This is a genomic window from Hamadaea sp. NPDC051192, assembly GCF_040682475.1.
Classification (GTDB): Bacteria; Actinomycetota; Actinomycetes; order Mycobacteriales; family Micromonosporaceae; genus Hamadaea; species Hamadaea flava.
This window is the reverse complement of sequence record NZ_JBFBAZ010000034.1, coordinates 1-54,638: the sequence shown is the minus strand read 5'-3', so window position 1 is coordinate 54,638 and position 54,638 is coordinate 1. Positions and strand designations below refer to the sequence as shown.

Genomic DNA, 54,638 nt, shown 5'->3' with positions numbered 1-54,638 from the left:
TCTCATCAAACACGTCGGCCAGTTGCCTGCCGTCTCGGTTATCCCGTTCGACTTCGGGGACGCGCTGTCCTACGAAGAATGGCGAGCGGGACAGGGCTGGCAGAAGCCTGACCTAGACGTCGCCCATGCCGCCTCGGCGGCACTACCGGGCCCGGAGTACCCCGGCGGAGCTGCGATCATCACGGATTCACCCCAGCTCTACCTCGCCTGGCCGGAGATCAAGACGAGACGCCTGGAGTCCTGAGGATGAGGCCGGGAGGTTGACAGGGAACGCGAAAGCATTTCGAATACTCCGGTGATCGAGATCCGCATCGCGGTTCCCGCCGACCTTCCGGCTCTGGCGGCGACGATGGCCGACGCGTTCGACGGCGACCCCGTGTGGTCGTGGATGCTGCACCACGACTCCGACAGCGCGGCCCGGCAACGGCAGCGGCTCACGTTGCTGTTCGGCGCGCTGCTGCGGCATTCCGTGCCGAAGGGACGGGTGTTCACCACCGACGACCGGCAGGCGCTGACGATCTGGTCGCCGCCCGGCGACTGGAAGCTGCCGGCCCCGGCCATGGTGCGGGCCGCTCCCTCGATCGCCCGGGCGGCGGGCGTACGCCTGCCGAGGTTGCTCGGCCGGCTCGGGGATGTCGAGAAGCATCATGACAAGCAGCCGCCGGAGCACTGGTATCTGGAGTTCATCGCGACCGCGTCGGCGGCGCAGGGCAGCGGGCTGGGATCGGCGCTGCTCCAGGCCGGGCTCGACCGGTTCGACGGGGACGGCGTACCGGTGTATCTGGAGTCGTCGAATCCGCGGAACCTGCCGTTCTACGAGCGGCACGGGTTCGAGGTGACCGGGAACCTGCCCGTGTCGGCCGGGCCGGAACAATGGACGCTATGGCGCAAACCCCAGTGACACCAGGGTACGAAGTCGACGACGACCCGGCTCGGATCGACGTCGACACGGCGTACGCGTTCCTGTCGACGGAGGCTTATTGGGGCCGGTGGCGTACCCGTGAAGACTTCGTGGAGCAGGTGCGGACCGCGTGGCGGGTCGTCGGAGCCTTCGACTCCGACGGCAAGCTGGTGGGGTTCGCGCGGGCCGTGTCCGACGGGCTGGCCATCGCGTATCTGGCGGATGTCTATGTGGACGACGCCCACCGCGGGCACGGGCTGGGCGTGGCGCTGGTGCACAAGATGATCGAGGATGGGCCGGGCCGCGAGTTCCGGTGGATGCTGCACACGAGCGACGCGCACGGTCTGTACGAGAAGTTCGGGTTCGGACCGACCACGGCGATGGAACGGCCCGCGGGGCCGAGCCGGCGGCCGATCAGCTGAGCCATTCCTCGACGGTGAGGGTGCCCGGCGGGCGGTGCTCGGCGGCGAACCGGGTCGCCCACCGCTGTATGCGTTCGTTGAGCGGGGCGGGGCGGCCGAGCTGCCGCGCCAGCTGCACGATCTCGCCGTTGAGGTAGTCGGTCTCAATGCTGCCGGTGCCGCGCTCAAGGCTCTGCCAGGACGAGCTGCCCGAGCGGGAACCCTTGAGCTGGAGGATGTCGCCGCGACGGCGGCGGTCCTCCGCCTCGGAGACGTACGCGATCCCGGCGGCGTCGAGGACGGCGGCCGCCTCGGCACGCGCCTCGGCGACCAGCTCCTCGACCCGCTCGGCGGGTACGCACACCGCCCGGATGCCGTTGCCGAGGTTGACCAGGAGTTTGCAGTACTTCCACGGCATGATGTGCTCGCGGAGTTCACTGACGAACCCGGCGCTGCGCAGGTCAGCAGATATCCGGGCCGCCTGGTCGTCCAAACCGGACGGGATTCGTCCGATGTCGAGGATGCCCGGCACCGGCGCGCAGTCCGCCCGGACGACCCCGGGTTCCAGATGGGTCGCGGGCAGCATCACGCAGATGCCGTAGACGTCGGCGAAGTAGCGCAGCGCCAGGCGCTCGTTGGCGACACCGTTCTGCAGGCAGACGACGGTGAGGCCGCGTACGCCGGTCCGCGCGACGCTCTGCAGCGCGGCTTCGGTGTCGTTGCCCTTGACCGCCAGCAGCACGACGTCTCCGTCGCGCAGCCCCAATTCCGCAGGATCGGCGGCGGCGTCCAGCTTGAGCTGGTGCACTGTGCCGGGCGTCTGGACCTGCAGCCCGTCCCGGCGGATCGCCGCCAGATGGTCACCCCGGGCCAGCAGCGCGACCTCATGACCGGCCACCGCGAGCAGCCCGCCGACCACACCGCCGACCGCGCCCGCACCCAGGATCACATAGCGGACCGGGTGCGGGTGCGGGTGCGACATCGGATCAGCCGGCGCGGCGGTTGGACCAGATTCGCTGGGCCTGGCCCTGCGAGTTCTTCGGGACGAAGTGCGGCTTGCCGTGCGTCTGCTGCGCCTGGCCGCCCTTCTTGCCCTTGGCCCGGCGTTCCGCCCGCGTCAAGCCGGCGTCCGGGTCCTGGTCCGGCTCGGTGGCCTCGTTCTCAGGAAGTTCTTCTCGCATGACGTGTCTCCTCGCATTGGATCGGGCGCGCAGCTCGGCGCCCGGAACGGACCGATGACTGGGCGGTGCCGCAGGCCGTGAACTCGGGGTTCGGCGAACCCAGGCTCCAACGGCGGCGGCGAGACCTCACGCGATGTACATGTCCGCGAGCGTAACAGCCCCTAGCCGATCTTGTGCAACTCATTTTCGGGCGTGCTGCCGGTCATTTTCCGGCATCTCGCCGGAACGGGCTGCGTACGCAGGGCGAACCGGCGAGGCCTCGGCCGGCTGATCGCGGACGATCAGGGGTGCCGTGCGCGGGAACCGGGAGGAGAATGGCAGGGTGAACGCGTTCCGGGATCGTGCCGACGCCGGTCGCCGGCTGGCCGCCCGGCTCGTCGAAGCCGGGAGTGTTCCAGCTCGCGCCGAACGCGGTGAGGTGGTCGTCCTCGGGCTGCCGCGGGGCGGCGTACCGGTGGCCGCCGAGATCGCCGCCGTCCTGGGCGCCCCGCTCGACGTCATCGTCGTCCGCAAACTCGGCCATCCCGAGCAGCCCGAATTCGCCGTCGGCGCGATCGGTGAGGAGAACGCCCGAATCCTGACCGCCGGCGCGCGGGGTCTGCCCGAATCCGCCGTCGCCCGCATCAGCGCGGTCGAATCCGCCGAGCTGGACCGCCGAGTCCGGCGGCTACGCGGCGACCGTCCGCCGGTGCCGCTCCAGGGCCGGACCGCACTCATCGTCGACGACGGCATCGCTACCGGCGCGACCGCCGCAGTCGCCTGCCAAGTCGCCCGCGTACGCGGCGCGACCAGGGTGATCGTCGCCGCCCCGGTCGCCCCACCGGGCGCGATCGCCGACCTGGCGCCGCTGGCCGACGAGGTGATCGCCGTCGTCACGCCGGACGTGTTCCACGCTGTCGGCGCCTGGTACGACGACTTCTCCGCGACGACGGACGACGAGGTCGCCGCGATCCTGACCCAACCCGCCTGACCCAACCCCGCCTGACCCGCCTGCGGGCCGGTCCACGGCCAAGATCGGTGGAATGATCGCTGCATGGCGACCTACGAAGTAGCAGCGGTCCTACTGGTGGACGCGGACGGCGCGCTCCTCATGCAGTTGCGGGACGAGTACGCCCCTGTCTCCCCCAACCAATGGGCGCTGCCCGGCGGCCGCATCGAACCCGGCGAGTCCCCCATCGAAGCGGCACGGCGCGAACTGCTCGAGGAGACCGGCCTGGTCGCCGACATCGAGCACTTCTGGTCCGGGCCGCGCCCCTACGAGGAGGGCTTCCCGCACCAGGTGACCTTCCACTTCTTCGCCGGCTACACCGACGCCAAGCAGAAGGACGTGGTGCTCGGCGAGGGCCTCGCGATGATCTTCATCCCCCGCGAGCAGACGCTCGACCGGGATCTCTCCGCTTCGGCGGCGATGCTCGTGCCGATGTTCCTGAAGTCCGAGCGCTACACCGAACTCACGCGGACGGGTGCATAGGCGTCTCGCCGGCCACGACGTCCCAAGCCACGACGGTCGCGCTGTCCACGCCGCGGCCGTCGTGCACCGCCCGCATCATCTGGGCGACCGCTGCGTCCAGCGGCCCGTCGTCCGGGTCCCCGAAGAAGTCGAGCACGCCGTCGGTGACCAGGGCGATGCGCGTACGGCCCGGCCGTAGCGCGTGCACGCCCGAGGCGTAGCTGGGCACGTCCAGCCGCAAGCTGTCGACCCGCCCCACCCATTCGAAGAACGACCGCTGGTTCAGCGTCCGCTGGCCCAGCCGGGCCAGCTCAGGATGCAGCACGAACGCCAGATTGTCGCCGATGTTCAGCCACGCCACGAACCGGTCCTTGCGCGCCACGGCCAGCACCGCCGCCTCCCCCGCCAGGTGGTCCAGCTCCGCGACCCGCATCCGCTTCATCAGATGGGTACGCACAACGCGAAGCGCGTCCGCCGCGGGCCGAGCCATGACGGCGTCCACCTCAGGGTCGTCGTGCAGCAGCTCGACCAGGTAGGCCGCACTGTCCGCCCCGCCGTGGCCGTCGGCGACCACGGCCAGCTCCCAGTCCTCGCCTTGCCGCAGTGCCGCCGCGTCCTCGTTCTTGACCGCCCCCGCCTCGGTACGCCCGCCGTAGCGCCCCAGCACCAAGCGGCCGACCGCCACCGCCGACGGCTCGTCGAGGTATGCCTGATCCGCCCCCGCCCACCACACCTAGTTCATCCGCTCGACCAACGCCGCCTCCAGTACGCGCAACGCGGCCTCGGACTCAGTAGTCATCACCGGCACGTTCGAGCCGAGGGACAACATGCAGGTGTGAGCCAGGCCGATCCTTCCGACTCGCTGTGCCACTAAGCCGGTGACCCTCGCGTCATCGGCCTGAACGGGCTCGACCTGGATGGCGGGCAGATTCACCAGAACGTCCAGCAGATGCGCGGCATCCTCCGACGCGACTCGATAGGCTTCCGCCAGACAGGCCGCCGAGACGACCATCGTTCGCCGACGACGCTCGCAGGCAATCAGCTCACGTCCCAGCACGGGCGACGTCTGCTCCGCATAGGACAGCAGCGCACCGGTGTCCAGCAGCCATTGGACGTCGGTCATGGAATGATCCCCTGCCGCCAACGCTCCAGCGTCGCCGCATTCCTGGCGCGGAACTCCGGATCATCACGCATCGCGTCGACCTCACGGTGCCGCCTGATGATCTTCGCGAGCTCTTCTTCGGAAACGTCGTCGATAGCGGCCTGTTCGATCGCCTGGTTGAGGGCCTCGGTGCGGACTCGCTGGCGCAGCGCCTCGGCGACATAAGCCGACGTGTTCGGCTGCGCCTGTGCGATCGCGGCCAGGTCGTCGGGCAGGCTGATCGTCAGCTTCACGGTCATACCACCTCACGCTAGTTGGTGTTACCGCAGTGGTCAATTGACCTCACCACCTGACCGAGAAGCTGTCTAGGTCATTGCGGAGGAAGTTATGTCCGCGCAGGTCAAGGCCGTGAAACCGGTGACTGTGAAGCCTGACAAGCAAACAGGCCCCGACTCGGGTGAGTCGGGGCCCGTTCACGTTGGCGGTGCCGCCGGTCGCCTCTCGGCGCGTGGCGCAGTACGGCTCCAGCCGGACGGTATTCCGTAATGGCGTTAGGTGAGGCCCGGGGACACTGTCGCGGCACCAGCATCCACAACGATAGGGACCCGGATCGGATTCCCCCAGTGGCGTGGATCACTCCGGACCGGCGTGGATCACTCCGATGCCGGGTCGACGACGTGGACGGGGACGGCGCGGGCGAGCGGGATGGTGTCGAGGAGTACGGCGTGGCGCGGTTCGGCGACGTCGAGCAGCCGGCCTTGACGGAGGTCGGCGAGCGCGGTCAGCCGCTTGTCGGCGAGGATCGCCTCCACCGTCGGGCGGTCGCCGCCGCAGACCAGGGCGGCCATCTTCCCGGCGTACGGGAGGAGGATGCGGGTGGCCACGTCGGCGGCCTCGCGTACGCCGGCCGCCGCCTGGTTGCCGCGCCGCCGCGCGTAGCGCTGCTGCGACCAGCCTCCAGCAGCGGTACGCGCCTGGACGTAGAACGTCTCGACCTTCGAGGCGACCAGGTCGGGGCCGTCCGCGACGCCGATCGCGGCCGCGTTGCGCCGGGCCAGGAGCAGGCCGAGGACGCGGGGTTCCTGGGCGGCGGCGACGAACCGGTCCAGGTCGAGCAGGCTGGGCGCCGCCACCACCGGCAGCGTCATCCCGGGCGCGAGATGGAACGTCGCGGTCGAGCCGTCCGCGCCGGCAAGGCGAAGCCAGCCCTGATCGGCGGAGGCGACGGGGGCCACGGTGACCGAGCCGTGGCGCGTACGGAAGCCGGAGATCCACTTCGAGAGCCGCTCCGGGTCGACGTCGACCCAGCGGCCACCGCCGGCAGCGGGACGGGAACTCATCCGAGCAGGGCCGCAACCGCCGCGTCCACGTCGGCGTCGGTGCTGTAGACGTGGAACGACGCCCGCACGCCGCCCGCGCGGACGGCGGCGCGAATGCCGGCTCGCTCCAATTTCTGCTGGGCGTCGGGCACGTCCACGGTGACGATCGCCGAGTCGCCCGGCTCCTGCCCCAGCTCTCGCAGGAACCGGTTCGCCAGACGCAGGTTGTGCGCGTGGATGCGCTCGACGCCGATGTCCTCGATCACCTCCAGCGCCGGGGCGGTCCCGACCCACGGGAACCACGCCGGGGACAGGTCGAACGCCCGCGCGTCCTTGGCCAGCCGCAACGGCATGCCGTAGTAGGACCCGTGCGGGTCGTCTCCCGCGTACCAGCCGGCCTGGATCGGCCGCACCCGCTCGCGCACGCGCGGCGCCAGATAGGCGAAGCCACTCCCTCTCGGGGACATCAACCACTTGTACGCACCGACGGCGACGACGTCGGCGAGCGAGCCGTCATAGGGCAGCCACCCGGTGGCCTGCGTGGCGTCGACCACCACGAGCGCGCCGACCGCCCGTGCGGCGGCCGAGATCGCGGCGAGGTCGGCGACCCGGCCGTTCGCCGACTGGACCAGCGCGAACGCGACGACGTCGACGCCCGGGACGATGGCGTCCAGGTAGCCGTCCAGTGACGCCGTACGCACGGTGACGCCACGGTCGGCGTGCACGGCCCACGGAAAGACGTTGGAGGTGAACTCGATGTCCGGGACGAGCACCGTCGCGCCGTCGGGCAGCGCGGCCGCGACCGGCGCGAGCAGCTGCGACACCTGCGCACCGACGGCTACGTCCGCCGCATCGACGCCGATGAGCCGGGCGAAGACCTCCCGCGCTCGCTGGGTGGCTGCGTCCCAGCCCTCCCAGGACGTACGCCCGGTGCGCCAGTCGGCCTGGGCCGCCTGCATCGCCTGCCAAGCCGGTTCCGGCGGAAGCCCGTAGCTGGCGGTGTTGAGCCACCCGGGCTCGGGTTGCCACAGCGCCGGCGGAGTCCAAGTCGCAGTGTCCACGACCTGAGTATGGCAGTCTGAACGCAGCGTGATCACGGCCAATTCGGGAAGGGTGGCATGAGGTCGGCATGGCGGAACTCGCGACCACTTTCCTGACACGGTTGCGGGAGACGCTACCCCGTCACGCGGATCCCGACCGCGCCGCCGCGATGGCGAAATACATGCGCGACCAGTTCCCGTTCCTCGGCATCCCCAGCACACCGCTGGCCGCCCTCCAGCGGGAGGTGGCGACGGGTCTGCCCCGGCCGGAGTCGGCCGACGCCGCCGAGATCGCCCTCGGGTGCTGGTCGTTCGACGAGCGCGAGTACCAATACGTCGCCTGCGGCTACCTGCGCAAGTACGCCACAGTGCTGGACGAGGACTTCATCGGGATCGCCCGCGAGCTGATCGTCGTCAAACCCTGGTGGGACACCGTGGACGCCCTCGCGGCGCACGTCGTCGGGCCACTCGTCTCGGCGTACCCGTCGCTGGAAAGCGTGCTGGACCAGTGGGCACGCGGCAGCCAGATGTGGCTGACCCGCACGGCGATCCTGCATCAATTGCGCTACCAGGGGGAGACCGACGCGGACCGGTTGTTCCGCTACTGCGCGGCGCAGGCCGGGCACCCGGACTTCTTCATCCGCAAAGCCATCGGGTGGGCCTTGCGCGAGTACGCGAAGACCGACCCGGACGCGGTCCGGAAGTTCGTGGCCGCAACCGAGCTGTCGGGGTTGTCACGACGCGAAGCCTTGAAGAACCTATGAGTAGCGGGCAGGCTTCTGCGATGGAGTTCACCCTGCCCGCGGTGCCGCTCAAATTCGAGTGGATCGTCCCCCCGACCGAGTGCGGCCTGAACGACGGCGTGCTGAGCGCGTCCGCCCCCGCCCAGACCGATCTGTTCGTCGATCCGGCGGACAACACGACGAAGATCAATGCTCCGCGCGCGCTCGCCGACGCCCCGGACGGCGACTGGCGGCTGTCCGCCCGAGTACGCGTGACGTTCCACGACGCGTTCGACGCCGGGACACTGCTGGTGTGGATCGACGACACGCACTGGGCCAAGCTCTGCTTCGAGGTCTCCCCGAGCGGCGTGCCCGGTGTCGTGAGCGTGGTCTGCGACGGCGTGGCCGACGACGCGAACGCCTGGCCGGTGGCCGATCCGCACGAGGGCGTCTGGCTGCGGATCGCCCGGCACGGCGGGGCGTACGCGTTCCACGCCGGCGTCGACGGGCAGCGCTGGGAGTTCGTGCGCAACTTCGCCATCGGTTCCGGACCCGCACAGGTGGGCTTCGTCGCGCAGGCCCCGACCGGGTCGGGCTGCAACGTCGTCTTCGACCACATCGAGTACGCCCCGTCCGCGCCGAGCGATCTGCGCGATGGCAGCTGAGCAGCGGTCTACCGCCGCCGCCTCCTCGCGAGGCGGCGGCGCTCAGCCGCGGCTGGCCGCCCGGCTCGACGCCGTCATGCCGGGCGTACGGGCGGATCTGGAGCGGCTGGTCCGCATCCCGAGCGTCTCCGCGCCCGGCTTCGACTTCTCCCCCATCGACCGGTCCGCCGACCTGGTGGCGTCGCTGCTGACCGAGTGCGGACTCGAGACCCGCCTCGTGGCCGCGGGCGGCCGACCGGCCGTCCTCGCCACCCGGCGGCTGCCGGGCCGCCCGACCGTCCTGCTGTACGCCCACCACGACGTCCAGCCGACGGGCGATCCGGCGCTCTGGACCAGCGACCCGTTCGAGCCGGTGGAACGCGACGGCCGCCTATACGGTCGCGGCGCGGCCGACGACAAGGCCGGGATCATGGTGCACGTCGCGGCCCTGCGCGCACTCGGCGACGACCTCGGGGTCGGCGTGGTCGTCTTCGTCGAAGGCGAGGAGGAGTACGGCACCGGCGCGACCCCGCGTCTCCTCCGCCAGTTGCGGTCCGACCTTCAGGCCGACGTCGCGTTGGTGACCGACGTCGGGAACTGGGCGGTCGGCGTACCGGCCGTGACGACGTCCTTGCGCGGCCATGTGACGGCGACCCTGGAGGTCCGCACCCTGTCCCACGCGGTCCATAGTGGAATGTACGGCGGAGCCGTGCCCGACGCGGTGATCGCGCTGTCGCGCCTGATCGCGACGTTCCACGACGACGCCGGCGACCTCGCGATCGCCGGGCTCGCCACCACACCCGACCCGGCGATCGACTACCCGGCCGACCGCCTGTACGCCGAGGCCGGCGGCACACCGTTCGGCACCGGCATCGCTACCGCGCGCATGTGGAGCCGCCCGTCGGTGAGCATCCTCGGCATGGAGGTGCCGCCCATCGAAGGCGCGACCAGCACCCTGACTCCGGTCGCCCGGGCCCTGATCAGCCTCCGCATCGCGCCGACAGAGGATCCGTCGCGGGCGTTCGCCTTGCTGGAGGCGCACGTTCGCCGCAACATTCCTTGGGGCGCAACGGTCACGCTGACCCGTCGCGGAGCGGCACCAGGCTTGGCGGTCGACTCGACCGGCCCGGTCTACGACCAGGTCCGTGCCGCGCTACGGGACGCGTGGGACGGCGTCGACCCGGTCGAGATCGGCTCCGGCGGATCGATCCCGCTGCTGCTCGACCTGGCCGAGGTACTCCCCGACACGACGATCGTCCTCAACGGCGTCGAGGACCCCGACAGCCGGGCACACGGGATCGACGAAAGCCTGCACCTGGGCGAGTTCCGGCGAGCCTGCCTGGCCGAAACCCTGTTCCTGCACCGCCTCGCTTCGCCCCCGCCCCGCTGATCCCCCCCCGCTCTCGCCCTCCGCTCTCGCCCCCCGCTCTCGCCCCCAGCTCTCGCCCCGTTGATCATGGAGTTAACTGTGGTCTCGACGGTGTGTCGAGGTAGGAAAGTCCATGATCAACGCGGATGAGCGGGGCGGCGCGAGCCGGGGCGCGTGGTCGGTGCGGCGCGGCTAGCGCGTGAGCCAGGCGACGGCGGCGTCATATTCCGCGTTGGGGAAGACCTTCGCCTCGCCCGGGATCATCCAGGTGAACGCCTTGATCGCGTGTGCGATCCACTCGACGTCGGTGACCACGGCGACCCGGTCGAACGACTTCAGGTGCCCCGCGCCGAGTTTGGCGTCCTGCCACATCGCGTCGCCCTGCATGCCCTGGTACTCCGGGCCGAGGCGATACACCATGCGCAGCTTGCCACCACCCGCCAACGCCTGCTCGATCGCCGGCACGAGGACCTGCCGGTAGTCGTCGGCGGTGATCTCCCCGGTCGCGTCGGCGCCGAGGACACCTTCCGGCAGGCCTTCGATGATCGTGATCATGCGGCTGACGCTACCTTCGGCGTACCGGGGCGCGTCGGGATTCCCGCAGATCAGGGCACTTCGGCGGCACGCCGCCGGCGGAGCACGCCGTAGCCCAGCGCAGCCGCCCCGGCACAGACCCAGGCCAGGTTGCCGATGACGCCACGCGCCATCACCGACTGGTCGGTCAGGCCAGAACGGTAGGACACGGCGAGGTTGATCAGAGTCGCCGCAAAGAGGGGAAGCATGACCACCCATACGGCGAACGGCAGCGCGAGGAGGACCGGTTTGACCTTGCGCCAAGGGATCCGGCCCCACTGCCGGTCGTTGATCGTGTAGAGGACCACACCCAGGCTCACGAAGGCGAACGGCACCGGAAGCAGCTGCTCGACCTGGCCGTTCAAGAGCGGCCCACCCGGGCGGAGAGTGTCCAGCCATACCGCCACGCCGAGAAGGAAACCGGTGATGCCCGCCGCCACGACTCCACGCATGCGCTGAGGGTAATGGCGGCGGGCAACCAGTCTCTAGATCACTTCCAGGTGTCGCTGACGGCGTACCCGGTCGACGATCCGGTGGTGAACGTGCGGTTCGCGCCGCTCTCCCACGTCACGTTCCCGGCGGCGTCCTTCTTGATGTACTTGTACTCGAAGGAGGTGTTCTTCGGCAGGATCACCAGCCGCCGCCACGTCGGGTACGCCGCGGACGACAGCGGGATCGCGTTGACGGGGTCCCACGACCCCAGGGCGGCGATCGAGCCGACGACGTAGACGTTGGTGCCGGACGTCGTGGTCGCGTACTCGGCGAACGTCAGGTCGGTGGCGTCCGCGTTGGCCACGCTCCAGGTGTTGTTGAGCGTCTGCGCCGCCGTCCCGGTGGTGAGCGTGCGGTTGGCGTTGCTCTCCCAGGTGACGTTCCCGGCGGCGTCCTTCTTGATGTACTTGTACTCGACCGCGGTGCTGACCGGCAAGGCGATCGATCCGGTCCACACTGGATATCCGGTGCTCGACAGCTTGACGGCCGACGCCGTGTTCCACGATCCCAAGGCGGGGATGCTGCCGACGACGTAGACGTCCGTCCCGGTCGTCGTGGTCGCGTACACGTTGAACGTGTCGGAGACGGTCGTGCCCGTCGGCGAAGCGGTGGGCGACGCGCTTGCCGACGCACTCGGCGAGGCGCTCGGGGAGGCGCTCGGCGAGGCACTCGGGGAGGGGGAAGCCGAAGCCGAGGTGCTGGGCGAGGCTGTCCCACCGCCGGACCGGGCGTTGACGTGGATCGCGACCGCCCCGTTCGCCGGGATCGTCACCGAGGCGGTGCCGCCCGACACCGTGATCGCCGTGCCGGCGCAACCGCTGGTGGTCGCACCGCCGGTGATCACGTCGCAGTAGGTTCCGTTGGCGAGGCCGGTGGTGTAGGTGGCGGTCGACGCGCTGGCTGAGGCGTTGATGCCGACCCAGCCGAGCGACCCCCGGTGGAACCCGATGATGTTGCTCGCGGTCGCGGTGAAGTCGCTGACCGTCGTCACGGCCGCGGTCGCGTTGTGCCAGCCGACCATTCCCTTGACGCCGGTCGACTGCGTGATGCACTGCCAGGCGCCGGAGGTGCAGCTCGCGTCCGTCACGAACCCGTTGGCGTCGGCCGGCGGCGACTGCCCCGTGCTCGACGTCGAGAACGTGAATCCGTCGTAGACGGACGGTTGGCCGTACGGGTAGGCCAGCAGGAAGTAGTTGGCCAAGGTGTACTTCGTGCCGTCCTGGTACCGCAGGGTCGTGCCGTCCCGCTCCAGGTCGTGGTTGGTGACCATGGCGTACGTCTGGTCGCTGGTCGCGTCGAGGGACCAGGACGGGATGGTCGACAGGTTCGCCAACGTGCCGTTGGTGAACTGCGTCTTGAGGCCCATCGCGTACGAGAAGCCGAGGACGTCGCCGTTGGCGGTGAACGCCGCCGGCTTCAGCTCGCTGTTCGACGCGCCGGTGAAGACCTCCTGCGCGATGTAGGGCGCCTTGTTCTCGGCCGTCGTGTTGGTGAGCAGCGCCCGGATCGCGGCGAAGTCGGCCACCGAGACGTGCTTGGCCGCGTCGACCCGGAATCCGTCGACGCCGAGGCCGATCAGATCGTTCAGGTACGCCGCGATCTTCGCCCGCACCGTGCTGCTCTGCGTCTTCAGGTCCGACAAGGACAGCAGCATGCAGTTCTGGACCTCGGCGGTGTTGTTCCAGTCGTCGATGACCCCGTCGTCATCGGAGCAGTAGCCGTCGTTCGGGTGATGGAAGTCGTCGTACGCGTACGGGACGGCCGGATACGTGTAGCCGGTGGGGCTGAACGTCGAACCGCCGTACGTCGTCGTCAGCGTGTTGTTCGCGCCGGCCATGTGATTGACGACCGCGTCGGCATAGACGCGTACGCCCGCGGTGTGGCAGGCGGTGACCATCGCGGCGAACTGCGCCCGCGTGCCGAAGCGGCTGGTCAGTTTGTAGGAGACCGGCTGATACACCTCCCACCACGGATGTACGCCGGCGTCACTGGTGGCCAGGCTGACCGACTCCGCCGGCGGAGCCACCTGGACCGCGCCGTACCCGGCCGGGCCGAGATGGTTGGTGCAGGCGGCAGCCACCGAGTTCCAGTTCCACTCCCAGAGGTTCGCCGTGACGTCGCTGTCGTTGAGCGTCACCGCCGCGTTCGCGGTCAGGCTGGGCAGTGCGGTGGTCGCGAGGCCGACCGCGATCGTCGCGATCACGGCCGCTTTTCGGAATTTCATGGGCACGGACTTCCTTCTGCGAGCGCCTGGGTGGAGAGGGGCTTGCATCCGTTGACGGAGAGGGTGCTCGAATGTTTCAGATACGTCAATAACTTGCTGCAAGACTTTTCAGCCATGTTTCGGTGAGTGCAGGTCGCGGCGTTGTAAGTCCGCAAGAACGGCCCATCACGCGCAACCGAGCTCCGCGCCCCCGGGGCGCGCGTGACTTCCGGAGACTGGCGTACGTATCAGCGCCCGTGATGGGTACGTGACCATCCGGAGATCGCCAACACCCACGCACGACGGTGACGCTGCGCAAGTCTCGTCAAGCAAGAAACCCGCGCAGCGTCACAATGGACGGCCTATCCCGGGGCTCAGACCGAGCAGGTCACCCCGTTGAGCTTGTACCCGCTGGGTGTCGGCGAGGACGGCCCGTTCGCCTGGAAGTTGAAGCTGGCCGAGGCGCCGGCCGCCAGGTTCGGCGCCCAGGTCGGCGCGGCCGCGGTCAGTGTCTGGCCGCTGGCCGTGACGGTCGCGTTCCACCCGTTCACGAGGCTGACGCCGCTCGGCAGGGTCAGCGTGGCGACCCAGTTGTTGACCGTCGCCGTTCCGGTGTTCTTGACGGTCACGGTGGCGTTGAAGCCCTGCGGCCACGAACTGTCCACCTTGTACGTCACGGAACACGCACCCGTACCACTCCCACCAGTGGGGGAAGTCGACGCCGACGGCGAGGTGGAGGACGAGGCCGAGGAGGTGGGCGACGAGGTGGCCCCCGATCCCACGGGAGCGATCAGGTACGGCCCGACGATGTTCTGCTTCTGGGTGTTCACCGTGACCCAGTCGTCGGAGACGATGCCTCCGGTGTCGCCGGAGTTGGGGTTCCACGCCCAGTAGGTGAACGAGATCCCGTTGACCCCGGTGCCCATGTAGGACATCAGCTTGGTCAGCCACTGGACGTCCAGCGGGTTGGCGAGCGTACTGCCGAACTCGCCGACGAGCACCGGAGCGGTGTTGTTCTTGTAGAGATAGCCCCAGAAGTGGTCCCAGACGGCGGGCAGGTTCTCGGGGAACGTCGCGTCGTTGAACCACGGCTGCCGGTCGTACACGGAGATTCCGTAGTCGTGCGCGGAGTAGACCAGCCGGTTGGCCGTGTTCAACTGCACCGGGTACTGCGCGGCGCCGGCCAGGTTGCCGCCCCACCAGTCACAGGTCATCGGGTCGTCCGGAATGGAGTCCCAGACGTTCGGCGAACCGCCGGAAGGGCAGCTGACGCCTTCGACCACGATGAGCCAGTTGGAGTTGACCGACAGGATCGCGTTGCCGATGCGCTGCGCCGCCAGCCGCCAGTCGCGGGCGGTGTCGCCGCAGCCCCAGCACGCGCCGGTGCCACTGGGATCGGTGCCCTCGGCGTGCGGCTCGTTGAACAGGTCGCCGCCGATGACGGTCGGGTTGCCGGCGTACCGCTGGGCGAGCATCTGCCAGTCGGCGATCATGCTCGCCTCGGACACCGCGGCGGTGTACCACAACGGCGTCTGACCGGCCGCGCTCGGGCGGTGCCGATCAAGGAGGATGCGCATGCCCTTCTGCCCGGCGTACGCGATGACCTTGTCGAGGATCTGGAGGGGCGAGTTGCCCACGAGGTCCGGATTCACGTAGTCGTTGATGCCCGTGGCCGTGGCGCCCGGCTTGAGCGCGTCCCCGGAGTAGGGGACGCGGATCGTGTTGTAGCCGAGCTGCGCCATGTGGTCGATCTGCGACTTCCAGGTCTGGCTGGACCACAGACCGTGGAAGGTCCGGTTGTCGGTCTCCATGCCGAACCAGTTGATCCCGGTGAGCCGGACCGTGGCGCCCGTGCTGTCGACGAGCTTGCTGCCGTTGGTGTGCAGGTAGCCGACTCCGGTGCCGGCGGCCTGCGCGGGGGTGGCGGTGGTGAGCAGGGTGGCCACGACGAACGTGGCGGCGCTGACGGCGAGCGCGGACAAGGCCGCGCCCCAGCGTCTTCTGGGGGACATCGTGCACTCCGTCCGTGGAGAATGGAGGGTTGTTCCGGCCTGGGCGGGCCGGTTGGTGCCTTATCGAATGTAATCGAAAACCCCGCGCCTGTCTGCGCCACCGCGTTGATCATGGGCTATACGGCCATGACACGCCGTCGAGACCACAGTTAACTCCATGATCAACGCGGAGAGAGCGCAGCGATCGAAGGAGGGCTAGCCGATGTCGCGGCGGCGGAAGCCGGCGAAGCCGGCCACCGTCAGCGCGACGGACAGCACGAACAGCCAGATCAGCGGCGGCCACGTCATCGCACCACCCGGCAGGTGCGGGACGTGCGTGAACGGGGACAGGTCGAGCGCCCATTGGCTCAGCCGCAGGACCGCGCCGAGCTGCCCGAGCAGCAGGAACGCCGCCAGCAGCACCCAGCCCGCGCCGGCGAGTCTGGGCGCGAACCCGAACAGTGCCAGCACGATCGCGACGGTCAGCCAGATCGCGGGCAGCGCGACCAGTGCGGCGCCGACGATCCGGGGCAGCTGACCGGTGACGTCGCCCGCACTGCCCCCATAGGACAGTCCGCCGACGAGCCCGACGACCAGCATGCTCATCGCCGGCCCGCCCAGCGCGAACAGCACGTAGCCGGCGTTCCAGCGCGACCGGCCGACCGCGGTGGCCAGGATCGGTTCCAGCCGCCCGGTGGTCTCCTCGGTCCGGGCGCGTACGGCGGCCTGAATGCCCTGCCCGGCGGCGGCGATGGCGGTGATCGAGATCAGCGTGACCATGAACAGGTCGCCCAGCGCGGTCGCGCCGCCGAGCCGCTGGAACATCTCGGCCAGTTCCGGGCTGTCCTTCAGCGCGTCCGAGGCGGTGGTCGCGGCCGAGCCGAGCACCCCGCTGATCACGGCGAACCCGATCAGCCAGCCGATCAGGCCGCCACGCTGCAAGCGCCAGGCCAGGCCCAGCGGCGAGGAAAGGCTCCGCCCGGCCCGCGGCGGTCCGGGCCGCGGGGCGACGAGGCCCGCGTCGATGTCGCGGCTGCCGGCCAACTGGTACGCCCAAAGCCCGAGCGCGACGGTCACGACGATCAGCACCGCCCCGATCCACCAGCGTTCCCCGGCGTACGGGCGGATGCGCTGGGCGAACCCGATCGGCGAGAGCCACGACAGCACGGAGTTCTCGTCGCCGTTGGCGTCGCCGGCCGCCCGGAGCAGGAACGATCCGCCGAGGACCGCGCCGAGGATCCAGCGCGCCGTCCGGGCGCTCTGGGTCAGTTGGGCCGCCAGTCCGGCCACCGCGCCGAAGAAGGCGCAGAGGACGGCGTACTCGAGGCCGAAGGCCCAGGCTCCGACGCCGGGGGCGGCCGAGGCGAGCCCCAGCGCGGCGAGCACTCCGATGATCGCGCTCGCGCCGAAGGCGAGCAGCAGCGCCGACGCCAGTTGGGCCGGCCGGCCGACGACGGTCGCGCCGAGCAGTTCCCGGCGGCCCTGCTCCTCCTCGTTGCGCGTATGCCGGATGACGGTGAGCCCGACGGCCAGCGCCGCGATGATGACGAGGATGCCGGACCGCCAGGCGGACAGCTGCCCGAGGTTCGGGGCGAAGATCGGACCGTAGAAGCCCGTGATCGACGGCGAGGCGATCATGGACTTCGCGAACTTGGCCAGCTCGACCGGATCGGGGTAGAGCGCCTTGAAGCTGCCGGCCACGCTGGCCGGGAACAGGGCCAGCAGGACGACCCAGAGCGGCAGGATGATCCGGTCCCGGCGCAGGGCCAGCCGCAGCAGCTGCCCGGTGCCCGCGAGCGCGCTCACGACTTCGCTCCGACCGTTACGGCGTCGGCGTCGCTCTGGTAGTGCCGCAGGAACAGCTCCTCCAGCGTCGGCGGCTGGCTGGTCAGCCCGCGTACGCCCAAGGAAGCCAGGTGCCGCAGGGTCTCGTCGAGGACGGCGGTGTCGACCTGGAACTTGACCCGGCTGCCCTCGACCACGAGGTCGTGTACGCCGGGCATCGTGGTGAGCCCGTCCGGCGGCGACGCCAGGTCGGCCGCGATCGACGTACGCGTCAGGTGGCGCAGCTCGGTGAGGGTGCCGGTCTCGACGGTCTTCCCGGCGCGGATGATGCTCACCCGGTCACAGAGGGCTTCGGCCTCGGCCAGGATGTGGCTGGAGAGCAGGACGGTCCGCCCGTTCTGACGTTCCTCGTTGATGCAGGCCTGGAAGACGGATTCCATCAGGGGGTCGAGCCCGGAGGTCGGCTCGTCGAGGATCAGCAGTTCGGCGTCGCTGGCCAGGGCGGCGACGAGGGCCACCTTCTGCCGGTTGCCCTTGGAGTAGGTCCGGCCCTTCTTGCGCGGGTCCAGTTCGAAGCGCTGGATCAGTTCGTCGCGCTTGCCCTTGTCGCCGCCGCCGCCGCGCAGCCGCGCGAGCAGGTCGATGACTTCGCCGCCGGTCAGCGTGGGCCACAGGGTGACGTCGCCCGGGACGTACGCGAGCCGCTTGTGCAGGGTCACCGCGTCCTTCCACGGGTCGCCGCCGAGCAGGGTGGCGCTGCCTCCGTCGGCTTTGAGGAGGCCGAGCAGCACCCGGATGGTGGTCGACTTGCCGGCGCCGTTGGGGCCGAGGAAGCCGTGGACTTCGCCGCGGCGGACGACCAGGTCGAGCCCGTCCAGCGCCTGCGTCGGCCCGAAGCTCTTGCGCAGGCCCGACGCCTCGATGATGTTTTCCATGATTCGGACGCTACACTTGCTTCACAAACTTGTGAAGCTTGTGCCGTGTCAAAATCGTGTTGTGACGCAGGGAGCAGAGATGGCGCAGAAGCCGACGACGAACGGACCGCCGGGCCGGGACGAGGACGGCGTACGCCGCTTCGTCGAGCACACGGCGCTGACCTTCGCCAACTACGGGATGCCGCGGATGGCGGCCCGCGTGCTGATGCTCCTGATGGCGGCGGAGGAGTCGACGCTCACCGCTGCCGAGATCGCCGACGGACTGGCGATCAGCCCCGCCGCGGTCTCCGGCTCGGTCCGCTATCTGCAACAGCTGGGACTGGTGGTGAAGGAGCCGGTGCCGGGCTCGCGCCGCGATGTCTACCGGCTGCCGGACGACGCCTGGTATCAGGGCGCGATGGTCAAGGGTGGCATCTTCGCCACCGTCGGCAGACTCGCGGCCGAAGGAGTATCGGCCGCCGGCGGACGGGGAACCGTCGCCGGCGGCCGGATCGCCGAGATGGCGGACTTCTACGCGTTCATCCAGGACGAGATGGCGGGCCTCCTCGAACGATGGGAAGCGCGCCGCGCCGGGTGAGCGCTAGTTGACGGTGAAGCGGCCGATGCCCGGCGCGCTCTCGTGCCACACGCGGTCGAGCGCCGTCACGACATACGTGTACGCCGTCCCCGCGACCGCCGTGGTGTCCAGGTAGGACAGGCCACGGACCGTGCCGATGAGCTGGCCGGCGTCGGCCAGGTCGCACGGCTCGGGCAGCGGGTCGCGGCCCTCGTAGCGGTAGATCGCGAACGACGTCGGGTCCTCGAACGGCCGCCCGTGCGTTCCGGGAGCCAGCCACTGCAGGCGTACGCCCTCCGCCTCGCGGCGCAGGTGCGTGATGACCGGCGGGATCATCGGCTTGGCGGCCACCCGCTGCAGCGCCGGGGGCAGCGACGGACGCGAGTAGTACGCGGCCGCGTACAGGTCGGTCGCCCCGAGCCGGTTGGCCTTCACGTCCTTGGCCGAGAAGTGGATGCTGCCGTCGACCTCGGGCAGCGACCGGTTGAGCGCGATGTGCTTGCCCATCTCGTTCGGGTCGAACCAGGCCGCCGGCTGTCCGGCCGCGGAGATCTTGTAGTCGGCCTGGCCGATGTAGAGCTGGCACTGGGTGCCGGCGACGACGTCGGCCCACCACGGCACCAGCTTGGCGTAGTCGGCCACCGCGAGGCCGATGTTCCAGTAGACCTGCGGGACGATGTAGTCCAGCCAGCCTTCCTTGACCCACTTGCGGGTGTCGGCGAAGTTGGCGTCGTAGGACTGCGTGCCGCCGGTGTCCGAACCCAGCGGGTCGGCCGCCTTGTTGCGCCAGATGCCGAACGGGCTGACGCCGAACTTCACCCACGGCTTGGCCTCGCGGACCTTCACCGACATCTCCTGGATCAGCAGGTCGATGTTGTTGCGCCGCCAGTCCGCCTTGGTCGCCCAGCCCGCGCCGTGCTCGGCGAACGTCGCCTCGTCGCCGAAGTCCTGGCCGGACGCCGGGTAGGGGTAGAAGTAGTCGTCGAAGTGCACGCCGTCGAGGTCGTACTTGGTGACGGCGTCCATGATGGCGTCCTGCACGAACGCGCGTACCTCGGGGATGCCCGGGTTGTAGTAGAGCCGGGTCGCCGCGTTGCCGACCGGGTAGGCCACCGCCCAATCGGGGTGCTGCTGGACGGGGTGGTTGGGGGCGAGCTTGGTGATGTCGCCGGCCGCGCCACCAGGGCCGGGCATGGAGACCCGGTACGGGTTGAACCAGGCGTGGAACTCGAGGTTGCGGGCGTGCGTCTCGGCGACCATCCAGGCGACCGGGTCCCAGCCGGGGCCGACGCCGTCCCGCTTGCCGGTCAGCCACTCCGACCACGGCTCGTACGCCGAGGGCCAGAACGCGTCGGCGGTCGGCCGGATCTGCACGACCACGGCGTTGTGGTTGAGCTGTTCGGCGAGGTCGAGCCAGGCCCGGTAGTCGGCCTTGAGGGTCTGCTCGTCCAGCCCGGCCGCCTTCGGCCAGTCGATGTTGACGACGCTGGCGATCCACATCGCGCGGAACTCACGCTTCGGCGTCGCGGGGTCGACCTCGCAGCTGGACGTGTCCGGGACCGGGAACGGGTTCGGCGTGCCCGCCAGGGTCGAGGGCTCCTCGGCGAACGCCACGCCGGGGAGGGCGGCGGTCAGCGGAGCCGCCAGTGCCAGAGCCGTGAAGGTACGGCGAGGCAGGGATGGGGACATCGTTGTTCCTCCAGGGGCTGCTCATTCAAGGGGGTGCTCGCTGTTAAAGTTTCACCATTTCTTCCCGGTTGGCAATACTCCTTAACGACGCAAACTCCGGGTCACCACCGGCAGCCGAAGGTCGGTTTACGCCGACACCCGCAAGATGGCATGCTTGCCCACGTTCGCGGGGAGGGGTGGATGGCGGGAGTACAGGCGCTGCGGCCGAGCGACCAGCTCCAGATCGGTGGCTATCAGCTGCTGGGACGCCTTGGTGAAGGCGGGATGGGCACCGTCTACCTGGCACAGTCGCCGGACGGCTCGCAGGTCGCCCTCAAGGTCATCCGCGATCATCTGCTCGACCGGGAGGAATTTCGCGAGCGGTTCCGCGGCGAGGTCGCCCGCGCGAAGACCGTCCCGCCGTTCTGCACCGCCGAGGTCATCGAGGCCGATCCGGATCACGATCCGCCCTACCTGGTCGCCGAGTACGTCGACGGGCCGACCTTGGCCGACATCGTCAAGGAGTCCGGCCCGCTGAGCGGCGCGACCCTGCAGTCGCTCGGCATCGGCGTGGCCACCGCGCTGACCGCGATCCACGGCGCCGGCATTATCCACCGCGACCTCAAGCCGGGCAATGTGCTGCTCCCCCGCGGCGGCGTCAAGGTGATCGACTTCGGACTCGCCCGGGACTCCGACACCCCGACCGGCATCACCCAGGCCGACCAGGTCATGGGCACCGTCCCGTACATCGCACCCGAGCGGCTCAGCGGCGGCCTGAAGGCGGTGAACGCCAAGGCCGACGTCTTCGCCTGGGGCGCGGTCATGTGCTACGCCGCGACCGGGCACACCCCGTTCGCCGGGGACACTCCGGCGACGACGGCGATCCGCATCCTCACCGAGGCGCCCAACCTGACCGGCGTCAGCGGGCCGCTCCGCGACGTCGTCGCCCAGGCGCTGTCGAAGGACCCGGCCGAACGACCGGCCGCCCGGGAACTGCTCGACCTGCTCATGTCGGTCGGCTCGACCCGCAAGGTGCCGCAGGACGTCATGATCCCGGCGCAGGCGGCGTACGAGGCGACGGCGGACGACGAGACGACGGTCAGCACCCGCGTCCCGGTCCGCAAGCCGCGCCGCCGCGTACGCACTCTCGGTATCGTCCTCGCCACCGTGATCGCCCTGGTCGCCGCCGGCATCTTCGCGTACGGCGTGTGGCCGAACGCCCGCAGCCTCGCCGGCGATCCGACCGCCTCACCGTCGGTGCAGACCTCGCCGCCGACGCCACTGACCATTCCGGACGACTTCCAGCTCGTCATCGACGACCCGCTGACGAAGTCCGACAACTGGATCCAGCGGACCGAGAAGGAACTGGACGCGCGGTGCTTCTACGACGCGCGCGGCTTCGTCACCGAGGTGACCGGCCCGGTATACCGCTGCCAGGGCCCCTCCGGGAACAACTACCGCGACTTCGCCGTGAGCGTCACCGTCACGCTGGTCGCCGAGGGCACCTGCGCGGGCATCTGGTTCCGCTACAACGGCAGCGTCGGCGACGCGCTCCAGATCTGCCAGGACGGCGCGTACTTCGTGCGCCATGAGAAGGACGCCAACGGCGACTGGAGCAATCCCACCCGGCTCGCCATGGCGTTCGACGAGCCGCTCGCGGTCGGCCAGTCCGCCCGGTTCACGATCCTCGCCGTCGGCGACACGTTCACCTTCGGCCGCGACGGCTTCGTGCTGGATCACCGGGACGAGACCACCTATCCGAAGGGCCGGATCAATATCGGTGTCCTGCAACGGGATCCGGCGGATCAGCCGACCCAGTACTCGGCCGCCTTCAGCCACATCCAGATCTGGGCGCCGATCGACCCCTCCGGTCGCGCGACCAGCTAACGCGCCTCCGGGTCCAGCCCCAGCACGGCTCGCCCACCGTCCACAGGCACCACAGCACCGTGGACGAAGCTCGCCGCGGGTGACAACAGGAACGCGACCACCTCGGCCACCTCACTGGTACGCCCGACGCGGCCGACCGGATGAAGCCGGTTGAGTTCGCGCCGAACCCGTTCCGGAGCGTCGTCCAGTCGGCCCGTCGCGATGGAGCCCAGCGCGACCGAGTTGACCCGGATGCCCTGACGTCCATAACCGACAGCCAAGGCCCGGGTCAGGCCCTCGATCGCGGCCTTCGCCGTGGCGTACGGGAGGGCGCCGGGCACGGCTCGCTGCGCCTGATGCGACGACACGTTGACGATCGCGATGACCGTGCCGTCCTGGCTCAACCGCTCGGCGATCGCCCGGCCGATGCCGCGCCCACCACCCGTGACGACATAGGAGCGCTGCATTACGCGTACTCCTGGAGAAGCGTCTGGACCAGCTTCGGCAGTGCCTCGCCGATAGGCTCGCGCACGATGGTGCTCGCGAGCGGGTCGTACGGCGTGGCCTGCGCGTTCACGATGGTGATGCGCGCGCCGGCCTGCGCGGCGATCGCGCACAGCGACGCCGCCGGTTCGACGGTGAGCGACGTGCCGACGGCCCAGAAGAGGTCGCAAGCCGCCGCGACCTGCGCGGCCCGGTCGATGGTGTCCGGATCGAGCATCTCGCCGAACATGATCGTCCCGGACTTGAGGATGCCGCCGCACTCGGTGCAGCTGGGATCGGGCTCGCCCTCCTCGACGCGGTCGAGCGCCTCGCGCATGGTCGTACGCGCACCGCACTCCACGCACCGCACGGTGAACATCGTGCCGTGCAGCTCGATGACCTTGCGATCGGCGATCCCGGCCTTCTGGTGCAGCCCGTCGATGTTCTGCGTGACGACGCGCAGCGGGAACCCGTTACGCGCCAAGTCCGCCAGCGCCTCATGGGCCGCATTCGGCCGGGCTGTCCACGCGGGACTGTCCTTACGAGCCAGCCAGGACGCCTTCCGCACCTCTTCGTCGGCCAGGTAGTTCTGCAGCGTGAACAGCTTCTCCTTGGCCGGGTCGCGGGTCCAGACGCCGTTCGGGCCGCGGAAGTCGGGAATGCCGGAGTCGGTGGAGATCCCGGCCCCGGTGAGCACAGTGATCAGCGGCTTCTCGCTCATGCGCCCATCATCCCAGCTTGTGCCCGATCCGGCAGGATCGGCGCAGCAGCCATGATCAGCGGAAGTCTGGTGGGGTTATGGCACCGCGAAACTTCCGCTGATCAAGGCGCACCTGCGGGGACGGAGGTTAGACGAGGCCGGCGCGGGACCAGAGCAGGCGCGCGGGACCGCGTACGAGGCCGAGGTCGCCGAGGTAGCTGGAGACGCGGGAGGCGGACCAGCGCAGGGTCTCCTGGAATCGCGGGTTCGCCCGAGCGGCGGCCTGGCCGTCGCGCGGCCGGATGCCGACAGCGGCGTAGACGCGGGGGTGCACGAGCCGTCCGGCGATCGAGTACGCCGCCCGCGCGATCACGATCCGGGCGTACGCGCTGCGCAGCGGGCCGGCGGCGGTGACCTGGCGGGCCAGTTCCTCGCGGGCGTACCGGACGTGGCGGGCCTCTTCGACGACGTGGATGCGGGAGACCATGCGGATCAACGGTTGCAGCGTGTCGTCGCCCATGATCTCGCGCTGGAACGAGTCGAGGATCTCCTCGGCGATCAGGATGGAGGCGTACATGTGCGGGCCGCGCGCGGTGGCCTTGAGCCAGCGGCCGAGCGCGTGGTCGAACGGGCTCGCCGGGTAGACCGGGCAGCCCATGGCTTCGATGAGCCGGCCGAACATGATCGAGTGCCGGCATTCGTCGGCTACCTCGGTCAGGGCGTACTGGGCGTGGCGGCTGGTCGGGTCGCTGTCGTAGTACTGCCGGATCAGCATCTCCATCAGGATGGTCTCGAACCAGAGCCCGGCGCTGGCCGCGCTGGCCACCTCGTGCTTGGTCAGTTCGATCCGCTGCTCTTCGGTCAGCCCGTCCCACAGCGGCGTGCCGTAGAGGCTGCTGCGTTCCGGCGGCAGCCAGTAGCGGCCCGGTTCCGGCGGTGCGGACCAGTCGATCTCGACGATCGGGTCGTAGCTCGTGCGCAGTGAGGACTCCAGGAGTCTCTCGGCGGTCAGCTCCCGTGCCTCCATGAGTCCTCCTGAACGAGTGGTGCGGCTATTGACGTTACGGGTCGTAACTGTTACGAGTAGTAGCATGCAAGGCGAGGGCACGGAAGTCAATGGACGCAAGCAGCGCTGGGCCGCCCATCGGGAGCAGCGCCGGGTCGAGCTGATCCAGGCCGCCATCGCGGCGGTGCTGGAGCACGGGCCCGAAGTCGACATGGAACAGGTGGCGGCCACGGCCGGGGTCAGCAAACCCGTGCTGTACCGGTACTTCGCCGACAAGTCCCAGCTGTGGATCGCCGTCGGGCAGCATCTGGCCGGGGTCGTGGTGAACGCCGTCGCCCCCGCCGTCGAGCAGGTACGCGAGGAGCGCACGCTCATCGAGGCGACCATCGACGCGTACCTGGGCGTCATCGAGGCCGAGCCGAATCTGTACCGCTTCGTCATGCACCAGTCGGGGATTCCCGGCGTGCATCAGCTCATCGTCGGGGCCAGCCGGGAGGTGGCGGTCGAACTCGCCCGCGTCATCGGCGATCGGCTGCGGGCGCTGGGGCTCGACGCCGGTCCGGCCGAGCCGTGGGCGTACGGGCTGGTCGGGTTCGTGCAGTCGGTGGGCGACTGGTGGATGCAGCACGGCCGGCCGATCCGGCGCGAGGCGTTGACCGACTATCTCACCGAGCTGCTGTGGAGCGGGTTCGACGGGCTGCGGCGGCGGGCCGACCTGCCACTGTCGCTGACGATGAAGGTGGAGCAGTGAGCTACACGGGCGAGGGCCGCATCGGCGACCTGCCGGTGACCGTCCATTTGAGCGGCCGGTGGGAGCCGGTCGACGGCCGCTTCCATTGGGGCGGCCGGATCTCACCGTCCACCGAGGTCGCCCAGCTCGTGCGGAGCGGCAACCGGGACGTGATGGTCCACATCGGAGAGCAGCCCGCTCCGGCCCGCCTCGGCGAGGTGGACCCCTGGGGCGGCGTACGCGTCACCGGAGTCGGCGCACCCCCCTGGGAGGACGAGGAATGACCCAGCACGTCGACATCGCCATCGTCGGGGCCGGCTTCGGCGGGCTCGGCGCGGCGATCCGCCTGAGCAAGGCCGGGTTCGGCGACCTGCTCGTGTTCGACGACGGCGACGACGTCGGCGGCACCTGGCGCGACAACACCTATCCCGGCTGTGCCTGCGACGTGCCGTCGCATCTCTACTCCTTCTCCTTCGCCCCCAATCCGGACTGGTCGAACACATTCTCCGGGCAAGCCGAGATCTGGGCGTACCTGCGCGGCTGCGTCGACCGGTTCGGTCTGCGGGAGCGCATCAGGACCGGGCATCGGGTGACCGACGCCGCCTGGGACGGCACGCGCTGGGTGATCACGACGAGCCAGGGCGAGTACACCGCTCGCGTCCTGATCGCGGCGGCCGGCCCGCTCAGCGATCCCGCCATTCCGGACATCCCCGGGATCGGCGACTTCCAGGGCACGGTCTTCCACTCCGCACGCTGGCGGCACGACCACGACCTGTCCGGCAAGCGGGTGGCGGTCATCGGCACCGGCGCGTCGGCGATCCAGTTCGTCCCACACATCCAGCCTGAGGTCGCGAAACTGTCGCTGTTCCAGCGCACGCCGGCTTGGATCATGCCGCGACTGACCCGCCGGATCAGCCGCGTCGAGCGCCTGATCTACCGGCACGTCCCCGGCGCGCAGCGGCTCGCGCGCCTGGGCATCTACTCCGTCCGCGACGCGATGGGCGTCGGCTTCCTGCACCCGCGCGTCAACCGGCTCGCGTCCCGCCTCTCGCTGCGCACGCTGCGGCGTCAGGTCCGCGATCCGCAGCTCCGCGACAAGATCACGCCACGATACGCGATGGGCTGCAAACGAGTCCTGATATCCAATGACTACTGGCCGACGCTGACCAAGCCGAACGTCGACGTCGTGACGTCGGGCATCGCCCGGATCACGGCCGGCGGCCTGATCACGGCGGACGGCGTGGAGCATCCGGCCGACACGATCATCCTCGGCACCGGGTTCCACGTCACCGACTCGCCGATCATGCGGCACATCCGGGGGGCGGACGGCCGAGCGCTGAGCGAGGCCTGGACACCGAGCATGTACGCGTACCGGGGGACCACGGTGCCCGGCTTCCCGAACCTGTTCTTCCTGCTCGGCCCCAACACCGGGCTCGGGCACACCTCGGTCGTGCTGATGATCGAGTCGCAGCTCAACCTCGTGGTCAAGGCGCTCAAACACATGCGGGCGCGGGGCCTGGCCGCGATCGAGCCGACCCCGACGGCGCAGCGCGACTGGTCGGCCACGATCGCGAAGAAGATGCGCGGCACCGTGTGGGAGACCGGCTGTTCGAGCTGGTACCTGGACGCGACCGGGCGCAACACCACCATCTGGCCCGGCTTCGCGACCAGCTTCCGGTGGCGTACGCGGCATTTCCGGGCCGCGGACTATGTCGCACCGAGCGCAGTGAAGGAGCACGCCGATGCGCTATGACCTGGCGGGCAAGACCGTTCTCATCACCGGCGCGGCGCGTGGCATCGGCGCCCAGGTGGCCCGGCTCGTCGCCGCCCGGGGCGCGAAAGTAGCCCTGGTCGGTCTCGAACCGGCGCTGTTGAGCGACGTCGCCGCGGAGGTCGGCGGATTCGCCTACGCCGCCGACGTCACCGATCAGTCCGCGTTGGACAGTGCGGTGGCGGCCACGGTGGACCACTTCGGGCGGCTCGACGTCGTCGTGGCCAACGCCGGGATCGCGAATCTCGGCACCGTCGCGACCGGCCCGATCGACGCGCTCGTGCGTACGGTCGAGGTGAATCTCGTCGGAGCCATGCGGACGGTCAGCGCCGCCCTCCCCCACGTCGCCGAGGCCAAGGGACACGTCCTGATCGTGTCGTCGGCCGCGGCGTTCACCGCGATGCCCGGCATGGCGGCGTACTGCGCGTCGAAGGCGGGCGTGGAGCAGTTCGGCAACGTGCTCCGGCTGGAGGCGTACCACCGGGGCGTCACGGTCGGCACCTGCCATCCGATCTGGATCGACACCGACCTCGTCCGCGACATCCGCGACGACCTCGCCTCGTTCCGGTACGCCCAGAAGCGGCTGCCCTGGCCGCTGAACAGCGTCATCTCGGTCGAGCAGTGTGCGCAGTCGATCGTGCGCGGCATCGAACGCCGCAAGCGCAAGGTATACGTCCCCCGGTCGATGGCGCTGGTGCAGGCGCTGCGCCCGATCGTGCTGTCGGGCTTCGCGGACCGCGTGATCCGAGCCGGGGGCGCCGGCCGGCTGGTCGGCCAGATGGAGGAAGAGGTCCGGGGTTTGGGCCGGGCCTTCGGGAAGACGTCGGTAGGGACGCCCACTGCGGAGGCGTCCCTACCGGCACCTGAGCGGGCGGGAGCGGACGCGTGAAGGTCAACCACAAGCGGGCCGGCACCGGGCCGACCCTCGTGCTCGTGCACGGCATCGGCCACCGGCATCAGGCCTGGGAGCCCGTCTTCGACGCGCTCGCCGCCCACCACGACGTCATCGCGCTGGACCTGCCGGGGTTCGGCGCGTCTCCCGTCCCCGACGGCGGCATGCCCCGGAGCATGACGGCCACCGTCGAGGCGATGATCGCGACGTTCGACGAATGGGGGCTGGACCGGCCGCACGTGGCCGGCTACAGCCTCGGCGGGGCGATCAGCCTGGAACTGGCCGCGGCGGGAGCGGTCGCGTCAGCGACCGCGTTCTCGCCCGCCGGGTTCTTCACCGAAGCCGAGCGCCGCCGCGCCCTGCGCATTCTCACGACGCTCCGCGTGACCACGTTCGCCCCGACTCCCCTGGTCCGTCTGACGTGCGGACGACCGGCGTTGCGCGCCACGTCGTTCGGCTCGCTGATGGCGTACCCGGGGAATCTGGACAACGACCGGGCGCTCGGGGACGCCCTCGCGCTACGGCGCGGCAAGGGTTTCCGGGCGGTGGCGCGGGCGTCGAAGGGCTACCGCTTCGACTCCCCGAGACTCGACGGCGCGATCCCGGTAGCGATCGGCTGGGGCGAGCACGACCGGATCTTCGGCGTGCACATGGCCGACCGAGCCCGCGCGGAGATCCCGACCGCCCGCGTCGTCCGCCTCACCGGCTGCGGCCACGTCCCGATGAGCGACGACCCTCACGCCGTCACCGACCTCATCCTAGAAACTACAAACGCTAACGCTAGAACCGCGTGATCATTGCGCCAGCCATGCTGCTTCACGCAGCGTTTTGTCCGTGGAAACCGCATGGCTGGCGCAATGATCAGGCGTCGGCAAGGGTGCGCATCTTCGGCAGCGGGGAGACGAGGAGCCAGCCGACGGCGAGCACGCCGCCGATCGCGCTGACCCACAACGTCGTATGCACGCCGAGCAGCGTGCCGAGGGCGCCGCCGAGCACCGCACCGATCGGCCGGATGCCGTAGTTGACTGTGCGATGCGCGCCGGAGACCCGGGCCCGCAGCTCGTCCGGGACGGCGGCGGTCTGGATCGACCCGCTGCAGATGTCGAGGATCATCACACCCGCGCCGGAGAGGAACTCGGCGGCGGTCAGCATGACCAGCACGGTCACGTGACTGCCAGACGCCGCCGGCATCAGCAGCAGCGGCGCGGGGAACAGGACGTAGCCGAGGATGAGCGCCGGGCCGACCCCGATCCGCTGCGCTAACCTGCTCGCCACCGCCGCGCCGAGCAGCGCACCGATCGAGGCGATGCCCAGCACGAGCCCCAGTACGCCCGGCGAGATGCCCAATGTGGTGGCCGCGTACAGGATGATCAGCGCGGAGAACATGTAGTTGAAGAGGTTCAGCGTCGTGCTGCCCGCGAGCATCATGCGCAGCAGCCGTGAGCGCCACAGGAACCGCAGGCCCTCCCCCAGTCCGAGACCGGGCGTGGTGCTCGGCGGCGGCTCGGTCGCCTGGATGCGCGCCAGCAGCAGACCGGAGAACAGGTAGGAGACGGCGTCGGCGATCAGCGCCACCGGCGCGGTGAGCACCTGCACCAGGACGCCGCCCGCCGACGGCCCGGCCACATAGGACATCGCGCGGGCGCCGTTGAGCAGCGAGTTGGCCTCTAGATAGGACTCCTTGCCGACGAGCGAGACGAATAGGGTCGTGCGGCACACTTCGAAGAGGACGGAGAGCGTGCCCACCCCGAACGCCACGAGATAGAGCTGCGGCATCGTAAGCAGGCTCAAGGCGTACAACAGGGGGATCGCGAGCAGGAGGGCCGCGCGACCGAGGTCGGCCGCGATCATGATGCGCCGCTTGATCGGCCGGCGGTCGACCCAAGCCCCCGCGAGTAGGGAGAAGAGCAGGCTAGGCAGCAGCCCGGCGGCGGTGAGGTAGCCCATCTCCGCAGCGCTCGCGCCCGCGCCGAGCACGGCGAGCAGCGGCAGGGCGAGCCCGGAGATCTGGTCGCCGAAGAGCGAGATGGTCTGGCCGGTCCAGAAGCGACGGAACTGCCGTTCGCGCAGCAGCCGGGGAATCCAGCTCTTGCGGGTGGGTGTGGGGGTTTCCGGGGCGAGGGTGGTGGTCATGCCGGACTACTCCTCGGTCGGGGGTGGCGCCTGCGTGAGGACGAACTGGAGGATGTCGACGGCTCGCACGCCGGGGCGCTGGGGATCGCGATAGCCGGCGACGAGCGCTTCGACGGCCTGACCGAGCTGGTCGAGCTCCTCGGGCGTGACGTAGACGGTGACGTCGTTGGGGCCGGTCAGCCGCCGCCACTCGACCGGTTCGGCGTCGGCGCGCCGCAGGAACTCCTGCTCACGCTCTAGGTAGCGGGCGGCGATCATCGCCTCGAGGTGGCCGACCGCCTCCCGCGTGGGCCCGTCCTCGGCGTCGCTGCGCCAGCTGGTCACCTCGGCGGTGGCCCGCCACGGCTTCTCCCGGTTGTCGGCGCCCTCGGCTCGTTCGACGAGCCCGTACTTGGCCAGCATCCGCAGGTGGAAGGAGCAGTTGGGCACGCTCTCGCCCAGCTTGTCGGCAGCCTGGGTCGCCGTCAGCGGCCCTTCCCGGCGCAGCAGCCCCACGAGCCTCATGCGCACCGGGTGCGCGTACGCCCGCAGCGCGACAGCGTCGTCCAAGCGTTTCTCGGTCACATCCTAAAGATAGCTTTAGAAAGAAGTCTCTACAATATGCGGGACACCTCGTCGACGTGTTCGCGCAGGTAATCGGCCAGCTCCGGCGGGAACAGCTCGCGGTCCGCCAGCGCCTGTTTCGTCAGCGGGATCCGGTCGACGGCGTACTCGCCTTTCGAGGGGTCGCTGAACTCCGGGCCGTGCCGCTTGGCGAAGTCCATCGAGATCAACCGGGCGGCGAACAGATGCTGCAACGGCGACTTGCCGTCGGCGTACGGGGTCACGCGGCTGGTCAGCAGGACCGGCTCGCCGATCTCCGCCTTCATCTCCTCGTCCAGCTCCCGGCGCAGCGCCGCGACGAGGTCGGCGTCCTCCGGCTCGACTCCGCCGCCGGGCAACGCCCAATACACCGGTACGCCCGGCCGCTGCCGCCGGAACACCACCAGGTTGTCACCTTCCAGCAGAGCTGCGCGTACGCGTTCCTTCATGCGCTGAGTCTGGCACGATGATCCATGTGCGGGTAGGAATAGCCGGATACGGCGTCGCTGGGCGGATCTTCCACGGCGGGCTGCTCCGTCAGACACCGACGGCCGAAGTGGTCGCGGTGGTGACCCGGAACCCGGACCGCCGGGCCGAGGTCGCCGCCGACTTCCCGGCCGCCGCCGTCCGGGACGACCTGACCGGGATGCTCACCGACGACCGGCCCGACCTCGTCGTGCTCGCGACGCCGACACGATTCCACGCCGACGCCGCGTTGGAGTGCTTCGCCTCGGGCGTACCGGTCGTCGTGGACAAGCCCATGGCGCTGGACGCCGAGCAGGCCCAGCAGATGGTCACCGCCGCCGAAGTCGCCGGCGTCGCCTTCACGCTCTTCCAGAATCGGCGCTGGGACAGTGACTTCCTCACCGTGCGGCGGCTGATCGCCGAGCACGAACTGGGCGAGGTGCTGCGCTTCGAGTCGCGGTTCGAACGGTGGCGGCCCGAGCCGTCGCCCGGCAAATGGCGCGAAGACCTGCCGCCGGAGGAAGGCGGCGGCTCGCTGCTCGATCTGGGCAGCCACCTCGTCGACCAAGCCGTCCAACTGCTCGGACCCGTCCACTCCGTGTACGCCGAGGTCGCGTCCCGGCGCGGCACCGCGGCCGACGACGACGTCTTCCTCGCGCTGACCCACCTCGGCGACGTCCACTCGCACCTGTCCTGCGGCAACCTCGCCGGCGCGCCCGGACCCCGGATGCGCGTACTCGGAAGCGGTGGGGCGTTCGTCGTCCACGACCTCGACGGGCAAGAAGAGGCACTGCGTACCGGGCGGCGGGTCGTCACCCCGGTCGGCCGGCTGTGCCGGGGCGCCGAGTTCACGCCGGTCGAACCGACACCCGGCGACTGGGCCTCCTACTACCCGGCCGTCTTCGCAGCCGTCGAAAGCGGCGGTCCGATGCCGGTCGACCCGTTGGACGGCGTGCACACGATGGAGGTGCTGGACGCCGCCCGCGCCTCGGCCGCCTCCGGCTCCACCGTCTCCCTCTGAGCGGGAAGTGTCGTACCCCGGCGATACTTTCGTGAGGTGTTTTCACCGCTCACCGACGACCGCACTCCGTCGTCCGTCGTGACCGGCCTGGTCGACGACGTGCTCGCCCTCGCCGAGACCTGGCCCGCTTGGGACGGCACGCCCCGCCCCTCCGGCGACCGCGTCTACACGCCGCACAAGGCGATCCGGCGCGTCGCGGACCACCTCGTCGATCACCTCGCCGAGCTGGAGGCGACCCTGGCCGGCGTCGACCCGCTGCCCGATCACTGGCATGCCTCAGCCGTCACGACGGCGGCGGATCTGGCCGAGTTCACCGCCGAGGACCTGGCCGAGGCGCGCAGCCGGCTGACCCGGCTGGCCGAGATCTGGCGGCTGCGGCTCGACTCGCTGACCGACGACGAGCTGGACAAGAGCACCGGCGGCTGGTCGCCTCGGGAGCTGGCTTTCCACGTCGCCGAGTCGGTCTATTACGCCGAGGTGGTGGGCAACTTGGCACCGAGAACGCCCGCCTAGCGTGTCCCGGCGCGGCGGGGGGCCGACCGACCGGGCAGAATGCACCGGTGACAACCGACGCCCAGACCACCGCTCCGACCGTGCCGCAGCCCCGGATCGCCGCTCAGATCGCCACCGAGCTCGGCGTACGCGAAGGGCAGGTGACCGCGGCCGTCGACCTGCTCGACGGTGGCGCCACCGTGCCGTTCATCGCCCGGTACCGGAAGGAGGTCACCGGGGCGCTCGACGACGCCCAGCTGCGTACGCTCGAGGAGCGCCTGCGCTATCTGCGGGAGCTGGAGGAGCGCCGGGCGGCCATCCTGGAGTCGATCCGGTCGCAGGGCAAGCTCGACGACGCGCTGCAGGCGCAGATCCTCTCCGCCGACACCAAGGCCCGGCTGGAGGACATCTATCTGCCGTTCAAGCCGAAGCGGCGGACCAAGGCGCAGATCGCCCGGGAAGCGGGGCTGGAGCCGCTGGCCGACCAGCTGCTCGGCGACCCCACGCTCGACCCGGTCGCGACCGCGTCCGGCTATCTGACCGAGGCGGTCGCGGACGCGGCGGCGGCGCTCGACGGCGCCCGCGCGATCCTCATCGAACGGTTCTCCGAGGACGCCGACCTCATCGGCGAGCTGCGGGAGCAGGTCTGGAACCGCGGCCTGCTCGCGTCGAAGGTACGCGACGGCAAGCAGGAGGCCGGCGCGAAGTTCGCCGACTACTTCGACTTCTCCGAACCCTTCACGAAGATGCCGTCGCACCGCGTACTGGCGATGTTCCGGGGTGAGAAGGAGGAAGTGCTCGACATCGCGGTCCAGCCTGAGGCGCCCGAGGACGCCCCGTCGTCGCCCCAGGCGAGCGGCAGCACAGCGGTCCCGACCCGGTTCGAGCAGCTCATCGCCCGCCGCGTCGGCGTCTCCGACCAGGGGCGTCCGGCGGACAAGTGGCTCTCCGACACCGTCCGGTACGCGTGGCGTACGCGGATCCTGACGCACCTCGGCATCGACGCGCGGATGCGTCTGTGGCAGCAGGCCGAGGAGGAGGCCGTGCGGGTGTTCGCCGCTAACCTGCGCGACCTGCTGCTCGCCGCCCCGGCGGGGACGCGGGCGACGCTCGGCCTCGACCCCGGTTTCCGCACCGGCGTGAAGGTGGCCGTCGTCGACGCCACCGGCAAGGCCGTCGCGACCCACACGATCTACCCGCACGTCCCCCACAACAAGTGGGACGAGTCGGTGGCGATCCTGGCCCGGCTCTGCCAGGTGCACCAGGTGGAACTCGTCGCCATCGGCAACGGCACCGCCTCCCGGGAGACCGACAAGCTGGCCGCCGACCTCATCAAGCTGTATCCGCAGCTCAACCTGACGAAGATCGTCGTCTCCGAGGCCGGCGCGTCGGTCTACTCCGCTTCGGCGTACGCGTCGTCCGAGCTGCCGGGGATGGACGTGTCGCTGCGCGGCGCGGTGTCGATCGCCCGGCGCTTGCAGGACCCGCTGGCCGAACTCGTGAAGATCGATCCGAAGTCGATCGGCGTCGGGCAGTACCAGCACGATCTCGCCGAGGGCAAGCTCTCCCGGTCGCTGGACGCCGTGGTCGAAGACTGCGTGAACGGCGTCGGCGTGGACGTGAACACCGCGTCGGCTCCCCTGCTCACCCGGGTCTCCGGGATCACCGAGAGCCTCGCGAAGAACATCGTCGCGTACCGGGAGGAGAACGGGCCCTTCCGCAACCGCCGGACGCTGCAGCAGGTGCCCCGGCTCGGCCCGAAGGCGTTCGAGCAGTGCGCGGGCTTCCTGCGTATCCGGGGCGGCGACGACCCGCTGGACTCCTCCAGCGTGCACCCGGAGGCGTACCCGGTCGTGCGGCGCATGCTCGACGGCGAGGGCGCCACGATCGACACGCTCATCGGCAACTCGACCGCGCTGCGCAAGATCAAGCCCACGGCGTACGTGGACGACACGTTCGGTCTGCCGACCGTCACCGACATCCTGAAGGAACTGGAGAAGCCGGGCCGCGACCCGCGTCCGGCGTTCAAGACGGCGACCTTCGCCGACGGCGTCGAGAAGATCTCCGACCTGGTTCCCGGCATGCTCCTGGAGGGCGTGGTGACCAACGTCGCCGCGTTCGGGGCCTTCGTCGACGTCGGCGTCCACCAGGACGGCCTCGTCCACGTCTCGGCGCTGTCGAAGACCTTCGTCAAGGACCCGCGCGACGTCGTCAAGTCCGGCGACGTCGTACGCGTCAAGGTGCTCGACGTCGACGTACCCCGTAAGCGGATCTCGCTGACGCTGCGCCTCGACGACGTCCCCGGCGACGGGGCCGGCTCGGGCGGCGGGCAGTCCCGCGACCGGGGTCCCCGGCAGCCGGGCGGCCAGCGCCAGAGCGGCCAGGGTGGCCAGAGCGGCCAGGGTGGCCAAGGCGGCCAGCGTCAGGGCGGACAGCGCGGTGGGCAGCAGGGCGGTCAGCGTGGCGGCGGTCGTCAGCAGGGCGGCAGCACGGATACCGCGCTCGCCGACGCGCTGCGCCGGGCCGGCCTCGCCTGAGCCCCCGCCTGCGCCTCGCCTAACGTCCGGCCGCTGCACCTCACCTGACCGGCATACCGTTCCCAGCAGATCACGGATACGCAGGCCAAAACCGGCCAAGATCCCATGCGTATCCGTGATCTGCCCGGAAAACGGGCCGCCGAAAGCGGGACGTGCGGGAATGGGAGACTGACCGCGTGGGGTTGGAGGTCTCGCTCTGGCGGGCGGTCGCGGTCTTCCGGTTCGCCGCGTTGGCGTACGCCGTCGTGCTGCTCGTCACCAGCCGGCACGAGTATGTCCGGCCGTGGCTGGGGCTGGGCATCGTCGTCGTGATGCTCATCTGGTCGGTCGTCGCCGCGATCGCGTACGCCGATCCCGCCCGGCGCCACTGGCCGTTGCTCAGTGCCGACATGCTCGTCACGCTGGGCTGCCTGTTCGCCAGTTCGTGGGTCGTGGCACCGGACCGGTTGAGCCGGGGCGCCGCCACGTTGCCGATGGCCTGGGTCGCCGGCGCCGTGCTCGCCTGGGCGATCGCGGGCGGCCGCCGCTGGGGCCTGTTCGCGGCGCTGCTGGTCGGCGCGGTCGATCTGACGCTCCGGGGCCAGGTCACGCCGACGACGCTCAACGGCACCGTCTTGTTGCTGCTGGCCGGGTTCAGTATCGGCTATCTCGTCCGCCTCGCCGGGGAGGCCGAGTTGCGGTTGCAGCACGCGGCCGAGTTGGAGGCGGCGACCCGCGAACGGGAGCGGCTGGCCCGTGGCATCCACGACTCCGTCCTGCAGGTTCTCGCCCTGGTTCAGCGGCGGGGCGCGGAGATCGGCGGTGAGGCGGCCGAATTGGGCCGGCTCGCCGGGGAGCAGGAGGAGGTTCTGCGGTCCCTGGTCGGGAACGCGCCGCACGCGCCCAGCTCGGACAGCGGGGTGGATCTCAAGGCGCTGCTGAGCACGCAGACCTCGAATCGCGTCACGGTGAGCGGCCCGGCGACGCCGGTCTGGCTCCCGGAACAGATCGCCGACGAGATCGCGGCGGCAACCGCGAGCGCCCTGGACAACGTCCAACGACACGGCGGGCCTGGCGCGCACACCTGGGTTCTGCTGGAAGAGGAGGAGTCCGAGGTGATCGTGACCGTACGCGACGACGGGGCGGGTATCGCGCCCGGCCGCCTGGCCGAGGCCGCGGCGGCCGGCCGGCTCGGCGTCGCGCAGTCCATCGAGGGACGCGTACGCGATCTCGGCGGAACCACCGTCATCACCAGCGCACCGGGGGAAGGAACCGAAGTCGAGATGCGGGTACCGAGATGACGACGCGCGTACTGGTGGTCGACGACCATCCGATGTGGAGAGAGTCGGTGGCGCGGGACCTCGCCGAGGCCGGTTACGACGTCATCGCGGCCGTCGGCGACGGCGCGCAGGCCGTACGCGTCGGGACGTCGTTGCGCCCGGACGTCGTCGTCCTCGACCTGCAACTGCCCGACCTGTCCGGCGTCGAGGTCATCACCGCGTTGTGCAAGGGCGACACCCCCGTACGCATCCTGGTGCTCTCGGCCAGCGGCGAGCACCAGGACGTCCTGGACGCCGTCAAGGCGGGCGCGACTGGATACCTCGTCAAGTCGGCCGGACGTGACGAATTCCTGACCGCCGTTGCGCGTACCGCTGAAGGAGACGCCGTGTTCACGCCGGGACTGGCGGGGCTTGTGCTGGGCGAGTACCGGCGGCTGGCGTCGTCGCCCGCGGACGGCGACGATACGCCGCGCCTGACCGAGCGCGAGACCGAGATCCTGCGGTTGGTCGCGAAGGGCTTGTCCTACAAGCAGATCGCCGAGCGACTGGTCTTGTCGCCGCGGACCGTGCAGAACCACGTGCAGCATACGCTGGGCAAACTCCAGCTCCACAATCGAGTGGAGCTGGTCCGCTACGCGCTGGAGCGCGGTCTCGACACCGACGGCTAGGGCGGTTGATCATGGAGTTTCCGGCGTGACACTCCGTCGAGACCACGGTTAACTCCATGATCAACGCGAAGGGGCGAGGGGGATCACGTCGTCGCAGGCCTCGGCGGCCTGCGGGTCGTGCGTGGCGAAGACGACGGCGACGCCGCGTCGGCACTCCTCCTGGAGCAGTTCGAGGACGAGCCGGCGGTTGACCGCGTCCAGTTCGCTGGTGATCTCGTCCGCGAGCAGCACCTTCGCGTTCGCGGCCAGCCCGCGTGCGACCGCCGTGCGCTGCTGCTGCCCGCCGGACAGCTCCTCCACGAGCTGGTCGGCCTGCCCGGACAGGCCCAGCCGCTCGAGCGCGGCGGCGGTGCGCGTCTCCGCCTCCTCGCCCGGCATCCCGCCCGCGATCAGCGGCAGCAGCACGTTCTCGCTCGCCGTGAGGGTGGCCTCCAGCCCGTTGCCCTGCGGGATCAGCGCCACCCCGCGCGCGATCGCGTCCTGCCGCCCGCGCAGCGGCTCACCGTCCGCGGTCACCTCGCCGGCCTGCGGCCGGATCAGGCCCGCGAGGGTCCACAGCAGCGTCGTCTTGCCCGCGCCCGAGGGCCCGGTCACCGCGATGATTCTCCCCGGGTACGCCGCAAGCACGAGGTCGGCGAACACCGGTCGATCCGGCTCGTACGCGACGGTGACGCCGTCGAGCTTCAAGAACGTCATCGGTCGTCTCCCTCGATCTCGGGCGCCGGGACGAGCAGCGCGCTGCCGTCCGGCTGGTCCACGATGCGCAGGTGGGTGCCGGGCGGCATGCGGTCGAGCAGATCCTGCGGCAGGTGGATCGAGCCGTCCCGGCCCACCACCGCGAACTCCTCCCCGCGTACGCCTTGCGCACCCACGCGGCCGTCGCGGATGGTCACGGTCCGGCCCATCTGCTCGCCGACGGCCGGATCGTGGGTGACCACGACGACGGTCGTGCCCGCGTCGTGCACCGACCGCAGGGCGTCCACGACCTCGTCGCGGGCGTCCGCGTCCAGTTGGCTCGTCGGCTCGTCGACCAGCAGCAGACCGGGCCGCCGCGCCAAGGCGACGCCGATCGCCAGCCGCTGCCGTTCGCCGGGACTGAGTTTCGGCGGCTCGACGGCGACGCGCTTGCGATCGGTCAGCCCGACGAGGGCCAGCACGTCGTCGGGCGGCAGCAGGTCGCGGCCGACCGCCGGACGCTGGGCGAACCAGACGTTCTGCCGCGCCGTCAGATACGGCAGCAGACCCCGGTCGGCGTTCTGCAGGCATACGCCGACCTCGCCGGCGCGCATCCGGGCGAGCTCGCCCTCGGTCGCCTTGGCCAGGTCGACGCCGCCCACATGAACCCGGCCCGCCGACGGCCGCAACAGTCCGGCCAGCACGGAGAGCAGAGTCGACTTGCCGGAGCCGGACGGGCCGAGCAAGGCCACCGCCTCGCCCGCCCGGATGTCGAGGTCGACGCCGGCCAGGGCGACCACCTCGTACCCCTCCAGCCGGTAGATCGTGACCAGTCCCCGGCAGCTCACACCGACAGGCTGACTGAACTCCTGGCGGCTCGGGCGAGCCCTCCCCGGCTTCGTCATCGGGCCTCTCCTCGCAGCAGCTCCGGCCGGGCCTGGCGGATCAGGCGTACCGCCACCGGCAAGGCGATCAGCAGACACCCGAGGCACGCGATCGCGACGACCGCCAGCGCGCCGGGCGCCGGTTGCCAGTGCGCGTCGCCGGTGACCCCGGTGGTCACCAGCGGTATGCCGGGCAACAGCAGGACGGCGACCGCCACCCCGGACAGGAATCCGAGCCCGGCCGGCCAGCCGAGCAAGGTGACGAACTCCCGGCGTACCGCCTTGCGCAGGACGGTTTCGGGCACGCCTGCGACGAGCAGCGCGGCGGAGCCGTAGCGGCGTTGTTCCGCGCCGACGCGTACGGCGAGCAGCACGATGCCCAGCGCGAGCAGGATCGCCACCAGCGCGCCGATGCCGTAGAGGCGCAGCGCCAACGCCGGTGCGCGGCGGCCCAGCCGGTCCTCGTACGCCGACAGCGTCTGGCTCGACCGGACCTGGATGCCGTGCGCCGCCAGGCGATCGACGAGATCCTTGGGCGCTCCGTCGCCGGCCCACACCTCGTAGACGATCGAGGTGCCGTTGTCGACCGAACCGGTCAGATCCTGCGCCTGCGCCAGTCCGTAGTCGACGTCGACCAGGATGCCGTGGCCGGACGCGCCCGGAACGATTCGATCGATGCCCAGCGTGGTGAAGTTCTGGGGCTGCGTCGCGAACGCCATGAACGGCCAGCCGTCGTCGGTGACGTCGACCGCCGGAACCGGCCCCGCCAGCAGACCAGGCAGCGCCTTCGGGGCGTGCAGGCGGGCGATCCGGATGTCGCCGTTGCCGTCGGCCTCGACCCGGGCGGTCAGCTCCGCATCTCCGGTGAGCCCGACCTTCACCCCGGCCGGCAGGATCGGCTGCCACCCGCCCGCGCCGCCGATGGGCACGTCGCCCGCGGCCGACGAGAGACGTTTGATCGTCAGCGTCCCTACGACCGTCTCGGCCTGGGCCGGCGGCCGGATGAGCTTCAGCACGGCGAGTTCGCCTTCGGGCACGTCAGCGGCGTACTCGTGCAGGCCCTGCTGCAACTTGCCGAGTTCGACGGTCTGCTGTCGCTGGCCGGTACGCACCTCGACGGCGACCATCAGCGGCACCTGGTCGAGCCCGGTGGTGTCGAGGGCGACCGTCAGCCGCCCGCTGACCGGGGACGGCGCCGGCGGGGCCGGACGTAGCTTCGCGGCGATCGTTTCGAGGTCCACGTCGGAATGCCCGAACCAGGTCGCCGTCTTGGCCAGGCGGTCGCTCTGTACGCCGATGACGCTCACGACGTTGCCGTCGTAGAACTCCATCCGGCGTACCACTCCCATGGCCGAACCGTCCGGGACCGCCGCCTTGACCCCTTCGAGCAGTTGCTGCGGACCGGCGACGGAGACCCGGTAGACCGACGGCGCGCCGACGACTCCGTTGGCGGCCTCGGCACGCGCCTGGGCCGCGACGTCCCAGGCGACGGCGGAGAACCCCATCAGCGACGCCGCGACGGCGACCACTACGACGATGCGCTGCCGTCCCGGGCGGCGGGACAGGGACGCGCTGGTCAGGACGCCGACCGGATCGGCGCGGCGGCGGGTCTGGCGTACGCGGGCCGCCGCGATCAGGCTCAGCAGACGGCCCCCGGCGACCCCGACGACGATGGCGAGCAGCGGAGCGGCGAGCACGGCCAGCCCCGACTCCTGATCCTGAACCGTCGTCACCAACGCCGCGACGGCCAGGGCGACCGCGGCCCCTTCCAGCGCACCCGCCCGCCACGTGGTGCGCTGCGGAACCCGGCGCAGGAGGTTGATCACCCTCGTCCGGAACACTCGCCGGGACGCGACCGCCGCCGCGGCGTACGCCGTCAGCAGGGCGATGCCGACCGCGGCGAACGCCGTCCAACTCCACGGCGCCGGGGTGTCCGGGGCGAGCCACAGTCCCGCCACCGCCGCCAGGACGAGGCGGCTGAGCAGGAGCCCGAGCGGCGCCGCGACGGTGATCAGGGTCAGCACCTCGGCCAGCCCGAACGCGGCGACCCGGCCCCGGGCGTACCCGTGCAGGCGGGCCAGCGCGATCTCCGGGCCGCGTTCCTCGGTCAGCGCCGCGACCAGCACCATGAGCACGACGAGGGCGAGCACGAGCAGCGGCACCGCGCCCACCGGGACGGTCTGCGCGATGGCGTCCTGGTCCTTGCGGATTTCGACGATGACGGCGGGGATCGCCGACCGCGCCGACATCTGCTGACCGCTCAGCCCGCTGGTGGCGTCCCGCAAGGCCACATCGAGCCGGCCGACGCCAGCATCGTCCACAGTGCTCAGATCGAACCGGAGGACGACGGTACGCCGCACGACCGCACCGGCGACCTTCTCGACGTCGTCCGGCGTGCCGGTGTAGATCCCGTCGACGGACCAATACCGGGCGCCCAGATGCGGATCCGGCACCGGCGAGTACTGCAGCTGCGAGCCCCACGCGGAGTCCAGCGCGTCCTTCGGCGTGAAGAGCCCCACGACCAGTGGCCGGTGCGTCGTCCCCGCGAGCGGGGCGCCACCGCCACCGCCCTTCGACGTACGCCCGAGGTCGGCGGACGGGCCGAGCGCGATCGGCAGCCGATCCCCGACCGCGATCTTGTAGTGCTCGGCGGTCCGGGCGCTGACCATGACCTCGCCCGCGGCAGCCGGGCAGCGCCCGGTCAGGGTGGCCAGCTCGCAGACGCCCGGCTGGTAGACGAGGTGCCCGGTCACGACCTCGGCGATGCCCACGTTGGTGAGCTTCAGGTTCGTCTCGGCGTACGCCGTCCGCCCGGTGCGCAGCCCGGCGAGGTAAGGCGAGTTACCGAGGACCAGCTCGGCCCGCCCGATCCCCTCGGCCAGCGTCAGCGGCTCGCCCACTTGAGCGCCGACGCCCGTCGTGGGCAGCTGGACGGTGATCGTGGGGTCGGTCGCCGAGCCCGGCCCGAGCAGATCCCGCACGACCGACTCCTGAGCCGCCCGCACGTACGCCGGAACCGCGGCCGCCGCTGTCGTCGCGACCGCTGCCATGAGCAGCACGAGCAGGGATCGGCCCGCTCGATGCCGCATCCCTCGCCAGAGAAGAGTCCACCTCGTCACGGGATGAGGAACGCGCGGGCCACCCGATCAGGTTGTCACCTCAACCGAACTGGATCATGGTCCGCCCTATAGTCGGAACGAAAGATCAGCCGGCAGCACAGCGACCTCCATCTGGGCTTTCTGGAGCCGGCCGGAGTAGTCCCAGTTCATCGCCTGCCAGCGGGTGAACTGGTCGAGCACCCAGACGCCGGACTGCCGGCTGCCGTTGCCGGAGCGGCCGTTGCCACCGAACGGCAGGTGCGCCTCGGCCCCCGAGGTGGAGTTGTTGACGCTGACCATGCCAGCCGAGATCTTCCGGCGGAACGTGAACGCCTTGGTGGGGTCGGTCGTGTAGATCGAGCTGGACAGGCCGTAGCCGGGCCCGTTGGCCAGTTCGATCGCCTCGTCGAGCGTCCGGTACGCCGTCACGCCGACGATCGGCCCGAACGTCTCCTGCTGAAACAGCTCGTCCCCCGGGCGTACGCCGTCGACGATCACGGGGTGGTAGAACAGCCCGGTCGCGGGATCGCCGACGAACCCGGCGCGCGGGTTCTCCGCCGTGATCCGGCCGATCTGGCCGCTGACCCGGTGATGCGGGGCGATCCAGCCCAGATGCTTCTCGTACGCCGCCGCGAACTTCTCGTCCAGCAGCGGGCCGTAGAGGACGTCCTGCGTCGGGTCGCCGATCCGGGCGTCCGCGACCGCTGCGGTGAACCGGGCCAAGAACTCGTCGTGCACCGACTCGTGCGCGATCACCGTGCCCAGGGAGGTGCAGCGCTGCCCGGCGGTGCCGAAGCCGGAGAACAGCGCGCCCTCGACCGCCAGGTCCAGGTCGGCGTCCTCGGTGACCACCATCGGGTTCTTGCCGCCCAGTTCGAGGCACGGCGTCTGGAGGTAGCGCCCGCACAGTTCGCCGATGGCCCGCCCGACCTCGGTCGAGCCGGTGAAGCCGACCTTGTCGATCAGCCCGTCCTCCAAGGCGGAGCCGAGCCCGGTGAAGGTCTCCGGCCCGTCCGCGTGCACCACCGTCAGTACGCCCTCCGGCAGGCCACCGCGGACGAACAGCTCGGCCAGCGCGTCGGCGCAGGCGGCCGCGTACAGGGCGGGTTTCCACACCACGGTGTTGCCGCAGAGCAGCGCCGGCACGAGGTACCAGCTCGGCACGGCCACGGGGAAGTTGCCCGCCGTGATGATCATGGCTGCGCCGACCGGCGTACGGAAGGTGAACAGCTGCTTGTCCGGCATCTCCGAGGGCACCGTCTGCCCGTACAGCCGACGGCCCTCGCCCAGGAAGAACTGGCAGGTGTCGACGATCTCCTGCACCTCGCCCCGAGCCTCGGCGACAGGCTTGCCGATCTCCCGGGTCACCAGGCGCGCCAGCGCCTCCGCGTTCGCCTCGACCAGCCGCGAGATGTTCGCGATCACCTGGCCGCGTACGGGGGCGGGCACGTCGGCCCAGGCCGGCTGGGCGGTCTTCGCCCGGCGAGCCGCCGCCACGATCGCGGCCTCGTCGGCCGGGCGCACGGTGGTGACCACGTCGTCGAGCCGGGCCGGGTTGGTGGAGGTGTAAGCGTCGTTGATCACCTGCTCATCATGCCGCCCCGGGCTCCCGGCGCGCTAGGCAACCCCGCACAGGGCATCGCTCGTCATCGAAGTAGGCCGTCCTACCAACGGCCGGCACGCACCTTCGGAGTCGAAAGGGGAACAACGTGCACAACCCACGAAGACTGCTCATCCAAGGCGGCGCAGCCGTCCTGGCGGCGGCGATGACGGTGGTCGCAGCGGTTCCCGCGTACGCGGCGGCCCCGGCCAACGACACCATCGCCGGCGCGGTCGCGATCGGGGCGCTGCCGTTCAGCACGACGCTCGACACGACGGAAGCGACCACGGAGAAGTCGGACGCCGAGGCCAACCCGGCCGAGTGCGGGGCACCCGCCACCGACGCCAGCGTCTGGTACGACCTCACCCTCCCGGCCGACGACATCGCGCTCGTCGACGTCTCCGCCTCGAACTACGGAGCCGGCGTACTCGTCGTCACCGGCGACCCCGGCTTCTTCAAGTTCGTCGCCTGCGGACCCGGCGCCATCGCGTTCGCCGTCACCGCCGGCACCACCTACCACCTCATGATCATCGACGACCAGCAGGACGGCACCGGCAACGGCGGCGACCTGCAGCTGTCGGTGACCACCGCCCCGCCGCCGCCGGACCTCTCGGTGACGGTCGACCCCACCGGCTCGTTCGACAAGGCCACCGGCGCCGCGATCATCCACGGCACCGCCACCTGCACCGGCCAGGTCGACTTCGGCGGCATCCTCGCCGACGTGATCCAGAAGGTCGGCCGGGGCGTCGTCTACGGGTTCGGCGAGACCGAACTCGCCTGCGACGGCACCACCGAGACGTGGTCGATCACCGCGATCCCGTCCCTCGGCACCAAGTTCGCCGGCGGCAAGACCGCGACGGTCTCCCTCGCGTACGCGTGTGGCCCCGTCTTCTGCAACGAGTCCTACCAGGAGTACACCGTCCAGCTGAAGCACAACGGCTGACCTTCAGGCCGTGACCGGCGGATCAGGGATCCGGGTCGAATCATGCTCCAAGATTCGACCCGGATCCCTGATCCAGCGCCCAAGAGGCGCCGCATCAAAGGCGCCGCATCAAAGGCGGAGGGCGCTAGAGGGGGGTGGGGGTGCGGATGCCCAGCAACGACAGGCCGAGGGTGAGCACGCGGCCGGTGAGGTCGGCCAGCCCGAGCCGCCCGGCCCGGATCTCGGCGGTCGGCGCCCGCAGCACCGGGCATTCCTCATAGAACGCCGAGTACGCCGTGGCCAGCCCGTGCAGGTAGCCCGCCAGCCGATGCGGCTGCAACGCCGTGGCCGCCGCCGTGACGGCTGACGGGAATCCGAGCAGCTGCAACGCCAGCGCCCGTTCGGACGGCACGTCCAAGGAGAAGGCGGGCTCGACCGCGCCGCCCTTGGCGAGCAGTGACTGGATCCGCGCGTACGCGTATTGCAGGTAGGCACCGGAGTCTCCGGTCAGCGACAGTGCCCGGTCCCAGGCGAAGACGTAGTCTTTCACCCGGTCGGAGGACAGATCGGCGTACTTCACCGCGCCGATGCCGACCGAGTGCGCGACGTCGGGCGTCGGGGCCAGCGCCGCCGCCCGCGACACCGCCTCGTCCAGGAGTGCGGAGAGCTTCACGGAGCCCCCCGCCCGGGTCTTCAGCATCTTGCCGTCCGGGCCGAGGATCGAGCCGAACGCGATGTGCTCGACCTGCCCCGGCTGAACCCAGCCGGCCGCCGCCCCCACCGCGAAGACCATCGCGAAATGCTGTTTCTGCGGCGTTCCGACGACATACACGGCCCGCTCGTACGCCCGGCAGCGCCGCCGCAAGGCGGCGAGATCGGTGGCGCTGTAGTTGTAGCCGCCGTCCTCCTTCCGCACGATCACCGGCATCGGCGCGCCGTCCCGCCCGGTGAACCCCTCGGGGAAAGCACAGAGCGCCCCGTCGCTCTCCCGCAACAGCCCGAGCCCCGACAGTTCGTCCACCACATCGGCCAGCTCGTCGTTGTACGTGCTCTCGCCCTGGAAGTCGGCCGCGCTCAGGGTCACGTCCAGCGTGGAGTACACCGACAGGAAGTACTTCTCGGACTCGTCGACCAGCAGCCGCCACAGCCGCCGGGTCGTCTCGTCGCCGGATTGCAGCGCCACGACCCGCAACTGCGCCCGCCGCTTGAAGTCCGGATCGCCGTCGAACTTCCGCCGCGCCGCCTGATAGAACCCGGTCAGGTCGCCGACCGACAACTCATGCGCGGCCTCCTGCTCGCCGAGGTCCACCAGGTGCTCGATGAGCATGCCGAACGGTGTGCCCCAATCGCCGAGATGGTTCGCCCGGGTCACGTGATGCCCCTGGAACTCCAGCAACCGCACGATCGCGTCGCCGATGACCGTCGACCGCAGATGCCCGACGTGCATCTCCTTCGCCACGTTCGGCCCCGAATAGTCGACCAGCACCGTCTGCGGCATTGCCACCGTGGGAACGCCGTGCCGGCTGTCCGCGTACAACTTGAGGAGGAGTGAGTGGACCGCGGAAGTGTGGACGGTGATGTTGATGAATCCCGGCCCGACCACTTCGAGGTCCGCGAGTCCGGCGAGGTCTGCGCGCGCCACGACCTCCGCCGCCACCTCGCGTGGTGCCCGGCCCAGTCCGCGGGCCAGGGCCAACGCGCCGTCGGCCTGGTAGTCGGCGTGCTGGGACCGGCGCACGGCCGGGTCCGCGGTACCGCCCGCGACCTGGTCGAAAGCCGGCCTCAGCCGCGCGGCGAGAAGCTCCTCGATAGACATGCAAACCCCTTGAAGATACGCACAACGGACCGCCCGTCATGGGCGGCGAGAGAAGGGTGCGGAAACGGCGTTACTGGGAGAAGTCAGCAAGCCGTGAATCGTCGTCGCGCCGGGCGCAGGGCAGCACGAGAGTGGCTGCGGGCGGCCGAGTACGCGAACATGCCGCCACCTTACCTACTCAGCGGCCTACTTCTCCACCGTGAATGAACCACGGAAATCTGCTACACCGCAGATCGCAGTATGGCGATCAAGCGTGAGGAGATCTCATACTCAAAGGCAAGCACCGAAACAGCGAACGCCCGGCGGTCACCGGGCGTCGCTGAGGACCTCACCATCGCGAGGAGGGAGGACCCATCCGATGCCATCTTCCCGCATCCGCAACTCCCTTGCAATGCCCTCCGTCGCGCCGGCTGACGTCGCCCGACCGAGGAGGGAGTGGATGCCTACCTACTACCGCGGCCCGACCGCCCACGTGACCCACGAGGTCTTCCTCGTCCGAGACCCCGGCGCCGCCTTCGTCATCAGCGAGCTGCGGGACGTGCATGTGGAGGTCTACCGGCACCGCCGGCCGGTGTACGAGCTGCGCGCCGTCTACTACGGCAGGTCGATCTGCTTGTTCTCGACCACAGACGAACGACTGTTCGGCCAGATCAAGAGAGCGCTCATCCGGGCGCTGGAACACCGGGACACAGTTTGACAACGCGTTGACGACGACGTCTAGCGGGTGACGCAGTCACCTATCTAAGGTGGCTGCGTTATCCCGGATGGCGATATGGCGGACTGCCGTATCGCACTCGAGCGAAAGGGCCTGACCAGGGCCGATGGCTGTTCAGGGATCACCGGCAGTAGCCCGGCACCGGCTTCGCCTCGCGCTCCGCAAAGCGCGCGAGGCTAGAGAGCTGACGCAGGGTGAGGTCGCGGCCTCTTTGGACTGGTCCCTCAGTAAGCTTCAACGAATCGAGGGCGGGGAGAACTCCGTCTCCCCCACCGACACGCGCGCCCTCCTCCAGATGCTCGGCGTCACCGACGCGGCCGTCGTCGACCAGCTCGTGAACGAGGCACGCCAGGCGCGCAAGCGCAGCACCTGGGACGACCCCCGTTATCGCGACTTCCTGACCGGGCCGACGAAGGCTCTCTTCCAGTTCGAGAGCGAAGCGCGCGTCATGCGCATATTCCACACGATCCTTGTTCCGGGGGTGTTGCAGACGCGAGATCTCGCCGAGCACATCCTCGGCTTCTGGCGCGAGGAACTCGGCGCGAGCGAGCTGGAACTGCGCTTGGAAACGCGATTGACCCGCCGCCAGCACGTCTTCGAGCGCCCCGAGTCGCCGGACTATCGGCTGCTGCTCGACGAGTCGGTCCTGCATCGGCTCGTGGGTGGACCCCGGATCTACGCGGATCAGCTGGAGCAATTGCTCGGCGATGCCCACGCGGGCCGGATCCAGCTGCGTATCGCACCGTTCGAGGTGACCGCCCAGTTCATCGTCGGCCTGCCCTTCACAGTGCTGTCGCTGGACGAATCCGACGGCGGATCATTGCTATATCGCGAAAGCTACTTGGTGGATGAGCTGATCCATGACACTGAGAAGGTCAGCCGTCACATCGAGATATTTGATCAACTCTGGACCCGGAGTTACAGCGGGCAGGAGACCGAGCGCCTGATCGGCGATCAGGTTGACCACCTGCGAAAGAGACTCAGACGAGAAAAGCGCTCGGAGAGTCTTGATCGCTAGGAAACACCGCCGTCAGTGCGTGTTTCCACCCACGAGTACGCACTGCGGGGCTGGCATCTCATGAGCTAAGAGGAAAGGATTCCCGTGGAAACGGAAATGCCGGCATGGAAGCGCAGCACGCGCTGCGACTCGGGTACGTGCGTGGAGGTCGCGTCGCTAAAAGACGGTGTCGTGGTCCGTGACTCCAAGGACCCCGATGGCCCTGTTCTCCGCTTCACGAACGACGAGTGGCATGCCTTTATTCTCGGCGCACAGCAGCAGGAATTCAACTTCTTCAACTGAATAGCGGGTTTCACCGCCCCGGTGAGAACCCGCAAGGCAAGTCGATCCGGGGCACCAGTGATCATGCACGTCCATCGGCGATGACGTAGCTCGCCCGCACGGTCGGCGACCCGACCGTGCCAATCCGTAGATGAATGCTTCCGGAGCGTGGTGTCTCCTTCGTACGCTGAGGTCCAGCCTTGGCCGGAGGTGACTCCCATGCCCGCGATCCCCGACCCCCTCCCTTGGCGCAGCTCTCCTCGCTGCGACACCGGTGCCTGTGTCGAGGTGGCCCTCCTCGACGACGAGGTACTGGTCCGAGATTCCAAGGACCGTCAGGGTCCCGTCCTGCGCTTCTCCCGCGCCGAATGGCAGGCGTTCCTCGCCGGCGTACAGGAGGGCGAATTCGACCGTTGAACGAACCGGTTCGCGCGGTGTCGGTGGTATTAGGCATTATTCGTGCGTGACCGCGTACGACGACGCCGTGTTCAGGCCGGCCGCGCTGGAGAGAGCCGCGCTCGACTCCTTGCAGGGGCTCGCCCTCGGTGACGCCTTCGGGCAGACGTGGTTCCGGCCGGAGGGCGACGTCACGGCGATGCTCGCCCAGCGGCGGCCGCAACGCGGGCCGTGGCCGTGGACCGATGACACCGCGATGGCGATCGTCCTGCTCCGGTTGCTCCTCGACAAGGGCCAGGTCGACCAGGACGAGCTGGCGCAGCGGTTCGCCAGCTCCTACCAGTCCGATCCCTACCGTCAGTACGGGCCGTCGATGCACGGCGTACTGCGGGAGATCTTCGAGGGCGAGTCGTGGGCCGAGGTGACCGCCCGGCAGTTCGACGGGATGGGCTCATGGGGCAACGCCGCCGCGATGCGGGTCGCACCGCTGGGCGCGTGGTTCGCCCAGGACATGACGCTCGTCGTCGAACAGGCGACGCTGTCCGCTCAGGTCACGCACGCGCATGCGGAGGCGGTCGCGGGCGCGGTCGCCGTCGCGGTGGCCGCGGCGCTGGCGGTCCGGGGCGTCTCCGGGCCGTCGTTGCTCAAGAGCGTCCTGGCGCGTACGCCGGACGGCGAAGTGGCCGCGCGGCTGCGGAGGATCGAGGACGCGCCGTTCTCGCTGCACCCACAGTGGATCGCGTCGACCGTCGGCTCGGGCTGGCAGGTGTCGGCTCCCGACACGGTTCCGTTCGCCATCTGGTGTGCGGCGCGGCATCTCGACGACCTGGCCGACGCGCTCTGGGCGACCGTCTCGGCCGGCGGCGACGTCGACACCACGTGCGCCATCGTCGGCGGCATCGTCGGCGCGCGCACCGGGCTTTCCTGCGTACCAGCTGAGTTTCTCGCGGCCCGGGAGCCGCTGCCGGAGTGGGCGGGCCGCGTTGGGTGACCGCCGTGGACGATCAGACGTGGCGCGGCGGGGTGACGGTCAGCTGACCCGCGCGGCGGTCCGCACGACGGTCAGGTGGCGGGCCGGAACGTGATCGGTCAGCCATACGCCGTTCTCGCTGCGGTAGAAGAGCAGGCCTTCGGCCGTCATCGCGGCCGCGTCGACCGCGAGCACCACCGGCGAGCCGTGCCGGGCGCCGACCTTCAGCGCGGTCTCCTCGTCGGCCGACAGGTGCACGTGATGGCGATTACCGCGGACGAGTCCGTCGAGGAAGATCGGGTCCAGGTTGTGCCGGGCAGTGCCGTGGTAGAGGCGGTCCGGTGGCGTCACGGGGGTGAGACCGAGATCGACTTCCATCGAGTGCCCCTGGTTGGCCCGGATCCGGTCGCCGTCGATGATGAAGCGGCGCTTGTCGTTGTGGGCGACGACGTACTCCAGATCATCGCGGGTGATCCGGGTGCCGTGGCGCGCCAAGGCGTGCAACAGCTCGTCCACCCCGACCCAGCCGCCCGCGCCGAGCGTCAGGCCGACGCTGTCCGGCCGGTGACGCAAGACGTACGACAGGCGTTTGCTGGTTCTGACCAGATCCATGAGACCGACGGTAAGAGCGGAATATCACGGCTGTCGCGGCAATTTCCTGGATGTTGACTGTAAGGAGATCTGACGGTGACATTTCCCGCCACCCCCGACGAGGCGATCGCGCTTCAGGAACGCCTGCGTGATCGCGTACGCGTCGATGTCCCGCTACCGGGGAACCCGGCGTTGGTGGCCGGGGTGGACGTCGCGTACGCCGACTCCGAGGACACCGAAGGGCTGGTCGCGGGCGCGATCGTGATCCTCGACGCGGCCACCCTCGACGTCGTGGAGTCCGCCTCGCTGGTCGGCCGCGCGGAGTTCCCGTACGTGCCGGGGCTGCTCGCCTTCCGGGAACTGCCCACACTCCTGCGCATCTGGGAAGGACTGCGGCACCGCCCGGACGTCGTGGTCTGCGACGGCTACGGAGTGGCCCATCCGCGCCGGTTCGGGCTGGCCTGCCATTTCGGGCTGCTGACCGGCGTACCCACGTTCGGCGTGGGCAAGACCGCCTTCGTCGGCTCCCATGCTCCCGTGGGCGACGCCCGGGGCGCCTCCGCCGACCTCGTGTTCGAGGGCGACGTCGTCGGGCGGGCGCTGCGGACGCGTACGGGGGTCAAGCCGGTCTTCGTCTCGGCCGGTCATTTGATCGACCTCGACGGGGCGTGCTCGGTGACGCTGCGTTCGACCTCCGGCTACCGGCTGCCCGAGACGACCCGGCAAGCCGACCGGCTGTCTCGCGACGCCCTCCGCGCCGCCGTGTCATGATCGGAACCATGGCGAAGGTGAAACAGCTGCGGCTGGTCGTGACGGCCGACGACTACGACGAGGCGCTGCGGTTCTATCGGGACGTGCTCGGTCTGGAGCAGGAGGCGGCGTTCGTCAGCGAGGGCGGCCACGTCACCATCCTGGACGCGGGCCGGGCCACGCTGGAGATCACCGACCGGCGGCACGCCGAATACATCGACGAGGTTGAGGTCGGCCGCCGCGTCGCCGGACACATCCGGGTGGCGTTCGAGGTCGCCGACTCCGCCACCGTGACGGCCGAGCTACGGGAGGCGGGCGCCGAGGTCGTCGCGGAGCCGACGGTGACCCCGTGGAACTCGCTCAACGCCCGGCTCGACGGCCCAGGGGATCTGCAGCTCACGATCTTTCAGGAGCTGGGCGAGCCCGAGTGAAGGTTGCACAGCGGCACTAGCCTGCGCTCATGGGGCAGCTATTGACGCCGGACGACGTCCGCCAGGTCGCCTTCCGCAAGCCGGCGTTCGGCAAGCGCGGCTATGACGAGGAGGACGTCGACACCTTCCTCGACGCGGTCGAACACACGGTCACCGCGCTCTACGACGAGATCGCGCGGCTGCGCGCCGCCGCCGGTGAGTACGCGGGGCCACCGAGACCGTCCACGAGCGACGGTGCCGTGCTGGCCGAACTGAGCCAGATCCGGGGAGCCCTGGCCCGCATCGAGGCCGCTGTCGGTCGCCAGCCCGGCGGCAGCCCGCTGTTCTGACGGCTGCCCGCCGTGCGTACACGCATCACCGGGCCGGGAAGCGTCCCGGCCCGGTGATCGTCCTGCGTCAGCTACCCCAGGTGGGCCGCAGCGGCATCCCGCTGGACTGGTCGGCGTGCAGCTTCACGCCCAGCACCTGATGCAACTGGATGTTGTTGCGCTCGAACCCGATCTGGCAGCCGGCCAGATAGAGCCGCCACGTCCGCGCCCGCGCCTGCCCGACCTCGGCCACCGCCTCGTCCCAGTGCTCGTCGAGGTTGCCCGACCACGCGTTCAGCGTCATCGCGTAGTGCTCGCGCAGGTTCTCCTCGTGGCGTACCTCGAAGCCGACGTCGTGCATCTGCGAGACGAGATGGCCGACGCCGTGCAGCTCGCCGTCCGGGAAGATGTAGCGGTTGATGAACTGCCGCTCCCGGATCGCCGGCTCCAGGTTGTTGGGCCGCGTGATGCAGTGGTTGAGCAGCCGCCCGCCCGGCCGCAGCCGGCTGTAGAGGCTGCCGAAGTAGCCCGGTAGCTGGGCGCGCCCGATGTGCTCGGTCAGGCCGATCGAGCTGATCGCGTCGAACTGCTCCTCGCGCACGTCCCGGTAGTCCAGATGCCGGATCTCGGCCAGCTCGGTCAGCCCGGCGTCGGCGATCGCCTTCTGGCCCCACTCGGCCTGCCGCCGCGACAGCGTCACGCCGATGGCGCGTACGCCGTAGTGCTGAGCGGCGTGGATGACCATCCCGCCCCAGCCGCAGCCGACGTCGAGCAGCCGCATGCCGGGCTCAAGGCCGAGCTTGCGCGCGACGAGGTCGTGCTTGGCCCACTGCGCCTCTTCCAAGGTGGACGTCGCGGTCGGATAGACGGCGCAGGTGTACGCCATCGACGGGCCGAGGATCCACTCGTAGAACTTGTTGGAGACGTCGTAGTGGTGGGCGATGGCGGCCTGGTCGCGGGCCTTGGAGTGACGCCGGCCCCGGAGCTTGACCTCCATCGGCGGGATCGGCGGCGGCTTGAGCAGCTTCAGCCCGCCCAGCTCCCGCAGCGCCCGGAACCGGGCCGGCCAGGACATGTCGAAGTCCAGGTCGGTCAGGCTGGTCATGGCGGTGTAGAGGTCGCCCTGGACCTCCAGGTCACCGCTGATGTAAGCGCGGGCCAGGCCGAGGCTCCCGGCGGCCGTCGCGATGTAGTTCAGTGCCCGCGGCGATCTGATCTCGACGGTGACCGGCGCGTCGGCGTTTCCTCCGCTGCTGCCGTCGAACGCCGTGATCCGTACGCCCGGCGCCCGGCCCAGGAAGGAGCCGACCGCGTTCGCTACACCCATGTTTCCCCCTTCACCCCATCCGCACGCACTTCTCATAGAGGTCCGGCAGCCGGCGCTCACCGTCGTACGCCGCCTTGACGGCCGCGTACTTCTCGCCGTTGTAGAGCCGCCAGAACTCGTCCTGGTCGTAGTGAACCGTCGAGTAGAGCGACTTATGCCCGCCCGCCGCGGTCACCGCCTCCTCGATCAGCCGGTTGTGGAAGCCGTCGGCTTGACCGGGCTGAAGGTCCACCGTCGACCAGAAGCCGACGTTGACGTAAAGCTCACCGGGTTCGAGCGGATACAACGGCCACGCCTGGCCGGAGCGCAGCCGCAGTGGGCACAGCCAGACCGGCTCGATGCCGATCTCCCGGTGGAAGAAGTCCATGAACTTCGGCCCGGCCGTCACCGGGACCTCGACGTCCTGGATCACGGCCTCCTGCGCCGGCTGCTTGCGCAACCGGGCCAGCCGCGCCGTCAGCTGGTGCCGCCGGTCGAACGCGACGATCTTCCGGTAGACGTCCGACCGCCGATAGCGCTGCGGCCACAGCCTGCGAATCCTCGGATTCTGTACGCCGAAGGCACGCGAGCACCAGAACCAGTCGGTGTCCCATCGCCAGATGTAGTCGTGCACGGTGAGGTGGTCGACCGACCGTTCACGCAGCGACTTGTAGTACACCGACATCCCGGTGTAGTCGCTGACCGTGCCGGTGCCGTCGGCCGGCAGGGCCTCGGTGAATCGGGCGAGCGTCAGATACATCTCGTCGGGCCCGAACACGGTGCCGTCGATGAAGTCGACCGGCCGGCCGTCGTGCTCGCCGGTGGCGCAGATCTCGGCCATCGCCGCCCAGCACGCCTCGGCCTCGTCGAACTTGAGATGCCGCAGCTCGACATAGGGCTGCACCGGCTCCAGCTCGATCTTCAGCCGCAGCGAGTAGCCCAGCGTGCCGTAGGAGTTCGGGAACGCGCGGAAGAGCTCGGCGTGCTCGTTGTCGGCGGTGGCCGTCACGATCCGGCCGTCGCCGGTCATGATCTCCATCTCGAGCACCGACTCGTGCGGCAGTCCGTTGCGGAACGAGGTCGACTCGATCCCGAGCCCGGCCACCGCCCCGCCGAGGGTGATCGTCTTGAGCTGCGGCACGACGAACGGCATCAGCCCGTGGGCCAGCGTCGCGTCGACGAGCTTCTCGTAGGTGACCATGCCCTGCACGTCGGCGGTCCGGGTCACCGGGTCGACGCTGAGCACTTCACTGAAGGAGTTCACCTCCAGCCCCGGCGCCGACGGCTTGCCGGAGGAGGAGAAGCGGAACAGATTCGATGTCTTCTTGGCGAGCTTCACCGGAGCGCCCGGCGGCAACGCCTCGTACGCCGAGAGCAGCGCGCGTTTCGCGCGGTCATGTTCGGCGTACCGATCGGTAGGTCCTCCCACGAACGAACCCTAACCGCGTCCCCCGACACTTGTCAGGTGATTTGAGCCGGTCAATGTCGAGTGATGATCATCACGCACGGGATCAGCCCACCGGCCGTAACCGGTCGGGATCGACCGCCCGTTCCGGGAATCGCCGGAGGTATTCGTTCTCCAACTCGACCATCCGCTCGGTGTGGTGGGCCAGCGCCTGGGGCGAGCCGTGCAGGAACGTGTCGTGCCGGGTCCGGTGCAGGCTCTCCAGCTCCTTGAACAGCTCGCCGTCGCTGAGATCCTGGGCGGGTATCGCCCCGGCCAGCTCGGTGGTGGTGACCTCGTCCATCGCGCTGCTGTACCCCGCTCCCTCCGCGCCTAACCCCTCCCCCCGCTCCGCTCCCGCTCCGCTCCCGCTCCCGCTCCGCTCCGCCGCGCCCCCACCCCCTCCGCGCGTTGATCATGGAGTTTCCGGTGGTGACACACCGACGACACCACAGTTAACTCCATGATCAACGGGGAGAGGCCGGGGGTGGGGTGGAGGGGGAAGGGGGAGGGGGG

Annotated in this window: 58 protein-coding genes (1 of these 58 running past the window's edge); 29 read left to right on the top strand and 29 right to left on the bottom strand. The window is 70.0% G+C overall.

Features of this window, described 5'->3' with window-relative positions:
* The 3 genes in view from AB0M47_RS17125 to AB0M47_RS17115 are tightly spaced (at most 51 nt apart) and all read left to right on the top strand, a layout consistent with a single transcriptional unit that may run on beyond the window.
* A protein-coding gene (locus AB0M47_RS17125; protein WP_363414107.1) for a hypothetical protein crosses the window boundary here: on the top strand, nt 1-244 show its 3' portion. 167 nt of this gene lie to the left of the window's left edge; the window shows 244 of its 411 coding nt (coding positions 168-411); its start codon lies off the left edge, out of view; its stop codon occupies nt 242-244.
* Between the two features lie 51 nt (nt 245-295).
* Nucleotides 296-901 (top strand): GNAT family N-acetyltransferase, encoded by a 606-nt coding sequence (locus AB0M47_RS17120; RefSeq protein WP_363414104.1) that lies wholly within the window; start codon nt 296-298, stop codon nt 899-901.
* The gene (locus AB0M47_RS17115; RefSeq protein ID WP_363414101.1) at nt 883-1,323 is read left to right on the top strand and encodes a GNAT family N-acetyltransferase; all 441 of its coding nucleotides are present in this window, start codon (nt 883-885) and stop codon (nt 1,321-1,323) included. Before AB0M47_RS17120 ends, AB0M47_RS17115 begins: the two co-directional genes overlap by 19 nt.
* Here AB0M47_RS17115 and AB0M47_RS17110 read toward each other — a convergent pair.
* Nucleotides 1,316-2,284 carry a 2-dehydropantoate 2-reductase gene (locus tag AB0M47_RS17110; protein WP_363414098.1) on the bottom strand — a complete coding sequence of 323 codons (969 nt, stop codon included), beginning with the start codon at nt 2,282-2,284 and terminating at the stop codon, nt 1,316-1,318. The two genes, AB0M47_RS17115 and AB0M47_RS17110, sit on opposite strands and share 8 nt — an antisense overlap.
* Nucleotides 2,285-2,288: 4 nt before the next feature.
* Nucleotides 2,289-2,483, bottom strand: a complete 195-nt coding sequence (locus AB0M47_RS17105; RefSeq protein ID WP_363414095.1) for a hypothetical protein — start codon at nt 2,481-2,483, stop codon at nt 2,289-2,291.
* Nucleotides 2,484-2,805: 322 nt separating this feature from the next.
* Here AB0M47_RS17105 and AB0M47_RS17100 point away from each other — a divergent pair, with 322 nt between their 5' ends.
* On the top strand, nt 2,806-3,453 hold the full coding sequence (locus tag AB0M47_RS17100) for a phosphoribosyltransferase family protein (protein WP_363414092.1): 648 nt from the start codon (nt 2,806-2,808) through the stop codon (nt 3,451-3,453).
* A 63-nt stretch (nt 3,454-3,516) separates the two neighbouring features.
* On the top strand, nt 3,517-3,954 hold the full coding sequence (locus AB0M47_RS17095) for an NUDIX domain-containing protein (RefSeq protein ID WP_363414089.1): 438 nt from the start codon (nt 3,517-3,519) through the stop codon (nt 3,952-3,954).
* Here AB0M47_RS17095 and AB0M47_RS17090 read toward each other — a convergent pair.
* The 5 genes from AB0M47_RS17090 to AB0M47_RS17070 all read right to left on the bottom strand — a co-directional run bounded on the left by AB0M47_RS17090 (nt 3,935) and on the right by AB0M47_RS17070 (nt 7,415).
* Nucleotides 3,935-4,666: a protein phosphatase 2C domain-containing protein gene (locus AB0M47_RS17090; protein ID WP_363414086.1), complete on the bottom strand. Its 732-nt coding sequence runs from the start codon at nt 4,664-4,666 to the stop codon at nt 3,935-3,937. The genes AB0M47_RS17095 and AB0M47_RS17090 overlap by 20 nt on opposite strands.
* The gene (locus tag AB0M47_RS17085; protein ID WP_363414083.1) at nt 4,667-5,056 is read right to left on the bottom strand and encodes a hypothetical protein; all 390 of its coding nucleotides are present in this window, start codon (nt 5,054-5,056) and stop codon (nt 4,667-4,669) included. It lies immediately after the preceding gene.
* On the bottom strand, nt 5,053-5,334 hold the full coding sequence (locus AB0M47_RS17080) for a hypothetical protein (protein ID WP_363414080.1): 282 nt from the start codon (nt 5,332-5,334) through the stop codon (nt 5,053-5,055). The genes AB0M47_RS17085 and AB0M47_RS17080 overlap by 4 nt, the downstream gene beginning before the upstream one ends.
* A 354-nt stretch (nt 5,335-5,688) precedes the next feature.
* On the bottom strand, nt 5,689-6,375 hold the full coding sequence (locus AB0M47_RS17075) for an acVLRF1 family peptidyl-tRNA hydrolase (protein WP_363414077.1): 687 nt from the start codon (nt 6,373-6,375) through the stop codon (nt 5,689-5,691).
* Complete coding sequence (locus tag AB0M47_RS17070) at nt 6,372-7,415, bottom strand: aminotransferase class V-fold PLP-dependent enzyme (protein ID WP_363414074.1); 1,044 nt, start codon at nt 7,413-7,415, stop codon at nt 6,372-6,374. The genes AB0M47_RS17075 and AB0M47_RS17070 overlap by 4 nt, the downstream gene beginning before the upstream one ends.
* 68 nt (nt 7,416-7,483) lie before the next feature.
* On the opposite strand from AB0M47_RS17070, the gene AB0M47_RS17065 reads away from it, so the two are divergent.
* Genes AB0M47_RS17065 through AB0M47_RS17055 form a run of 3 tightly spaced genes read left to right on the top strand, consistent with a single transcriptional unit; the run spans nt 7,484 to nt 10,150 of the window.
* Nucleotides 7,484-8,158: a DNA alkylation repair protein gene (locus AB0M47_RS17065; RefSeq protein ID WP_363414071.1), complete on the top strand. Its 675-nt coding sequence runs from the start codon at nt 7,484-7,486 to the stop codon at nt 8,156-8,158.
* Nucleotides 8,159-8,178: 20 nt separating this feature from the next.
* On the top strand, nt 8,179-8,781 hold the full coding sequence (locus tag AB0M47_RS17060; RefSeq protein WP_363414068.1) for a DUF1349 domain-containing protein: 603 nt from the start codon (nt 8,179-8,181) through the stop codon (nt 8,779-8,781).
* The gene (locus AB0M47_RS17055; protein ID WP_363414065.1) at nt 8,771-10,150 is read left to right on the top strand and encodes a M20/M25/M40 family metallo-hydrolase; all 1,380 of its coding nucleotides are present in this window, start codon (nt 8,771-8,773) and stop codon (nt 10,148-10,150) included. Before AB0M47_RS17060 ends, AB0M47_RS17055 begins: the two co-directional genes overlap by 11 nt.
* 171 nt (nt 10,151-10,321) lie before the next feature.
* Here AB0M47_RS17055 and AB0M47_RS17050 read toward each other — a convergent pair whose 3' ends face one another.
* From AB0M47_RS17050 to AB0M47_RS17025, 6 genes are all read right to left on the bottom strand, one after another.
* Nucleotides 10,322-10,684: an STAS/SEC14 domain-containing protein gene (locus AB0M47_RS17050; RefSeq protein WP_363414062.1), complete on the bottom strand. Its 363-nt coding sequence runs from the start codon at nt 10,682-10,684 to the stop codon at nt 10,322-10,324.
* A gap of 50 nt (nt 10,685-10,734) precedes the next feature.
* Entirely contained in the window at nt 10,735-11,154 is a 420-nt protein-coding gene (locus tag AB0M47_RS17045) for a hypothetical protein (RefSeq protein WP_363414059.1), read from the bottom strand.
* Between the two features lie 38 nt (nt 11,155-11,192).
* On the bottom strand, nt 11,193-13,418 hold the full coding sequence (locus tag AB0M47_RS17040; RefSeq protein ID WP_363414056.1) for a carbohydrate-binding module family 20 domain-containing protein: 2,226 nt from the start codon (nt 13,416-13,418) through the stop codon (nt 11,193-11,195).
* Nucleotides 13,419-13,771: 353 nt separating this feature from the next.
* A complete protein-coding gene (locus AB0M47_RS17035; protein ID WP_363414053.1) occupies nt 13,772-15,409 on the bottom strand; it encodes a cellulase family glycosylhydrolase in 1,638 nt (545 codons plus the stop codon).
* A 195-nt stretch (nt 15,410-15,604) separates the two neighbouring features.
* On the bottom strand, nt 15,605-17,194 hold the full coding sequence (locus AB0M47_RS17030) for an ABC transporter permease (protein ID WP_363414051.1): 1,590 nt from the start codon (nt 17,192-17,194) through the stop codon (nt 15,605-15,607).
* Nucleotides 17,191-18,108 carry an ABC transporter ATP-binding protein gene (locus AB0M47_RS17025; RefSeq protein WP_363414048.1) on the bottom strand — a complete coding sequence of 306 codons (918 nt, stop codon included), beginning with the start codon at nt 18,106-18,108 and terminating at the stop codon, nt 17,191-17,193. The genes AB0M47_RS17030 and AB0M47_RS17025 overlap by 4 nt, the downstream gene beginning before the upstream one ends.
* A gap of 79 nt (nt 18,109-18,187) precedes the next feature.
* Between AB0M47_RS17025 and AB0M47_RS17020 the strand changes: the two genes are divergently transcribed.
* On the top strand, nt 18,188-18,685 hold the full coding sequence (locus AB0M47_RS17020) for a MarR family transcriptional regulator (RefSeq protein WP_363414045.1): 498 nt from the start codon (nt 18,188-18,190) through the stop codon (nt 18,683-18,685).
* Between the two features lie 3 nt (nt 18,686-18,688).
* Here the strand turns inward: AB0M47_RS17020 and AB0M47_RS17015 are convergent, their stop codons facing one another.
* Nucleotides 18,689-20,353: a family 10 glycosylhydrolase gene (locus AB0M47_RS17015; protein ID WP_363414042.1), complete on the bottom strand. Its 1,665-nt coding sequence runs from the start codon at nt 20,351-20,353 to the stop codon at nt 18,689-18,691.
* Between the two features lie 180 nt (nt 20,354-20,533).
* On the opposite strand from AB0M47_RS17015, the gene AB0M47_RS17010 reads away from it, so the two are divergent.
* On the top strand, nt 20,534-22,219 hold the full coding sequence (locus AB0M47_RS17010) for a serine/threonine-protein kinase (protein WP_363414039.1): 1,686 nt from the start codon (nt 20,534-20,536) through the stop codon (nt 22,217-22,219).
* Here AB0M47_RS17010 and AB0M47_RS17005 read toward each other — a convergent pair.
* From AB0M47_RS17005 to AB0M47_RS16995, 3 genes are all read right to left on the bottom strand, one after another.
* Complete coding sequence (locus AB0M47_RS17005; protein ID WP_363414036.1) at nt 22,216-22,665, bottom strand: SDR family oxidoreductase; 450 nt, start codon at nt 22,663-22,665, stop codon at nt 22,216-22,218. The genes AB0M47_RS17010 and AB0M47_RS17005 overlap by 4 nt on opposite strands.
* Complete coding sequence (locus AB0M47_RS17000; protein ID WP_363414033.1) at nt 22,665-23,402, bottom strand: Sir2 family NAD-dependent protein deacetylase; 738 nt, start codon at nt 23,400-23,402, stop codon at nt 22,665-22,667. The genes AB0M47_RS17005 and AB0M47_RS17000 overlap by 1 nt, the downstream gene beginning before the upstream one ends.
* Nucleotides 23,403-23,529: 127 nt before the next feature.
* The gene (locus tag AB0M47_RS16995; protein ID WP_363414030.1) at nt 23,530-24,408 is read right to left on the bottom strand and encodes a diiron oxygenase; all 879 of its coding nucleotides are present in this window, start codon (nt 24,406-24,408) and stop codon (nt 23,530-23,532) included.
* A 64-nt stretch (nt 24,409-24,472) separates the two neighbouring features.
* Between AB0M47_RS16995 and AB0M47_RS16990 the strand changes: the two genes are divergently transcribed.
* Genes AB0M47_RS16990 through AB0M47_RS16970 form a run of 5 tightly spaced genes read left to right on the top strand, consistent with a single transcriptional unit; the run spans nt 24,473 to nt 28,574 of the window.
* On the top strand, nt 24,473-25,138 hold the full coding sequence (locus AB0M47_RS16990; protein ID WP_363414027.1) for a TetR/AcrR family transcriptional regulator: 666 nt from the start codon (nt 24,473-24,475) through the stop codon (nt 25,136-25,138).
* Nucleotides 25,135-25,401 carry a DUF4873 domain-containing protein gene (locus AB0M47_RS16985; RefSeq protein ID WP_363414024.1) on the top strand — a complete coding sequence of 89 codons (267 nt, stop codon included), beginning with the start codon at nt 25,135-25,137 and terminating at the stop codon, nt 25,399-25,401. The genes AB0M47_RS16990 and AB0M47_RS16985 overlap by 4 nt, the downstream gene beginning before the upstream one ends.
* Nucleotides 25,398-26,870, top strand: coding sequence for an NAD(P)/FAD-dependent oxidoreductase (locus tag AB0M47_RS16980; protein WP_363414021.1), 1,473 nt, complete (start codon nt 25,398-25,400; stop codon nt 26,868-26,870). Before AB0M47_RS16985 ends, AB0M47_RS16980 begins: the two co-directional genes overlap by 4 nt.
* Nucleotides 26,860-27,777, top strand: a complete 918-nt coding sequence (locus AB0M47_RS16975; RefSeq protein ID WP_363414018.1) for an SDR family oxidoreductase — start codon at nt 26,860-26,862, stop codon at nt 27,775-27,777. Before AB0M47_RS16980 ends, AB0M47_RS16975 begins: the two co-directional genes overlap by 11 nt.
* Entirely contained in the window at nt 27,774-28,574 is an 801-nt protein-coding gene (locus AB0M47_RS16970) for an alpha/beta fold hydrolase (protein ID WP_363414015.1), read from the top strand. The genes AB0M47_RS16975 and AB0M47_RS16970 overlap by 4 nt, the downstream gene beginning before the upstream one ends.
* Before the next feature lie 67 nt (nt 28,575-28,641).
* Here the strand turns inward: AB0M47_RS16970 and AB0M47_RS16965 are convergent, their stop codons facing one another.
* From AB0M47_RS16965 to AB0M47_RS16955, 3 genes are read right to left on the bottom strand one after another with little or no spacing between them, the layout of a single operon-like run.
* Nucleotides 28,642-29,913, bottom strand: coding sequence for an MFS transporter (locus AB0M47_RS16965; protein WP_363414012.1), 1,272 nt, complete (start codon nt 29,911-29,913; stop codon nt 28,642-28,644).
* Between the two features lie 6 nt (nt 29,914-29,919).
* Nucleotides 29,920-30,477 carry a helix-turn-helix domain-containing protein gene (locus AB0M47_RS16960; protein WP_363414009.1) on the bottom strand — a complete coding sequence of 186 codons (558 nt, stop codon included), beginning with the start codon at nt 30,475-30,477 and terminating at the stop codon, nt 29,920-29,922.
* Nucleotides 30,478-30,506: 29 nt separating this feature from the next.
* Nucleotides 30,507-30,944, bottom strand: coding sequence for an NUDIX domain-containing protein (locus AB0M47_RS16955; protein WP_363414006.1), 438 nt, complete (start codon nt 30,942-30,944; stop codon nt 30,507-30,509).
* Nucleotides 30,945-30,961: 17 nt separating this feature from the next.
* On the opposite strand from AB0M47_RS16955, the gene AB0M47_RS16950 reads away from it, so the two are divergent.
* The 5 genes from AB0M47_RS16950 to AB0M47_RS16930 all read left to right on the top strand — a co-directional run bounded on the left by AB0M47_RS16950 (nt 30,962) and on the right by AB0M47_RS16930 (nt 36,937).
* The gene (locus tag AB0M47_RS16950; protein WP_363414004.1) at nt 30,962-31,981 is read left to right on the top strand and encodes a Gfo/Idh/MocA family oxidoreductase; all 1,020 of its coding nucleotides are present in this window, start codon (nt 30,962-30,964) and stop codon (nt 31,979-31,981) included.
* A gap of 36 nt (nt 31,982-32,017) precedes the next feature.
* Nucleotides 32,018-32,494: a hypothetical protein gene (locus AB0M47_RS16945; RefSeq protein WP_363414001.1), complete on the top strand. Its 477-nt coding sequence runs from the start codon at nt 32,018-32,020 to the stop codon at nt 32,492-32,494.
* A gap of 47 nt (nt 32,495-32,541) precedes the next feature.
* Nucleotides 32,542-35,010, top strand: coding sequence for a Tex family protein (locus AB0M47_RS16940; RefSeq protein ID WP_363413999.1), 2,469 nt, complete (start codon nt 32,542-32,544; stop codon nt 35,008-35,010).
* A 176-nt stretch (nt 35,011-35,186) separates the two neighbouring features.
* Nucleotides 35,187-36,290: a DUF5931 domain-containing protein gene (locus AB0M47_RS16935; protein WP_363413996.1), complete on the top strand. Its 1,104-nt coding sequence runs from the start codon at nt 35,187-35,189 to the stop codon at nt 36,288-36,290.
* Complete coding sequence (locus AB0M47_RS16930; protein ID WP_363413994.1) at nt 36,287-36,937, top strand: response regulator transcription factor; 651 nt, start codon at nt 36,287-36,289, stop codon at nt 36,935-36,937. The genes AB0M47_RS16935 and AB0M47_RS16930 overlap by 4 nt, the downstream gene beginning before the upstream one ends.
* 60 nt (nt 36,938-36,997) lie before the next feature.
* Here the strand turns inward: AB0M47_RS16930 and AB0M47_RS16925 are convergent, their stop codons facing one another.
* From AB0M47_RS16925 to AB0M47_RS16910, 4 genes are all read right to left on the bottom strand, one after another.
* Nucleotides 36,998-37,633, bottom strand: a complete 636-nt coding sequence (locus tag AB0M47_RS16925; protein WP_363413991.1) for an ATP-binding cassette domain-containing protein — start codon at nt 37,631-37,633, stop codon at nt 36,998-37,000.
* Nucleotides 37,630-38,517, bottom strand: a complete 888-nt coding sequence (locus AB0M47_RS16920) for an ATP-binding cassette domain-containing protein (RefSeq protein WP_363413988.1) — start codon at nt 38,515-38,517, stop codon at nt 37,630-37,632. The genes AB0M47_RS16925 and AB0M47_RS16920 overlap by 4 nt, the downstream gene beginning before the upstream one ends.
* The gene (locus AB0M47_RS16915; protein ID WP_363413985.1) at nt 38,514-41,585 is read right to left on the bottom strand and encodes an FtsX-like permease family protein; all 3,072 of its coding nucleotides are present in this window, start codon (nt 41,583-41,585) and stop codon (nt 38,514-38,516) included. The genes AB0M47_RS16920 and AB0M47_RS16915 overlap by 4 nt, the downstream gene beginning before the upstream one ends.
* Nucleotides 41,586-41,681: 96 nt before the next feature.
* On the bottom strand, nt 41,682-43,178 hold the full coding sequence (locus AB0M47_RS16910) for an aldehyde dehydrogenase family protein (protein WP_363413982.1): 1,497 nt from the start codon (nt 43,176-43,178) through the stop codon (nt 41,682-41,684).
* 125 nt (nt 43,179-43,303) lie between these two features.
* Here AB0M47_RS16910 and AB0M47_RS16905 point away from each other — a divergent pair, with 125 nt between their 5' ends.
* Nucleotides 43,304-44,137: a hypothetical protein gene (locus AB0M47_RS16905; protein ID WP_363413979.1), complete on the top strand. Its 834-nt coding sequence runs from the start codon at nt 43,304-43,306 to the stop codon at nt 44,135-44,137.
* A 124-nt stretch (nt 44,138-44,261) separates the two neighbouring features.
* Here AB0M47_RS16905 and argS read toward each other — a convergent pair whose 3' ends face one another.
* Nucleotides 44,262-45,932, bottom strand: a complete 1,671-nt coding sequence (argS, locus tag AB0M47_RS16900) for an arginine--tRNA ligase (protein ID WP_363413976.1) — start codon at nt 45,930-45,932, stop codon at nt 44,262-44,264.
* Nucleotides 45,933-46,371: 439 nt separating this feature from the next.
* Between argS and AB0M47_RS16895 the strand changes: the two genes are divergently transcribed.
* The 5 genes from AB0M47_RS16895 to AB0M47_RS16875 all read left to right on the top strand — a co-directional run bounded on the left by AB0M47_RS16895 (nt 46,372) and on the right by AB0M47_RS16875 (nt 49,313).
* Complete coding sequence (locus AB0M47_RS16895) at nt 46,372-46,629, top strand: DUF6232 family protein (protein WP_253754813.1); 258 nt, start codon at nt 46,372-46,374, stop codon at nt 46,627-46,629.
* Nucleotides 46,630-46,753: 124 nt separating this feature from the next.
* Nucleotides 46,754-47,665 (top strand): helix-turn-helix transcriptional regulator, encoded by a 912-nt coding sequence (locus tag AB0M47_RS16890; RefSeq protein ID WP_363413973.1) that lies wholly within the window; start codon nt 46,754-46,756, stop codon nt 47,663-47,665.
* A 96-nt stretch (nt 47,666-47,761) separates the two neighbouring features.
* Nucleotides 47,762-47,947: a DUF397 domain-containing protein gene (locus tag AB0M47_RS16885; RefSeq protein WP_363414137.1), complete on the top strand. Its 186-nt coding sequence runs from the start codon at nt 47,762-47,764 to the stop codon at nt 47,945-47,947.
* Nucleotides 47,948-48,145: 198 nt separating this feature from the next.
* On the top strand, nt 48,146-48,343 hold the full coding sequence (locus tag AB0M47_RS16880; protein WP_253754819.1) for a DUF397 domain-containing protein: 198 nt from the start codon (nt 48,146-48,148) through the stop codon (nt 48,341-48,343).
* A 46-nt stretch (nt 48,344-48,389) separates the two neighbouring features.
* The gene (locus AB0M47_RS16875; RefSeq protein ID WP_363413970.1) at nt 48,390-49,313 is read left to right on the top strand and encodes an ADP-ribosylglycohydrolase family protein; all 924 of its coding nucleotides are present in this window, start codon (nt 48,390-48,392) and stop codon (nt 49,311-49,313) included.
* Nucleotides 49,314-49,352: 39 nt separating this feature from the next.
* Here the strand turns inward: AB0M47_RS16875 and AB0M47_RS16870 are convergent, their stop codons facing one another.
* A complete protein-coding gene (locus AB0M47_RS16870; protein ID WP_363413967.1) occupies nt 49,353-49,904 on the bottom strand; it encodes an RNA 2'-phosphotransferase in 552 nt (183 codons plus the stop codon).
* A 75-nt stretch (nt 49,905-49,979) separates the two neighbouring features.
* On the opposite strand from AB0M47_RS16870, the gene AB0M47_RS16865 reads away from it, so the two are divergent.
* From AB0M47_RS16865 to AB0M47_RS16855, 3 genes are read left to right on the top strand one after another with little or no spacing between them, the layout of a single operon-like run.
* Nucleotides 49,980-50,654, top strand: coding sequence for an endonuclease V (locus AB0M47_RS16865; RefSeq protein ID WP_363413964.1), 675 nt, complete (start codon nt 49,980-49,982; stop codon nt 50,652-50,654).
* A gap of 8 nt (nt 50,655-50,662) precedes the next feature.
* The gene (locus tag AB0M47_RS16860) at nt 50,663-51,064 is read left to right on the top strand and encodes a VOC family protein (RefSeq protein WP_363413961.1); all 402 of its coding nucleotides are present in this window, start codon (nt 50,663-50,665) and stop codon (nt 51,062-51,064) included.
* Between the two features lie 29 nt (nt 51,065-51,093).
* Nucleotides 51,094-51,393 carry a DivIVA domain-containing protein gene (locus AB0M47_RS16855; protein WP_363413958.1) on the top strand — a complete coding sequence of 100 codons (300 nt, stop codon included), beginning with the start codon at nt 51,094-51,096 and terminating at the stop codon, nt 51,391-51,393.
* A gap of 67 nt (nt 51,394-51,460) precedes the next feature.
* Here the strand turns inward: AB0M47_RS16855 and AB0M47_RS16850 are convergent, their stop codons facing one another.
* The 3 genes from AB0M47_RS16850 to AB0M47_RS16840 all read right to left on the bottom strand — a co-directional run bounded on the left by AB0M47_RS16850 (nt 51,461) and on the right by AB0M47_RS16840 (nt 54,426).
* On the bottom strand, nt 51,461-52,699 hold the full coding sequence (locus AB0M47_RS16850) for a cyclopropane-fatty-acyl-phospholipid synthase family protein (protein WP_363413955.1): 1,239 nt from the start codon (nt 52,697-52,699) through the stop codon (nt 51,461-51,463).
* A 10-nt stretch (nt 52,700-52,709) separates the two neighbouring features.
* Nucleotides 52,710-54,107 (bottom strand): FAD-binding oxidoreductase, encoded by a 1,398-nt coding sequence (locus tag AB0M47_RS16845; RefSeq protein ID WP_363413952.1) that lies wholly within the window; start codon nt 54,105-54,107, stop codon nt 52,710-52,712.
* A gap of 82 nt (nt 54,108-54,189) precedes the next feature.
* Nucleotides 54,190-54,426, bottom strand: a complete 237-nt coding sequence (locus AB0M47_RS16840; RefSeq protein WP_363413949.1) for a DUF6158 family protein — start codon at nt 54,424-54,426, stop codon at nt 54,190-54,192.
* Nucleotides 54,427-54,638 lie beyond the last annotated feature (212 nt).

Coding starts and splice junctions, on each gene's coding strand:
- AB0M47_RS16895 (WP_253754813.1), top strand. CDS start 46,372: ATGCCTACCTACTACCGCGGCCCGACCGCCCACGTGACCCACGAGGTC.
- AB0M47_RS17105 (WP_363414095.1), bottom strand. CDS start 2,483: ATGCGAGAAGAACTTCCTGAGAACGAGGCCACCGAGCCGGACCAGGAC.
- AB0M47_RS16890 (WP_363413973.1), top strand. CDS start 46,754: ATGGCTGTTCAGGGATCACCGGCAGTAGCCCGGCACCGGCTTCGCCTC.
- AB0M47_RS16920 (WP_363413988.1), bottom strand. CDS start 38,517: ATGACGAAGCCGGGGAGGGCTCGCCCGAGCCGCCAGGAGTTCAGTCAG.
- AB0M47_RS16850 (WP_363413955.1), bottom strand. CDS start 52,699: ATGGGTGTAGCGAACGCGGTCGGCTCCTTCCTGGGCCGGGCGCCGGGC.
- AB0M47_RS16925 (WP_363413991.1), bottom strand. CDS start 37,633: ATGACGTTCTTGAAGCTCGACGGCGTCACCGTCGCGTACGAGCCGGAT.
- AB0M47_RS16990 (WP_363414027.1), top strand. CDS start 24,473: ATGCAAGGCGAGGGCACGGAAGTCAATGGACGCAAGCAGCGCTGGGCC.
- AB0M47_RS17095 (WP_363414089.1), top strand. CDS start 3,517: ATGGCGACCTACGAAGTAGCAGCGGTCCTACTGGTGGACGCGGACGGC.
- AB0M47_RS17020 (WP_363414045.1), top strand. CDS start 18,188: ATGGCGCAGAAGCCGACGACGAACGGACCGCCGGGCCGGGACGAGGAC.
- AB0M47_RS16840 (WP_363413949.1), bottom strand. CDS start 54,426: ATGGACGAGGTCACCACCACCGAGCTGGCCGGGGCGATACCCGCCCAG.
- AB0M47_RS16975 (WP_363414018.1), top strand. CDS start 26,860: ATGCGCTATGACCTGGCGGGCAAGACCGTTCTCATCACCGGCGCGGCG.
- AB0M47_RS17110 (WP_363414098.1), bottom strand. CDS start 2,284: ATGTCGCACCCGCACCCGCACCCGGTCCGCTATGTGATCCTGGGTGCG.
- AB0M47_RS17010 (WP_363414039.1), top strand. CDS start 20,534: ATGGCGGGAGTACAGGCGCTGCGGCCGAGCGACCAGCTCCAGATCGGT.
- AB0M47_RS17050 (WP_363414062.1), bottom strand. CDS start 10,684: ATGATCACGATCATCGAAGGCCTGCCGGAAGGTGTCCTCGGCGCCGAC.
- AB0M47_RS16860 (WP_363413961.1), top strand. CDS start 50,663: ATGGCGAAGGTGAAACAGCTGCGGCTGGTCGTGACGGCCGACGACTAC.
- AB0M47_RS16915 (WP_363413985.1), bottom strand. CDS start 41,585: ATGCGGCATCGAGCGGGCCGATCCCTGCTCGTGCTGCTCATGGCAGCG.
- AB0M47_RS16965 (WP_363414012.1), bottom strand. CDS start 29,913: ATGACCACCACCCTCGCCCCGGAAACCCCCACACCCACCCGCAAGAGC.
- AB0M47_RS17085 (WP_363414083.1), bottom strand. CDS start 5,056: ATGACCGACGTCCAATGGCTGCTGGACACCGGTGCGCTGCTGTCCTAT.
- AB0M47_RS16950 (WP_363414004.1), top strand. CDS start 30,962: ATGATCCATGTGCGGGTAGGAATAGCCGGATACGGCGTCGCTGGGCGG.
- AB0M47_RS16930 (WP_363413994.1), top strand. CDS start 36,287: ATGACGACGCGCGTACTGGTGGTCGACGACCATCCGATGTGGAGAGAG.
- argS (WP_363413976.1), bottom strand. CDS start 45,932: ATGTCTATCGAGGAGCTTCTCGCCGCGCGGCTGAGGCCGGCTTTCGAC.
- AB0M47_RS16870 (WP_363413967.1), bottom strand. CDS start 49,904: ATGGATCTGGTCAGAACCAGCAAACGCCTGTCGTACGTCTTGCGTCAC.
- AB0M47_RS17000 (WP_363414033.1), bottom strand. CDS start 23,402: ATGAGCGAGAAGCCGCTGATCACTGTGCTCACCGGGGCCGGGATCTCC.
- AB0M47_RS16880 (WP_253754819.1), top strand. CDS start 48,146: ATGCCCGCGATCCCCGACCCCCTCCCTTGGCGCAGCTCTCCTCGCTGC.
- AB0M47_RS17015 (WP_363414042.1), bottom strand. CDS start 20,353: ATGTCCCCATCCCTGCCTCGCCGTACCTTCACGGCTCTGGCACTGGCG.
- AB0M47_RS17065 (WP_363414071.1), top strand. CDS start 7,484: ATGGCGGAACTCGCGACCACTTTCCTGACACGGTTGCGGGAGACGCTA.
- AB0M47_RS17005 (WP_363414036.1), bottom strand. CDS start 22,665: ATGCAGCGCTCCTATGTCGTCACGGGTGGTGGGCGCGGCATCGGCCGG.
- AB0M47_RS16855 (WP_363413958.1), top strand. CDS start 51,094: ATGGGGCAGCTATTGACGCCGGACGACGTCCGCCAGGTCGCCTTCCGC.
- AB0M47_RS17040 (WP_363414056.1), bottom strand. CDS start 13,418: ATGAAATTCCGAAAAGCGGCCGTGATCGCGACGATCGCGGTCGGCCTC.
- AB0M47_RS17045 (WP_363414059.1), bottom strand. CDS start 11,154: ATGCGTGGAGTCGTGGCGGCGGGCATCACCGGTTTCCTTCTCGGCGTG.
- AB0M47_RS17035 (WP_363414053.1), bottom strand. CDS start 15,409: ATGTCCCCCAGAAGACGCTGGGGCGCGGCCTTGTCCGCGCTCGCCGTC.
- AB0M47_RS17025 (WP_363414048.1), bottom strand. CDS start 18,108: ATGGAAAACATCATCGAGGCGTCGGGCCTGCGCAAGAGCTTCGGGCCG.
- AB0M47_RS17055 (WP_363414065.1), top strand. CDS start 8,771: ATGGCAGCTGAGCAGCGGTCTACCGCCGCCGCCTCCTCGCGAGGCGGC.
- AB0M47_RS16995 (WP_363414030.1), bottom strand. CDS start 24,408: ATGGAGGCACGGGAGCTGACCGCCGAGAGACTCCTGGAGTCCTCACTG.
- AB0M47_RS16885 (WP_363414137.1), top strand. CDS start 47,762: ATGCCGGCATGGAAGCGCAGCACGCGCTGCGACTCGGGTACGTGCGTG.
- AB0M47_RS17080 (WP_363414080.1), bottom strand. CDS start 5,334: ATGACCGTGAAGCTGACGATCAGCCTGCCCGACGACCTGGCCGCGATC.
- AB0M47_RS17075 (WP_363414077.1), bottom strand. CDS start 6,375: ATGAGTTCCCGTCCCGCTGCCGGCGGTGGCCGCTGGGTCGACGTCGAC.
- AB0M47_RS17060 (WP_363414068.1), top strand. CDS start 8,179: ATGGAGTTCACCCTGCCCGCGGTGCCGCTCAAATTCGAGTGGATCGTC.
- AB0M47_RS16980 (WP_363414021.1), top strand. CDS start 25,398: ATGACCCAGCACGTCGACATCGCCATCGTCGGGGCCGGCTTCGGCGGG.
- AB0M47_RS17115 (WP_363414101.1), top strand. CDS start 883: ATGGCGCAAACCCCAGTGACACCAGGGTACGAAGTCGACGACGACCCG.
- AB0M47_RS16955 (WP_363414006.1), bottom strand. CDS start 30,944: ATGAAGGAACGCGTACGCGCAGCTCTGCTGGAAGGTGACAACCTGGTG.